The following is a 57671-nucleotide window of genomic DNA, read 5'->3' on the forward strand; positions in this document are numbered from 1 at the left end:
GGACGCCACACGTGAACATAAAGCGTCTTCCCCCCTGGAGAGGGAAGACAGACCGCGCAGCGGTCAGATGAGGGGGACGACCGGCGTCGGAAAGACATCGGATCCGACGGCTCCCTCGAACGCGGGGCCGGTCGTCCCCCTCATCCGGCCCTGCGGGCCACCTTCCCCCGCGAGGGGGGAAGGCCGTTGTGGCTCAGACAATGAGAGTCGGAGGCTGACGGCTTCGTCCCCTCTCCCCCCGGGAGAGGGCAGCCGCGCAGCGGCGGGTGAGGGTCGTGGGATTTCGGAGGGCGTGACGGTTGTGCAAGTCGTCGAGCCGGGCTGCGCCTACAGGTCCGACGACCCTCACCCGGCCCTTCGGGCCACCCTCTCCCGGCGGGAGAGGGGACGAGTCAAATCTGCGTCGCAAAACGCGACGAACGAAGCCAACGTCGCATCGATCGAAACGGTGATTGAACAGGCAGTTACGCCAATCACCATCGTCCCGTCGCCGCGCAAACGAACCCGCCCAAGGGCGACGGCCGGTTGAGGCGGACGACGCTGGGGCGGGGTGGGTCTTTGACAATTCGGCCGAATGTGTGCGGGAGGGCTCGTCAGGGAGCGGCCGGCTTGGCTGCTGCCTTCTTGGCCTTCACGGCGTCGGTGTAGGCCTTGTACAGGGCCTTCCAGTTGCGGCCGTTGGCGTTGAGGAGTTGTTCGGACCGGGTCTTGTAGATCTCGAAGATCGCCGAGATCTCGTTCATGGATTTGTAGTCCACGGCCTCCTCGCGGGCCTTCTTGAGGAAGGCGAGGATTCCAGCCTCTTCCTCAGCCGTGAGGTCGGGGACGATCGCGTGGTAGCCCTTCATGGTGAAGGCGACCTTCCCCACGGTGTACCGGTCGAGGATCGTCTCCACCTGTTCGGGAGTCAGGTCTTTCTGAAGGCCCGTCATCAGCGCCTCGTGGACGTCGGCCGGGATTGCGGAGTCGGCGATCACCTGGCGGTCGAGGTTCGAGAGGCGGCTTCCCGTGGCCGGATTGATCCCGGCGGGGACGGTGGTGAAGGGGTGCGAGTTATGCCAGTCGCGGACGGCCTTGAGGTGGGCCGTGATCACGTCCTTCACGCGGGCTTCCTTCCCCGGGTCGTCGAGCTTGAGCGCCGCGGCCCACTCCGCGGCCTTCTTCGCCTGCTCCATGTCCGACCGGGCCGCCGCCTCCGCCGAGGGCTGGTCGACCGGGGGAGTCTGGCCGAAGGCGTTATGCGAGACGAGAAAGGCGGCCAGCAAGAGGGAGGGGACGGCTTTCATGAGGACCCTCGAAGTCGGTGGTTCGGTCGGGCCAGGACGTTTCATCATAACGTCCAGGTGAGCACGAGCGTGAGATCCGAGGCCGACGTCATCTCGATGGGACTGATGAGAACAGGCCGGCGAGCCCTTCGGCCATCGTCGGGTGGGTCAGGACGGCGTCTCGAAGGGCCGTGTAGGGGAGGCCGGCGAGCATCGCCACCTGGACCACGGCCAGGACCTCGCCGGCGTCGGGACCGAAGGCGGTGAAGCCAAGGATCCGGTCGCCGTTCTTTTCGACGAGCGCCTTGAAGAAGCCCCGCGTTTCGGAGAGCGTTCGGGCTCGCAGCACGGCGTTCATGGGGATCTTGGCCAGCCGATACTGGACGCCGCGTTCGCGAGCCTCGCGTTCGCTGAGGCCGACTCGGGCCAGCTCGGGATCGGTGAAGAGGCAGTAGGGGACCTGCCGACCGGTCGTCACGCGATCGCCGCCGGTGAGATTCGCCAGCAAGACGCGGAAGTCGTCCTCGCCGATGTGGGTGAAGTGCGGGCTGCCGGCGCAGTCGCCCGCCGCCCAGACGCCCTCGGCCGTGGTCCGCAGGTGGTCGTCGACCTTGACGTGCCCGTGCTCGTTCGTCTCGACGCCCGCCTTCTCCAGGCCGATTCCGTCGGTGTTCGGCGTGCGGCCGCCGGCGACGAGGAGATGCGTCCCCTCGATCGAACCTCGGCTGGTTTCCAGGCGGACGGACCGGCCCGAAGTCCCCTCGACGCGATGGAGGGCGGTCCCGGTCAGAACCTCGACCCCCTCGTCTCGGAGAAGGCGTTCGATCTCCTCGGTGACGTCGGGGTCTTCACGGTGAATCAGGGCCTTGTTCCGCTCGACGACCGTCACCCGGCTGCCGAAGCGCCGAAAGGCCTGGGCCAGCTCCAGGCCCACGTAGCCGCCCCCCAGGACGATCAGGTGTCCGGGGATCTCGTCCAGATCAAGGGCCTCGACGTGAGTCAGCGGCTTCGACTCGGCCAGCCCGAGGGTGTCGTCGAGCCGAGCGCGCGAGCCGGTGTCGATGACGACGACCTCGCCGCGGAGCGTTCGGGAGCCGCCCTCGTTCAGCTCGACCTCGATCGTCTTCGGGGCGACGAAGCGGCCCTCGCCCATGACCAGCTCAGCGCCGCTGGCCCGGTATTTCTCCAGGTGCAACTCGACCAGGCCGTCCACCATCTTCCGCTTACGGTCGCGGACGGCGGTCATGTCGACCTTCCAGCCCCGGTCGGCGATCCCGAACGCCCCGCCGTGGCGAAACGTGTCGGCCGCCTTCGCGGAGTGGATCACGTTCTTGCTCGGGAGGCAGGCGATGTTGGGGCAGGAACCGCCGATGTACCGCCGCTCGACGACCGCCGCACGCTTCCCACTCGAAGCGAGAGCCCAAGCCAGCAGCTTGCCCGGAGCGCCGCTTCCCAAAACCACCAGGTCGTATCCCTCGGGATGAGTCATGCCTTACTCCTTCGAATGTGAAGAGGGGTTAACCAATGATGGAGTCCTCGTCAAGCATCCGGAGGTTGCCGATCGGCAGGGCCCGTCGCGTGATGGAAGCGAATGAGGTCGGGGGGTAAGATGATGGTCGTGCACAATCGACGGGCAAGGCGGAGGCAGACGCTAAGGATCGACGCTCTCGGACGTGGTAGAGGTGGACCCCATCTCAGGAGGACGCCATGACGACCCGATGGGCTGAATCAGATTTCGGAGACTGTCCCAAGAAAGGCCCGATGCGGTGGTGGACTCGCCGCATTCTGGGAATGCGGCCCGCGTTCGTGGGCGTCGCGACGCCTCTGCTGGCCGCGGTCCTTGCGGTCATGGGCTCGCTCGAACAGGCGACGTCTCCAGCGAACGTCCCCAGGCGGCCCTTGCCGCCGTACTCGCCGCCCGTCGTTCCGATGCCGTCGAGGCTGACCCGGACCGTCGTCGTCCCGCGAGAAGCGTGGACGATCGACCCCCAGATGATCCACCAGGCGCGGTCGGGGGTCGACGAGGCGATGATCCACCAGGCGCGACCGGACGTGGACCCGAGGATGGTCGTCCCGACCGTGCCGGAGGCCGTGACCGCTCCGGTTCCGGTTCCCGGTTACACCCCGATCCCGACCGCCCCGCGGTTCATACCGCCGCCGCCGGTTCCTGGCTTCCCGGTCGTCCCGCACGGCCCGAGGTTCAGGGGGCCGGGCGGAACCATTCCTCGCCGATGATCCGGCCGAGGAGGAAGAACTTGCGGTCGGGGTACCAGAGGACGGCCTGGCCGTGGCGGACGGTCGAGCTGGCGTACATCGCCAGGTCGAGCCGGCCGGGCGTGCCGGGCTTGCCCAGCGGGACGCCGTCGTGGTCCATGAAGAACCGGGGCTCGTCGAACCAGACGGGCTGATCGGCGCCGGGCTGGAAGCGGCCGGCGGCCAGGTAGATCGGCCGGCGGTGGAAGCCGGTCTGGGTCGGGCCGTAGTTCTTGTAGTGGCCGTCGTGGTTGTGGAGGAACAGGGCGTACCGGCCGCTGCCGGCGGCCTCGCCGCCGACGTCGTAGATCGGACAGGGGGAGAGGGGGTGGAGCAGGGGCTCGCCGCCGTCCTTCCGCAGGAGGACGCGCGGGGCGTCCCAGGTCTCGCCGCCGTCCCGGCTCTGCGACCAGTACGGGCTGCCGGCGGCCGTCCGCATGACCACGAACAGGCGGCCGTCTGGGAGCTTGACCGTCGCGGGCTCCTGGCAGGCGCTTAGTTCGGGATGATCGGGGAACGGCACGGTCAGCGCCTTGTCGTTGGCGGCGAACCAGGAGATCTTGAGGTCCTTCGGCTCGGGCGAGTCGTCCACGTTCTCGAACCGCATGAACTCGACCCGGGCGTCGGCCGCGCGCCAGTCCTTGAGCTTGTGCGGGACCACGGCGTGGCTGGTCCAGCGGGTGAAGCCGGCGCAGTACTTGCCGTCGGCCCCCAGCCGGAGCGGCTTCTGCCAGCAGAGCATGTTGGGGGGCATCGTGGGGTCGGGGTTGTCCTGCGTGCTCCTCGCGACGGGGACTTCCTGCGGGGCCGACCAGGTCTTGCCGGCGTCGTCGGAGTAGATGCCGTGCAGCCAGCCGGTGTGGTGGAAGAACGTGTCGAACTTGCCGATGTGCTGGCTGTACAGCACGAAGAGCCGGCCCTTCTTCGAGACCAGCGGGTAGGCCCAACTGGCCATTGGGCCGTCGCCCGGCTTCTTGGGGCCGGCGATGATCCGGGGATCGGTCCAGGTCTTCCCCTCGTCGTCGCTGCGGGCGAAGGCGATGTGTTGGTCGGGGGGCAGAGCGGCCGAGGAGTTCTCGACCGAGCTTTGAGTCCAGACGGCCATCAGCGAGCCGTCCGGGCCGTCGAAGGCCAGGAAGTGCTCGTTGCCGGTGTCGACGATCCGGTCCCCCTGGACCCTGGGCACGAACACGACGAAGTCGGGCTTCGTCATCTTCAACTCGCGGTCGATCCGGCTCCGCAGGTCGTCGGCGTCCTTGATGAATCCCGGCGGTTTCGGCTTCTCCTGCGCGAAGGCCGACGAGCCCCAGGCTCCGACCAACAGGGCGGCGACCGCAAGTTTCCTCGATCCGCGCATGGCGAGACCTCCCCGACCGACTCGACGTTCCGTTCGCACGAGCCCGCCATGATACGGCGCGCCCGAGCCGGGATCGAGGCCCCGGAGGGATGTGAATCCCAGGGGGGCGGCGACCAGGAGGAAAAGGTGAGAGGGCGTCGCGACGAGCGGCCTAAGCCGGATTCTGTCGAGGTCGGGGGGACGATTGCCGTCCCAAACGGCCTCGGATGATCATTTCTCTGGGACGCCGGTCTCCCGACGCCTCAAGCGACCTACCCGGGAGTCGATGACGGATCGGGCCGACCCGTGCGGGACGAAGGCTGATGAGGCCCGGTTGCCCGGCCCTCCGTCGCCCACGCTTTTTCCCGCTGCTCCCCTATTTGGTCTTGCTCCCGGTGGGGTTTGCCGAGCCAGACCGGTCGCCCGGCCTGCTGGTGAGCTCTTACCTCACCGTTTCACCCTTACCCCGACGTGGAGGCCGAAGCCCCGCCGCCGTGGCGGTTTGCTTTCTGTGGCACTTTCCCTATCCGATGCGCGAACGCAACGGACGGTGGGCGTTACCCACCACCGCGCCCTTCGGAGTCCGGACTTTCCTCCGCGGCACGTCCCCCAGACCGGTCCGCGCTCGCCGGAGAAATCCCCGACGCGCCCGAGCCGCCCTGGGGCGCCACGGCGATCATCGCACCCGCCGCGAGCCCTCTTCACCTATGATAGGAGGTTTCCCTCCCTTCCCCAAGACGAATCCGACGCGGAAAGGTTCGAATGGGAACGTGGAAATGCCTGCGAGGGCGCCAACTTCATCCACGTCTCTCTATTTGCCCATGTGGGCCACGAGTTTGCCGTCGACGCGGAAGCCCGCATTGATGAGGCGGGTCGACTTCGATCGCCTCCAATCTTCGCCGGCCTTGGCGTTCGAAATGAAACTCAGATCGATCGACAATCTCGTCCCGTTTGCCAGCACTGGGCCGGCCCCCATACCCGGCGGCGTCGTAGGTTGTTGAAGGCCGATCTGATAGCTCGCGAACAGAAAGGGACCGTTCCCAATACCTATCCAGTTCGAGGCGCTCAACCCACCTCGAAGCCAGGACTTCTCAAGGCCCAGGATCTCCTCGACCTGTTCATATGTCATATCCGGACGGAGGCGGGCGAAGCGGTCCGGGATGCTCCGGACGATGAAGCGGGGAGGTACGCCGTCCTGAAACTCCTCGTAGGCGAAGAGCGACAAGGCTGCCAGTGCGACGAGGGCCATCGAGCGACGAAGCGTGATTCTGACTCGCATGGTAGCCCGCCAGGGATGTGGACCTTCGGTTTCAACCAGATGGTATTTCCGGAAGAAGGAGAACCTCAGAAGAGGCATCCCAAGGGAGACGTCCGCCCCAACCGTACTTCACTGCCGCATCTGGGCGACCATCTTGCCTTCGCTCTCCAAGTGCGCTTCGCATAGGCGGGTCGACCGGGAACTTTTCCAATCGTCGTTGGGACCGACGTCTGTGGTGAATAGCAAGTGGATCTCCGAGAGGGGCCAGGTGACTGCTGGCGACGCGGCAGCTCCATTCTGAGCCGTCACCCCACGCGGTATCGACCCGACTGGATAAATCGCGTTCACAAAGGGGCCATCCCAGGCCTCGCCGACCCCCGAGACATTCACGCCGCCCAGGAGCCAGGACTTCTCCAACCCCAGGATCGCTTCGGCTTCCTCGTAGGTCATGCCTGGTCGAAGGCGAGCGATGCGGTTTGGGATGCTCCGAACGACAAAGCGGGGAGGTACGCCGTCCTGGAACTCTTCCCAGGCGAAGCAGGATAGGGCAGCCAAGGCGACCAGGACCATCGAACGGCGAAGAGTCATCCTGACGCGCATAGGTCCGCCCCACGGCTTGGAAACTTCTGAAAGCAGTGTTTGCGGCGATTGTATTGGCTGTGGCGATCGGATGGATCCCGAAAAGTCTGCGATCTGCCGCCGACCAGGCCGGCGCGCCTTATACTTGGGTCGAGTCACCTCTCTCGGAGTCGACACCATGTATCTCACCGAGTATCTCCGAAGCCGTCGCGTTTGGTTCAAGCCTCTGCTGCATGCTCCGGCCTTCTCGGCCGAGCGGCTGGCGGCGCGGTTGCACGTTTCGGGACGAGGAGTGGCGAAGGCCGTTCTGATGAACGTCGGCGGCGAGGAGTGGCTGGCGGTCCTGCCGGCTTCCTCGCGGATCGACCTCGCCCGGCTGGCTGGGGCGCTGGGACGTGACTCGGCCGACGTCCGGCTCGCGACCGCCGACGAAGTCGCCCGTCGGTTCTCCGACTGCGAGCCCGGCGCGGTGCCGCCGTTCGGCCGGCCCTACGGCGTCGGCACGATTCTCGACGCCTCGCTGACGGACTCCGAGATCGCCTTCGCCTCCCACACGCGGCACGAGGCCCTCCGCATGCGGCTGGCCGACTACGACATCGTCGAAGCCCCGATCCACGCCGAGTTCGCGACGCCCCTCGCGCCGGCCCCGTCGCCAAGGCCCTCGCGACGCCCCCGACGCCGCCGCGCCGGTTGACCGTCACCCGGCGCCGCGTCGCCCTCTGCCGATCAGGGTTAGGCGTAATGCGTCAGCTCCCAGAAGCCGGGGGATGAACCAGCGGCTCGGGGGATGAGCTGAAATAGTCGGTCGAATTCAGTCGGGTCGATCCGCACCGGGGACGCGTACCCCAGGGCGAGCAGAATCGCAGGGATCGTCACATCGTGGCCGACGATCAGGACGATCTCGTCCGGGCTCTTCTCCTGGAGCGTCTGGACGGCCGATCGGCCGTAGGATGCGAGCAGGCTGGCGTCTTCAGGATGCTCGAGAAGGGTCGTCGGCAGATCCAGCGACAGGATTTGCACGTGTGAGCCCGCCGCCTCCAGCGCGGCTTTAACAGGGGCGGCGGTCTGTCGCGTCCGCTCGAACTGGCTCGTGTAGATGCTCGTGACGCCGGAGTTTTTCAGGAGATCGGCGAGCTTGTCGGCCTGTTTGCGGCCCGTCGCGCTGAGGGCGTCGCCGTCCTTCTCGGCGTGGCGAACGAGATAAACGGCCCGTAAGGCGACAGCAGAGGCAGGCGAATTTGCAGCGAGCATGGTGAGGCCCTGGATACGAGGGAATCCCGAAGCGTGCAGACGTTCGTTTCATCAACCCAGGATCTGAACCTCGATCGGGGCCAGATCGACCTCGATCGTGTTCGCGGGGCCCGTTCCTAAGCCCCCCTCGACCTCCTGGATGGTGAGCCCATCGCGGGTGCGTACAGGGCCGGGGGGAACGCCTGACCCCGGTGCGAAGGGGGCGTTGAGGATGCGTAGGACGTCGCCCTCGGCGTGGAGGGAGAGGTCCAGCAGGACATGGCCAGTGAAGCGGGCGGTCGTGCTCGTGTTGGCGACGATCAGGATCTCGCGGTTGTGGAGGATTCGCGAGAAGGCCAGCACGCCCGGGGCGAACGTCGAGGCCCCGAAGTGGACGCCGTCGCCGGAGATCGGCCGGAAATAGAGCCGGCCGTAGCGCAGGGCCGGCTCGGCGTCGCGAACTTCAGAAAGGGACTGGATCGCCCGGTACAGGGGAAGGCTTGAGTCGAGGCCGCCTCGTCCGTGTTCGCCGATCTTGGCGCCGTGGCCGAGGCAGGGGATTCCCTGAAGTCCAAACAGGAGGGCGACGGCCAGAACCGCCTGCGGATCTTCGGCGTCGGTCGTCCCGTCCTGGACCCGATGCTGGTCGTCGAGGTAGGCGACGAAGCAGCGCCCGGCCTCGCCGTGGCTGCTGAGCAGGTGACGTTCGACGGCCTTGCGACGGCGGTAGACGTCGATGACGCTGGTCGGCGGGGCGACCCCCCTGGCGACTCGCGGCAGGAGGGATGCGAGCGGAACGTCGAGCGCCGCGTCGACGCCTGGCATGTCTCGATCATCGCTGGTGTTGCGGCCGATGAACCGGGCGAGCCGATCCTCGCCTTCGTCGACCTCGCCGAAGGTGAAGAAGTTCTTCTTGCCAATACTCAGCGCGTATTCGCGGATGGCGTTGCCGAAGGTCCGGGTGAAGCCGCGACCGACGGATTCGAGGGGGGCGACGTGAAGGCCGTCGACGTCGTATCGGGCGATGACGTACTGGTGAGCGTGGATCAAGGCGTTCGGGGCGAGGTGGACCATCCCTTCGCGCGCGGGGATGGCGAAACCGTTCAACCCGGAGCCGGAGTACCCGAAGACGCCGCCGGGGGGATTGAGAACGGCATCGAAGATCACGTAGAGGCCCTGGGCATGGGCCTCGTCGACCAGGTTCCGCAGCTCGTCGTCGGCCGTTTCCGGGGCTGGGGCGGACCGAGGTTCGGGCTGGAGGAAGTTCCGGCCCCTTGAGTCGTCGAAGCTCGACGGGTTGGATTGACGGTTCCCGATCGCAAGAGAGAGCCAGATCGCTGCTGCACCAAGCTCCTTGATCGACTTCAAGCGTGCGCGATTCCCATGAAACACGCCACCCTGGAACGAATCTCCGGCGAGGAGGCTTACGGGGGATCGACTTTCGCCGCCGTCGAGACGGTCGAGCGTCAGGCGGTGGATCCAGACGTCGCGCCAGTCCTGGGGGGAAGGGTAGGGGGTCAGGATCGGCCGCGGTTCGCCGGCGACGTCCACGACCTTGACGGTCCGCTCGGCCGCGGCCTCGAAGGCGGCCTGGACCCGCGGGTCGTTCAGCGAGAGCATGACGCAGGACTCCTCGACGCCGTCGGCAGCAACCTGACGAAACCGTCTTTAAGATCAAAACGCGTGCCAGGCAGGAATCTGTACATGATGCCCCGGGCTTGGGGCCTCGAGACGTTGGTGCAGAGTCGGATCCCCTGCGTGCGGCCTGGGTACGCCGGTTCGGAAGCGATACAATGCGTGGGGTCGTCAGCCGCCGCTCCACGATCGGGGCGGAGCGGTCGACGGGCGGCGAGGGGCGGCGATGGATGGGCGATGGGATCGGAACAAGACCGCGGGAGTCGCGGCGTTGGGGCTGCTCGTCGTCGTCAACGCGGCGATCTCGTACCGCAACGCCCGGGCGATCCGATCCGATTCTGAAGAGGTCGTCCATACGGAACAGGTTCTGGCCGATGTGGCGGCCCTTCGGGCCGACCTTCGAGGGATGGAGGCCGCTCAGCGTCGCTTTCTTCTCCTGGGAGACGATTCCTCGCAGGCGGAATTCCTCAGGACCGCCGGCCGGGTCGACGCCGGGGTCGACGAACTGGCTCGACTGACTCTGGACAACACCGAGCAGAAGCCGCGGATCACCGCTTTGCACGATGCGGTCCGCCGGACTTACACAAAGCTCTCCGAGGCCGTCAGAATCCGCCGTGAACTCGGGCCGGAGGCCGCGCGGGCGAATGTGGCGGGTGGAGGCGCCCATGCGGCGCTGGACGACTCCGAACGCCGGCTCGACGACGTCGGCGCGGCGGAGCGGACGCTGTTGACGAAGCGGCGGACTGAGACGGACAAGGCGTATGACGATGCGGTGCTGTTCGGCGCCGCTTCGACGGTCTTCGGTCTGGCGGCGGTGGCCGGCTTCGCATGGCTGCTGGCCCGCGACGCCGCCATCCGCCGTCGCGCCGAGGAGGTCCGGGCGCGGCTGGCCGCGATCGTGGAATCCTCGGCCGACGCAATCGTGGGCATGACGCCGGAAGGGATCGTCCAGACGTGGAACGCCGGCGCCGAGGCCCTCTTCGATCGATCGGCGGAGGAGGCTGTCGGACGGCCGATCGACGAGTTGATCGTCCCTCCCGAGCTTCGCGAGGAGTCGCGCGGCGTGCTGAGGCGGGTCGCTCGCGACGAGCCGGTCGAGCCGTTCGAGACGGTCCGGATGAGTCGGGGAGGCCGGAAAATCGAGGTCTCGGCGACTGTCTCGCCCATCCGCGACCCCGCCGGCCGGGTCGTCGGCGCGTCGAAGGTTTTGCGCGACGTGGGCGCCCGCAAGCGGGCCGAACGACAGGCCCGGGAGGGAGAGGCCCGGTTTCGAACACTCTTTGAGCAGGGGGTGCAGTTCGCCGGAGTCCTCTCGGCTGACGGCGAGATTCTGGAGGCCAATCGGTCGTGCTTCGACTCGTGGGGACTTCAGCGCGAGGACGTCCTCGGCCGGCCGTTCTGGGAATGTCCATGGTGGGCGTCGTCGCCGACTCTCGCCAGGACGATTCGAGACGCCTGCGAACGGGCCGCGTCCGGCGAGACCCTGCGCTTCGAGGAGCCTTACCTCGTCGTCGACGGAACTGAGCGGGTCATGGACCTGGCGATCACTCCCGTGGTTGATGAGGTCGGGCGGATCCTCTTCCTCTCCTCGACGGCGACGGACGTGACCGACCGCAAGCGCGGCGAGGAGTCGCTGCGGCGCTCGGAGGAACGCTACCGGACCCTGTTCAACTCGATCGACCAGGGCTTCTGCGTGGCTCAGGTCGTCTTCGACGGGGATCGGCCGGTCGACTATCGATTCATGGAGGCCAACCCTGTCTTCGAAACGCAGACCGGGCTCGTCGACGTGGTCGGCCGGTCGGCCAGGGAACTGGTGCCCGATCTGGAAGACCACTGGTTCGCCATCTACGGCGAAGTGGCTCGGACCGGCGTGCCGACTCGGTTCCTTGAGCGGGCGGAGGCGATGGGCCGCTGGTTCGACGTCTACGCCTTTCGGGTCGGCGCTCCGGATGAGGCGATGGTGGCCATTCTGTTCACCGACGTCACGGAGCGGAAGCGCGCTGAGGAAGAACGCGAGCGGCTGCTCCGCCACGCCTCCGAGGAGCGCGAGCGGCTGGCCGAGGCGTTCGAGCGGTCGCCGGCCTTCGTGGCCGTCCTCCGCGGCCCCGAGCACGTCTACGAGCGGGTCAACGCCCGCTACGAGGAGTTGATCGGCCGTCGCGATCTGGTCGGTCGGACGGTCCGCGAGGTCGTTCCCGAGGTCGGCGAGCAGGGGTATTTTGAAGTCCTCGACCGGGTCTTCCGCGAGAGCGAGGCGTACATCGCCACCGGCCGTCGCGTCCAGTTGGCGCGCGGACCCGCCGGCGAGATCGAGGACCGCTGGCTGGACTTCGTCTTCCAGCCCCTGATCGGCCCCGACGGAGGGGTGTCGGGCGTTCTCATCCACGGCATCGACCTTAGCGATCGCTTCCGCGCCGAGGCCGAGGCCCGCGAGAAGGACCAGCGGCTTCAGCTCTTGCTCGGCAACGCGACCGACTATGCGGTTCTGATCACCGACCCCGAGGGGATCGTCGTGGATTGGGCCGGGGGCGCTGAGGCGATCACCGGGTATGCGCCGGCCGACGTGCTGGGCCGACCGGCCGACGTGATCTTCACGCCCGACGACCGCGCCGCCGGGGTTCCGGCTCGGGAGATGGCGACGGCGGCCCGCGAGGGGCGGGCCGAGGACAAGCGCTGGCACCTCCGCAAGGACGGCTCGACGTTCTTCGCCGAGGGGGTCATGGTGCCGCTCCGCGAAGAGGGCCTGTTGCGCGGGTTCGGTAAGCTCTTTCGCGACGCCACGGCGCGGCGACGGTCGGAGGAAGGGGTTCGATTCCTGGCGGACGCCGGGGCCTCGATCGCCGAGTTGGTCGACTATGAAAGCACGCTCCAGCGGATCGCCCGTCTGGCCGTCGGCGGTTTCGCCGACTGGTGCGCCGTCGATCTGGTCGAGGAAGACGGGCGGCTCCGTCGGCTGGCCCTCAACCGCTCGACGGCCGTCGAGGAGTCCGCCGAATCGGGCGTTGAGAAGGAACTCGACGGCCTCGTCTCGCACGTCATGGCAACCGGGGAGCCGGAGGTGGTCTACGACCTGGCGGGGATCGATCCGGGCTCCACGGTCGTTGGGGACGACCGACTGGCCGCCGTCGGGATTCGCTCATGCCTCGGCGTGCCGATCCTCTCCCGGGGCCGGGTCGCCGGCTGCCTGACGTTCCTCAGCGCCTCGGGAAGGCGGCGGTTCGGGCCGGAGCAACTCCGCGTGGCCCAGGATCTGGCCGAGCGCGTGGCGGTGGCCGTTGAGAACGGCCGCCTCTATCGCGCCCTCCAGGAAGCCGACCGCCGCAAGGCCGAGTTCCTGGCGACGCTCGCCCACGAGCTGCGCAACCCGCTGGCGCCGGTCCGCAACGGCGTTCAGGTCCTCCGGCTGGGGGGAGACGACCCCGCGGCCCGAGCGCGGGCCGTCGAGATGATGGACCGCCAGATCGTTCACCTCGTCCGCCTGGTCGACGACTTGATGGACGTCTCACGCGTGAACAGTGGCAAGGTCGCCCTTCGTCTCGCGCCGGTCGACCTTCGAGAGATCGTCGAAGCGGCGGTGGAGATCAGCCGTCAGATGATCGACTCCGGCGGACATGAGTTGGGCGTCCGCGTGGCCGACGAGCCGCTGCCGCTGGAGGCCGATCGGACGCGGCTGGTGCAGGTGCTGGCCAACCTCCTGAACAACGCGGCCAAGTACACGCCGCACGGCGGCCGGATCGAGCTGTCCGCCGGTCGCGAGGGGATGGACGCCGTCGTTTGCGTGACCGATTCCGGCGTGGGGATCTCGGCTGAGATGCTCCCGCGGATCTTCGACATGTTCACGCAGATTGGTACGACGATCGACCGATCCCAGGGCGGCCTGGGGATCGGCCTGACGCTGGTCCGCCGGCTGGTGGAGATGCACGGCGGCACGGTTTCCGCCCGTAGCGAGGGCGCCGGCCAGGGCTCAACCCTCATCGTCCGCCTGCCGCTGGCTCGTCCCGCGACCGTCGATGAGGGCTCGGTCGCGGCTGCGCCGGCGGTTCCTGCGTCGTCGCGACTGAACGTCCTGGTCGTCGACGACAACCGCGATTCGGCCGAGAGCCTGGCGATCCTCCTGGGCCTGAAGGGGCACGAGGTCCGCACGGCCCACGACGGGCCCGAGGCCCTGCGAACGCTTGAATCCTTCCGCCCGCACCTGGTGCTGCTGGATCTGGGCCTTCCCGGAATGAGCGGCTTCGAGGTCGCCCGCCGCATCCGCTCCAGCGCGGGGCTTCGCGGCGTGCAACTGGCCGCGTTGACAGGCTGGGGCCAGGAGGAGGATCGCCGTCGGACTCGCGAGGCCGGCTTCGACCACCATCTGGTCAAGCCGGCCGATCCCGAGGCGGTCGAGGCCGTCCTGGCGACGCTGCTGCACGCCGCCGGCTGACGAGATCAGTGCCAGTCGTGAGCCGAGGTGGCGACGGTGGAGAAGGCGCGTCGTTTCTCGTCGTCGGTCATGAGCCGCATGGGGGCGAGCGAGACCGACTCACCCTCGGCGAGCCCTTCGACGACCTCGATCAGCCGGCCGTTGCCGCCGCCGAGGCGGATGCCGCGACGCAGCGGGCCCTGGTCGGAATCCACATAGACGAAGGCCTCGTTGCCGATTTCGAGGACGGCCTCGGACGGGACGGCGACGACGGGTTCGGATTCGCGGACGAAGATCTCGACCTGGGCGGTCATCCCCGGCCGGAGCGAGGGATTCTGGCCGTCGAGGCCGATCAGCGCGGTGTAGAGCCGGATCTCGGGGGTCTCGCGGGTGATCGGGTCGGCCATCTGCTGGACGGCGGTGACCTTTCCATCCAGGCCTGAGCCCGGAAGGGCGTCGATCCGGATCCGCGCCTTGGACCCGGCCGGAATCCGGCTGACGATCGACTCGTCGAGCTTGGCGTTGACCCGCATCGAGCCGGGGTCGGGGATCTTGATGAGGACCTGGTTCTCGCGAGCCATCGCCCCTTCCTGGAGCAACTCCTGCTGGCTCCCCGGCCGCATCGACGCCTCATTGTTGTGGACGACCAGGCCGTCCACCGGGGCGAACATCTTGCAGCGTTCGATGAGCGTCTCGTACTTCTTCTTCTTGGTCTCTTCCAGGGCGAGCTTGGCCGCCTTGGAGAGTTCGTCGCTGCGGGCCTTGGCGACCGCCGCGGTCAGCTCGATGATCTTCTTCCGCTTGGTGTAGTTCTCCAGGACGGCGATCTTCCCCTGGGAGCGGTCGAGGGTGATCTCGCAGTTGGCCTTGGAATCGCGGTCGGCGACCGACTGCGACCGGGCGACGAGCCCCTTCTGGTACATGCTCGTCGACCAATCGTAACGCTGGGCAGCCTGGACGAGGTTGGTCTTGGCGAGCTTCAGGGCGATGTCGGCGTCCAGCTTGGTGGAGGGGTACGTCCCCCCTTCGTACTCATTGAGCGAGAACTCGGCGACCTCGCGGGTTTTGACCGCGCTTTGAAGCTCGGCGGCGGCCGTCTGAACGGTGATCCGCTCGGTCGTCAGCTTGTCGCGGAGCGAGGACGAATCCAGCTCGATGAGAAGATCGCCTTTTTTGACGGTCGAGCCGTCGTTGGCCAGGAAGATGATCCGATTCTGACCCTCGACGCGGTTGACGACCTCGCGATTCCTGCCGCTCTCCAGGCTGCCGCGAGCGTTGAAGGTCACGGGGATCTGGAGGCGCGAGACCCGCTGCATCGGCGTCTTGACGAGGGTCCGTCGGATCGGCAAGTAGCCCGTCTTGGCCGCAACGGCCGCCCCCGCCGCCGCAATCAGGGTGAGCCAAACGAGGCGACGCAAGCCAGACCGACGACGCGGAGCCGGCGGCGGTGGATCGTCCATGTTGGACGGTGCGATCACCGAGGGATCGAACGTGGGCCGTGGTTCTTCCGTCGTCTGAGTCGCCGTCGCCATTTCGGGGCCGCCTCCGTGTGCGGGAGACGTCCGAAGGGGGCGCGTCATTCCCCTCCGCATCGTCTCCGCCTCTATAGGTATAGAGGCGACGTTGGGAGCGAGGCTGGACGGGAAATCATCCCAAGCCGACGAAGTTCATCGATCGGCCATTTCTGCCTTAAGAAGGCGGCGAGATGACGTCGGCTTTCCCTGTGACGGGATTGACGGCGATGAGAGACTTAAGATCGACTCGCTCATCGGGGTCGATTTCGACTCGAAGCATGGATGTTCTTCTGCCAGGAGAACGGGACCTGGTCCTGACGGCGGTCGCCTTGCGTTACACTACCGTTCCCCGTAATTGCTCCTGAACTGCCATGCTGGACGAACCATCCGACGCGCTTCGCGAGGTATGGTTCTTTGTGCTTGTGGTATCATAACCTGTGCGTGTCGAGACGAGGAGTAGCGACAATGGAACAGAAGACCGTCGAAGGGACGTGGGAACAGGTCGCGACGCACGCCCGGGAATTCGCCGGACGCCGAGTCCGCGTTACCGTGCTTGACGAACTTGCGGCACCCGCCGACCAGGCTCTTCAGGAGAAGCTGGCCGAGGAGGCGTTCAAGCAGCATCTGCTTACCTCCGGGCTCGTTACGCGGTTCCCTTCGGCGCTCGACGCGGGAGAGGACGAGGACGACGCGCCGATCGCCGTTTCCGGTGAGCCTGTATCGGAGTCCCTTCTTCGTGAGCGTCGCTGAGCGTGGCCGTCTACTTCCTAGACACCAGCACGCTGGTCAAGCGAAACGTGCAAGAGGCCGGGACTGCGTGGGTCCGCAACCTGACCCGCTCCGGTACGCCTCACGACCTTTACATCGCTCGCATCTCCGTCGTCGAGTTCGTGGCCGCCATCACCCGTCGCGAACGAGGGGGACACCTGACTCCGGCTCAGGGGGCCGCCGTCATCGGGCACTTTCGCAGACGGGTGTCCCAACGCTACATCGTCGTCCAACTCTCTTCGGCCCTGTTCGACGACGCTTCGCAACTCGCCCGGAGGTACGGGCTACGCGGGTACGACGCTGTTCAACTCGCCGCCGCCCTGGCGCTCCATCGGCCGAGGATGACCCGTGGCTTATCGCCCGTAACGCTCGTCTCCGCAGATGCGGAACTCAATCGGACCGCCGTCGCAGAGGGCGTGCTCGTCGAAAACCCGAATCAATACCTCTGATGCGGGTCCCTCCTCAAATGAGGGGCTGACTTGACGACAGCCCCCGCCGCGCGGACTCGCCGACCTTTCTGGATGCACCAAGTTGCGGAAAGTAGAGTTCCCAGGCGAGAAAGACGGTAGTTGGGCCCTCTCCCTCACTCCTCGCTCGTCGACAGATCCTCCGGCGCGAAGCCGCGCCTCATCGTGTTCTCGGTGATGGAGCGGGTGAGGAGGAATTCCAGGAGATACTCGGAGCCCCCGGCCTTGGCGCCGACTCCTGAGAGCTTGAAGCCGCCGAACGGCTGGCGGGCGACCAGGGCGCCGGTGATCGTGCGGTTGATGTAGAGGTCGCCGACGCGGTACTCTCGGCGGACGCGTTCGATGGTGACCGGGCTGCGCGAGTAGAGGCCGCCGGTCAGGGCGTAGTCGGTTCCCTCGGCGATCGTCAGGGCGTCGTTCAGGTCCTTCGCCTTGATGACGGCCAGGATCGGGCCGAAGACTTCCTCCTGGGCGATTCGGGCGTTCGGCTTCACGTCGGCGACGATCAGCGGGCCGACGAACGTGCCGCGATCGGCGATCTCCGAGACGTCCACGTCGAGCACGACGCGACCTTCCTGCCTGGCGATCTCGCGGTATTCGAGGATTCGCTTGCGGGCGTCGGCGTCGATGACCGGGCCGACGAAGGTATCCGGATCGTCGGCCGGTCCGACGCGAAGCGACTTGCCGGCCTCGGCCAACCGAGCGAGGAAGGCGTCGTAAACCCCCTCCAGAACCACGGCCCGCGAGCAGGCCGAGCACTTCTGGCCGGCGTAGCCGAAGGCGCTCTGGAGGACGCCCACCACGGCCTCGTCAAGGTCGGCGTCGTCGTCGACGATGATCGCGTTCTTCCCCCCCATCTCGGCGATCACCTTCTTGACGTGGTTCTGCCCCTTGGGCGTTTCGGCCGCCTGCCGGTTCAACAGGAGCCCGACCGCCCGGGAGCCCGTGAACGAGACCACCGCCACGCGCGGGTCGTTCACCAAAGCCTGGCCGACCACTTCGCCTTCGCCCGGGAGGAAGTGCAGCACGCCCGGCGGCACGCCGGCTTCCAGGAGGATCTCCACGAGCTTCGAGGCGATGATCGGCGACTGCTCGGCCGGCTTGAGGATCACCGGGCAGCCGGCGACCAGCGGGCCGACGGTCATGCCGCAGGGGATGGCCAGGGGGAAGTTCCAGGGGGGGATGACCACGGCGACCCCACGCGGGAGGCGGTCGCAGACGTTCGTTTCGCCGGGGACGTCGCGGCGGCGAGGCTCGGACAGGCGGATCATCTCGCGGGCGTAGAACTCGCAGAAGTCGATCGCCTCGGCGACGTCGGCGTCGGCCTCGCGCCAGGGCTTGCCGCACTCGTAGACCTCCCAGGCGGCCAGCTCGTACTTCCGCTCGCGCATCAGAGCCGCCGCCTTCACCAGGACCGCGGCGCGTTGGGCAGGGGGCGTCGCCGACCACGAGTGCAGGGCAGCCTTCGACGCAGCGATCGCCCGGTCGGCATGCCCGGCGTCGGCCCGGGAGACGTAACCGACGACCCGCGAGAGATGGCTGGGGTCGACCGAGGAGTCGTACTGCGGCGGGGGCGATGTGACGCCCGAGATGACTTCGGCATGGACCGGGGCGTCGATCCGCTCGCCGTCGACGATCAACGGGTAATGCCGGCCCAACTCGTGCTGCACCTTTTCAATCGCCTGCTGCATTGCTCGGCGGTTCTCGGCGCGGGCGAAATCGGCGACGGGCTCGTTGCGGAAGGGGGGGAGATTGGAGACGTCAGGGAGGGCGGGCGTCGGCGACGGCTCGGAGGGGAGGGCTCCACGCTTCCGGGTTTTGGTCCACATGGCTCCGGTCTCCTCGGGGTCGCGCAAGAGGTCGTCGACGGCGGCACCCGACGCGCCGCTGGCCTTGAGGAAGGATTCGTTCGAAGTGTTTTCCAGCAGCCGGCGGACGAGATACGCCATCCCCGGCAACATGGCCCCATAAGGCGTGTAGACCCGCACCCGACAGCCGCGCTCGACGAGGGCGTCGTTGATGGCGTCGCCCATGCCGTGGAGGGTCTGCAACTCGTAGGCGTCGATCGGGAGGCCGAGAACTTCGGCCGTGGCGATGGCGTGGGCCAGGCTTCGCAGGTTGTGGCTGGCGCAGGCCGGGCGGAGGTTGGCTCGATGCTCCATCAGGAACCGCGTGCAACGCTCGTAGTTGGCGTCGCTCTGCCACTTGTGAAGGAAGACGGGCTCAGGCCAGCCGTGGCGGCGGGAGGTGAGGACCTCGTAATCCCAGTACGCTCCCTTGACCAGGCGGATGGTGATCGGAGCGCCCCGGCGCTCGACGAACTCGTTGAGCCGACGCAGCTCGGCCTCGGCGTCGGGCTGGTACGCCTGGACGACGATGCCGACGTCGGGCCAGTCTCGGAAGTCAGGTTCGGACAGAACGGCCTCGAAGAGGTCGTAGCTGAGCGTCCGGTAGTCGTACTGCTCCATATCGACGTGGACGTACGCCCCTAACTCCCGGGCCGTGTGGAGGATGGGGCGGAGTCGCTCGGCCGTGCGGGCGATGGTCCCGGCGGGGGAGATCGGGTCGAACCAGGTCGTCAGGCTGGAGAGCTTGAGCGAGAGGTTGACGCGAGGGATCGGCCCGTCGACGTCGCGGTCGATCTGGGGGATTTCCGGACGGGCGGCGAGTGGGCCGGCCAGGCCCTTGAGCAAGTGCAGGCACGTCTGCTGGTAGGCGTCGGCCTCAGCCTCGCTGATGACGGCCTCGCCCAGCAGGTCGGCCGTAAAGGCGACCTTCTTCGCCCGAAGCTTGAGGACCGTCTGGAACGCCTCCTCGGGCGTCGAGCCGGCGATGAACTTGCGGGCCATCAGCCCGGCGGCCGTCCGCGCCGAGGCCGCCAGCATCTCCTCTCGCTCTGAGCCCGGCGGCGCGAGGGCCACGGCGGTCCGCAGCCACCAGGGGACGCGGTCGCCGGCCTCGTCGAGATACTCCGCCAGGTGCCGACGGACGGCCGGGGCCGTCTTCAACGCCGGCAGCACGTCGATGAACCGGAAAAGCTGGACGCGGACTTCCGGGTCGTCGAGGGTCGTCGCCATGAAGCGATCTTCCCACCACGCCCTTCGCCAGGGTCGTGACGCTCTCCCGACCCGCGCGAACAGCTCCCGACCAATCGCCCTCGTGCGATCCTCGATCCGCTCCCGGTCCCCGGGTTTGAACGATCGCGTCCCGGATCCTCGAAACCCCGCCGCAGTCGTCGCCATGGGGGCCTGCCTGTGTTCGTTGGATTCCTGGAGAGGTTCATCTCAATCTTAGGGCCGTCCCCCCGCTTAGGCTACCGCCGCAGTTCGAAGCGTCTCGTTCGATCTGAAATTTGGATCGTGACCACGAAAACCCTCTCCGGATTCGATACTTCACGCCGGCAACGGTGTTTCAGTGTTGTCGGAAACAACAGTTGATTTCGACGAATTTCGCTTGAGGAGTCCTGCAGTGCGCGTTAGGTTCCAGTTGGCGAACCGGACGAGGCCCGCCAACAGCCGGTGAAGGTCCGTCGCATCCTGCCTTTGCATCCAAGGTTCCTCCCGCCTCGGTTCAAGGAACGCCGACGACCCCGCGTTCTCAGGCACCCGCCTTATCGGACGACGCCCGCGACGAGTGGACCCGACGAGGGTCTGTGCGGAGGCGTTGCGCCCTTTTCTCTTCGAGTGTGGAGGCTTCGCCATGCGGCTAACCCGTCGCGAATCGGTCACCCGATGGACCGGACGATCCGCGGATGTGGGAGGTCCTCCGTCGCCTCCATCGCCGATCCGGCGCGTGCATCGCGATCGGGTCAGGGGTTCGTTGATCGATGTGGAAGCGGTGCAGCATGCTTTTCTCGTGGCGACGCCGCGTCCCGGCGATTCGGCCGCGGCGGAGGCGGCGGACGCCGTTGGCATGCTCGGGGCTGCGCTCGATGAGATTGGGGCGAGACGCTCGGTCGTCCGGCAGACCGTCTTTCTCGCCGACGAGGACGATGTCGAGCCTTGTCGCGAGGTTCTGCGCGCCTTCTACAGCGGGGACTGGCCGGCGACCTCGTTCGTCCCTCAGCCGCCGGCCGACGGGAGCCGCATGGCGATGGAGGTCTGGTCCGTCGGCCGCGGCGAATCCGACGTCGCGATCCGGCGGATGGAGGAGCGGTTGGTCTGCGCGGCGGCGAACGGGGTCGCGTGGCTGCACGCCGACGGCTTCGAGCCCGGCCCGGACGCAGCAGGCGTTGCGGCGGTGCATTCTCAGACGCTCGCGACGCTCCGCTCGCTGATCGTCGCCCTGGGTCGCGCCGGCTCAGGGCTCGACGCCGTGGTCCGCACCTGGCTGCATCTGGGCGACATCGTCGGTCCCGAGGGGGATACCCAACGCTACAAGGAGTTGAATCGGGCGCGGGCGGACGTCTATCGCTCGGTTGCCTTTCTGTCGCGGCTCTATCCTTTCAACGGCAACCGCCGCCGGCCACAGTTTCCCGCCAGCACCGGCATCGGAACGACCGGACGAGGGATCCGCATGGGAGCCCTGGCGATGGAATCCGCCCGTAGCGACGTTCGGGCCGTACCGCTGGAGAACCCCCGTCAGACCCCGGCCTTCGACTACTCGGCCGTTTACAGTCCTTCGAGCCCCAAGTTCTCGCGAGGGATGGCGCTGGCGGTCGGTCGCGAGGCCTTGATCCTCGTCTCCGGCACGGCGAGCATCACTGCCTCGGAGACCCGCCACGTCGGCGACGCCGCCGCCCAGACGCACGAGACGCTGGAGAACATCGCCGCGCTGATCGGCGAGGCGAACCTGGCCCGCCATGACCTCCCCGGCCGGGGTGCGACGCTCGACGACCTGACCTGCGCCCGGGTCTACATCAAGCGTGAGAGCGATCGGGACGCCGTCCTCGCGGCATGTCGGGAGCGGATCGACGGCGTCCCCGTCGTGTTCACGCTGGCCGACGTCTGCCGCCCCGATCTGCTCGTTGAGATCGAGGCCGTGGCGGCCTCTCGCGCCCCCGTCGACGACTCCTGCGAGGTGGAACGATGAGCGGAATCTCGGGGCTCGCCCGGCTTGCCGCGACGGCTCTCGCCGCCCTGGCCGGCGTGTCGGTCGGCCTGGCGCAGACGCCGGTCGAGGACCGCCTGGACCGGACCGTCCCGGCCGAGACGAGCGTCGTTTTCGCGAAGCAGGTGGCCCCGCTCCTGAGCCGGGGCGGCTGCAACGCCGTGGACTGTCACGGCTCGTCGAAGGGGAAGGGGGGGCTCTCGCTGTCGCTCTTTGGCGGCGACGCGACGCTTGACCACGAAGCTTTCACGGCCGACGCCCACGGCCGGCGCATCGACCGCGTCGAGCCCGCGCGAAGCCTGATGATCCTCAAGGCGACCGGCCAGGTCGAGCACGGCGGCAAACGTCGGTTCGAGCCTTCTTCTCCGGAGGCCGCGCTGTTGACGGCCTGGATCGCCCAGGGAGCCCGACTCGACGACCCCCGCCTTCCCGGCGTCGTGGCTTTGGAAGTCACGCCGCGTCAGGCCGTGTTCGCGCCGGGGAGTCACGCCCAGGTCAAGGTGACGGCCGTCCTGACCGACGGCGCACGCCGCGACGTCACCCGAGAGGCCGTCGTCCGGTCGTCGGATCCCAAGGTGGCGACCGTCGACGCCGACGGTTCGGCGAAGGCCGTCGCGCCGGGGCAGGCGGCTGTCTCGGCGTCGTACCAGCACCGGTTCGGTTCGATGATGCTGGTCGTCCCTCGCGACCTTCCCGGCGGCTTCCCTGACGTTCGACCGGCGAACGTCGTGGACGACGCCGTCCTGGCGAGGCTGCGTCTGCTGGGGATTCCTCCATCAGAGACCTGCGACGATGCGACGTTCCTCCGGCGCGTCAGCCTGGACGTGACCGGTCGCCTCCCTTCGCCCGAGGAGGTCGTCGCGTTCCTCGATGATTCGACCGCCGACAAGCGGGCCCGTCTGATCGACCGTCTCCTCGCCAGCGAGGACTTCGTCGACTTTCAGACCATGAAGTGGGGCGACCTGCTGCGGATCAAGAGCGAATATCCCAGTCGACTTTGGCCCAAGGCGGTCGCCTCGTATACGCGGTACATCCGCGAGAGCATCGCCGCCGACAAACCCTACGACCAGTTCGTCCGCGAATTGCTGACCGCCTACGGATCGAACTTCCGCGACGGTCCGGCCAACTACTGCCGCGCCGCGGCCGGCAAGAATCCCCAGACCTTCGCCGACGCGACGGCCCTGGTTTTCCTCGGCAAGCGGACCGCCTGCGCCCGCTGCCACGCCCACCCGGACGATTCGTGGACCCAGGACGATGAACTCGCGTTCGCCGCCTTCTTCGCCCGGGTCGGCTTCAAGCCGTCCAACGAGTGGAAGGAGGAGGTCGTCTACTACAACCCTAAAGGCGTCGTCCGCGACCCGCGCACCAACCAGGTCGTCGCCCCTCGACTGCCGGGCGGTCAGCCCCTGACGTTCGGCCCGGACGAGGACCCCCGGCGCACGCTGGCTGAATGGATGACCTCGCCGGCCGACGAGGACTTCGCTCGCGCGATCGCCAACCGGGTCTGGTTCTGGCTGCTGGGCCGGGGGATCGTCCACGAGCCCGACGACTTCCGCCCGTCCAACCCGCCGTCGCAGCCCGAACTGCTCGACCGCCTGGCCTACGAGGTGGTCGCCAGCCGCTACGACCTGAAACACCTGTTCCGCCTGATCCTCAACTCGAAGACCTACCAGGCGTCGTCGAAGACCAGGCCCGAGAACGCCGACGACTTCGCCTGCTTCTCACACCACGTACCGCGGCGGCTCTCGGCCGAGCAACTGCTGGACGCCTTCGTGCAGATCACCGGGACGCCCGAGAAGTTCACCAGCCGCATCCCCGAGCCCTTCACGATCCTGCCGCCCGACACCCGCGCCGTGCAGTTGACGGACGGCAACATTGAGGAGTCGCCTTTCCCGTTCCTGGAACTCTTCGGCCGACCGGCTCGCGACACGCCCTATGAGCGCGAGCGGGACGACGAGCCGACTCTGCGCCAGGCCCTCTATCTGGCGAACTCGGATCACCTGGAATCCAAGATCGCCGCCAGCGCCGTGCTCAAGCAGATGCTGGATTCGCACGAGCCGGACGCCGCGACCGTCGAGCGGCTCTATCTGGCGACCCTCAGCCGCAGGCCCAGCGAGGCCGAGCGCAAGGCCGCCGTCGACCTTCTGACGCGCGACCCCAAGGTCCGTCCGCAGGCGCTCCGCGACCTGCTCTGGGCGCTCTTCAACACCAAGGAATTCCTGTTCAATCGTTGAACCCTAGGGAACCGCACCGAGTCGCCGAGGCCGATGGAAAGGGCCTCGGCCGGTCGGGAGGGCTTCGTCATGCTCGACATCCGCTACGGCGCCTTGACCCGCACCTGCGACGGCGTCGGCCGTCGCGATTTCCTTCGAGTCGGGACGTTCGGTCTGCTGGGTCTCTCCGCGGCCGACTGGCTCGCGCTGCGGGCTCGGGGCGAGGTCGCCCCCGCGCCTCGGGCGCGGTCGGTGATCCAACTCTGGATGGGGGGCGGCCCGTCGCAGATCGACACCTTCGACCCCAAGCCCGACGCCCCCGAGGCGATCACCGGGCCGCTTCGCAAGCCCGTCCAGACGAAGGTGCCGGGGACGTTCATCAGCCAGCTCCTGCCGAAGCTCGCCGAACAGGCCGACAAGTTCACGATCCTCCGCGGCATGACTCACGGCAACAACAGCCATGAGACGGCGACCTACATGATGATGACCTGCACGAGCCCGACCGACGACGTCGTCTATCCGACGGTCGGCTCGGTCGTCGCGCAGCTTCGCGCTCCCGGCGGCTCGACGGCCAACGGCCTGCCTCCTTACGTCACCTTGACCCAGCCTCTGGGAAGGATCTCCGAGGCGGGCTTCCTCGGCTCGTCTGCCAGGAGCTTCGCCACCGGCGGAGACCCCAACTCGAAGGACTTCCGCGTTCAGGGGTTGGTTCCGCCTCGCGGTGCGACCAACGAGCGGATCCAGCAGCGTCGCGGCCTCGTCGCGACACTCGACGCGATGGCCCGCGAGGTCGAGGACGATCCCGCCTCGCGCGAGCTGGACGCACACCGCGGCAAGGCCTACGACCTGATCCTCGGCGACGCTCGCAAGGCCTTCGACCTCTCCGGCGAGAAGGACGAACTCCGCGATCGCTACGGCCGCAACCCGTTCGGCCAGAGCTGCCTGCTGGCTCGTCGGCTTGTGGAGCACGGCGTCCCCTTCGTCACCATCAACATGGGCGGTTGGGACACCCACACCGACAACTTCGGGGCTCTGGAGAAGCGGCAGGCGCCGACGCTCGACGGCGGTTTCGCCACGCTGCTCGCCGACCTGGCCGACCGTGGGCTGCTCGATTCGACCATCGTCCTCTGGTACGGCGAGTTCGGCCGCACGCCTCAGGTCCAGGCCGCGCCGCCGTGGTTCGGCGGTCGGCACCACTTCGGCGCGGTCTTCTCGGCGGTGGTCGCCGGCGGCGGATTCCAGGGGGGGCATGTCCTCGGCTCCAGCGACGCCCGAGGCGAGCGCCTCAAGGATCGGCCGATCTACCCGTGGGACCTCTCGGCCAGCATGTACCAGTTGCTGGGGATTGACCCGATGGGTCGCCTGCCGCATCCGCTCGGCTGCGTGGCTCACGTCACCCCCTTGAGCGCCGGCGACGTCCCGACCGGGGGCGTGCTCAAGGAGATCATGTGATGAGGACGGTCATGAACCGCGCCGCCTTGCGCCTCGTCGCTCTGGCGTTCGTGCTGCCGGCCGGGGGACTCGTGGCGGCCGCTCCCCCGTCGTCGGGCGGCTCTGCTGCGCCGTCGAGCGTGCTGGAGATCGCGACGTCGGCCGGCGCGCCGTTGAAGATCCGCCGGGGGGCGTTTGCGCCGGCCTCGGCGCTGGCGTTCTCGCCCGACGGTCGGAGGCTGGCCTCGGGCGGTTACGGCGAGGTCCTGCTCTGGGACGTCGCCGCCGGCCGGATCGGCTCGCGGGCGGGAGCCGGGAAGATCGCGGGCCAGGTGCGGGCGGTCGTGTTCGTGGACGCGGGAACGCTCGCTGTTGCGGCCGGCGGCGAGGGGCCCGTCCTGCTCGATGCGGCCACGGGCGCAGTGAAGCCCGCGTTGAAGGAGACGCTGGGCGACGTCGTCTCGCTGGCTCGGGGCGAGGGCGGCCTGATCGCGGCGGGGTCGGCGGGCGGCAAGGTTCGCGTCTGGAAGGGGGGCGGCGACCCCGTCGCGAGGATCGACGTCCCCGGCTCGGCGGTCGACCTGGCGTTCAGTCCGGACGGCGGGTTGCTGGCCGTCGCGACGGGCGATCGCCAGTTGAAGCTCTACCGGACGGGCGATTGGGGGCAGGAGCGATGGTTCCCGCTCGACGGGCCGCCGACCGCCGTGGCCTTCAGCCCGGGCGACGGCTCTTCCCTGATCACCTGCGTCGGCGGACCCACGGGACGAGGCGTTCGGATTCGGGTGAAGTCGACCGAGGAACCGACGACGAAGGCCGCGCGCAAGGCGGCCGCTGCGACGCCCGCCGAACCCTACGCCTCGCCCCCGCGCAAGGTCGATCTGGGCGGCGGCCTGCCCATCGCCGCGGCGTTCCATCCCGCGAACGGCCGACTGTACGTCGCCCTGGCGGATCATACGGTCCGCGTCGTGACCTCGGGAGGATCGGTCGCGAACACCCTGCGCGGGCATGCGGAGAGCGTGTCCGCGGTCGCCGTCGACCCGGAAGGGCTGCTCGTCGCCACGGCAGGGGCTGAAGGGGCGGTCAAGTTGTGGGACGCCCGCAAGGACGCCCTGCTGGCGACGCTCGTGCCGCTGGCTCAGGGGACCGGCGGCTGGCTCGTCGCCACGCCGAAGGGGGAGTTCGACGCCTCCGACGCCGCCGTGGTCGTCGCCGATGACGCCGCGAAACGCACCCCCGCGCCAGAGGCCGTTCATCGCGCTTTGGAGTCTGTACGCCCCGCCAAACCGGCGCCCGCGGCCAGGCCGGCCGAGGTCAAGAAGGCCGAGCGGCCCGGCCGGAAGAAGCTGCATTGAAAAGGGGAAACGACCATGAGGCCCGCCGCTCGCATCGCTTGCATCGCCGCCGGTTTGACGCTCTGTCTCGCCTTCGCACTCACGTCGACGCCGACGACGAGCGCCGGGGCGGCCGACCAACCGAAGACCAAGGCCGCGCAAACGAAGAAGGCCAGGAGCGGACGCTCGGCCGCGCCGTCGATCGCCTACGTCTTCCCGGCGGGCGGAGCCCGGACGGCCCGGGTGCAGGCGACCGTGACGGGGACGAATCTGAAGACGTCGACCGATGTGCGGGTCTCGGGCGGAGGCGTCTCGGGCAAGATCGTTGGAGAGCCCTCGGCGACGTCAGCGAAGATCGAGCTTGAAGTAGCGGCCGACGCCGAGTTGGGTGAGCGAGACCTGCGGCTCCTGGGGCCGGGGGGCGTCTCCAACCGCTATCGCTTCTTCGTCGGCGACCACCGCGAGATCCTGGAGGCCGAGCCCAATGCGCTGGCGACGCCGCAGTCGCTCGGCGACCTTCCGGTGGTCGTCAATGGCCAGATCACGGAGACCGACCGCGACGTTTTCCGGTTCCAGGCGAAGGCCGGCCAGACGCTTGTCTTCGACGTCTCGGCCCGTCGCGTGAAGCCGTTCATCGCCGATGCGGTTCCGGCCTGGCTGGAGTCGTCGCTCGTGCTGTACGGGCCTGGGAATCGAAAGATCGTCGAGGCCGCCGACTTCCGCTTCCGGCCCGACCCCCTGCTGATCCACCGCGTTGAGGCCGACGGTGAATACGCGATCGAGATTCGCGACGAGTTGACCCGCGGCCGGGGGGATTTCGTTTACCGCCTGGACGTGGGGGAGCTTCCTCGGATCACCCACGCGTTTCCGCTGGGCGTGCGTCGGGGAGAGTCGACGACCCTTGAACTCTTCGGCGCGAACCTGCCGGAATCGACCTTCACTCTGAACGTCCCGCCCGACGCCCCATCTCGGATCGAGATCGTCCGCGAAAACCGAGGGCTGCACTCGAACGCCCTGCCGATCGCCGTCTGCGACTGGCCGGCGACGGCCGAACGGGAGTCGTCCAACGCGCCGCCGCAGGAGGTCGCAATTCCGACGGCCGTCGACGGTCGCATCGATCGGCCCGGCGACGTCGATCGGTTCCTCGTCGCGGTCCCTCCCGATCGTCGTCGCCTCCTGTTCGAGATCCAGGCGCGAAGGTTTGAGTCGCCGCTCGATGCCCTGCTGACGATCTTCGACGAGAAGGGGAACGTCGTGGCGGAGAACGACGACGAGATCGACGCTCGGCTGCCGCTCCTCACGCATCAGGCCGACCCTCGGCTGATCCGGGACCTCTCTCCCGGCAAGTACGTCGTCCAGGTCCGCGACGCCCAACTCGCGGGGGGCGATTCGTATGGCTATCGCCTGCTGATCGGGCCGCCTCAGCCGGATTATTCGCTGCGGGTCACGCCCGACAACCTGCGCATGGGGCCAGGCGAGACCGTCGTGGTCAACGTCGACGCCCTCCGTCTGGACGGCCACGCGGCCGAGATCGCGATCGACGTTCAAGGCTTGCCGCCGGGTTTCTCGGCGAGCGACGCGACGCTCGCGCCGGGGCAGAACCAGGCGGCGTTGACCATCACCGCGCCTGCAGGCGCAACGCCGGGCGTCTGCACGCCGAGGATCGTCGGCACGGCGAACGAAGGCGGCAAGTCCGTCGTCCGCACGGCTGACGCCGCCGAGACGGTGATGCAGGCTTTCACCTGGAGCCACACGATCCCGTGTCGAGAATACTCGCTGGCGATTGTCGAGGCTCCCGAACCCCTGTTCGCCCTGACGGCGGATCGGCCCGCCGAGGGATCGATCCAACTGCCCGCCGGCGGCGAGGTCGAGGTCAAGGTGAAGGTCGTCCGCGGTCCCGAGGTTCCCGGCCCCGTCGCGCTCACGGCCCTCGGCCTGCCGCCGGGCGTGACGGCCAAGCCCGGCCTGATCGACGCCGACAAATCGGAGGGCGTTTTGACCCTGACCGCCGCTCTTCGCGTCAAAGCGGGCCTGCGCCAGAACGTCGTGATTCGTGGATCGATCCGGACGACCGGCCGCAACAGCGTGACGCAAGTGGTGCCGGCCATTCCGTTCGTCGTCGCCCCAGCGAAGACGCCGTGAGACGACGGCTCAGGCCCGAGCCGCCGCCAGGGCCTCGCGGGCGGCGGCGATGGTGTGGTCGACGTCGGCCTCGGTGTGGGCGGCGGAGACGAAGGCGGCCTCGAACTGGCTGCACGGGAGGTAGACGCCCCGGGCGAGCATCTCCCAGAAGAAGCGGGCGAATAGGGCCGTGTCGGACCGCTTGGCGTCCTCGTAGTCGTGGATCGGGCCGTCGTGGAAGAAGAGGGTGAGCATGCTCCCCACGCGCTGAACGACGTGCGGCACGCCTGCGTCGCGTGCGGCCTTCTCCAGTCCGTCGGCGAGCTTCGCGGAGAGGGCTTCCAGGCGGTCGTAGACTCCCGGCTCGCGGAGCAGATTCAGCGTGGCCAGGCCGGCGGCCATGGCCAGCGGGTTGCCGGACAGCGTGCCGGCCTGGTAGATGGGGCCGGTCGGCGAGACCTTCGTCATGATCTCGCGTGAGGCTCCGTACGCCGCCGCCGGCAGTCCGCCGCCGATGATCTTCCCCAGCGCGGTGACGTCGGGCGTGACGCCGAAGCGTTCCTGCGCCCCGCCGTAGGCGACGCGGAAGCCCGTCATCACCTCATCGAAGATCAGCAGCGTCCCGTGCTGGGTGGTCAGCTCGCGGAGGGCCTCCAGGTAGCCGGGCCTGGGCGGCACGAGGCCCATGTTGCCGGCGATCGGCTCCAGCAGGACGGCGGCGACCTGGCCGGGGTTGGCTTCGAGAAGCTTGCGGACGGCGTCGGCGTCGTTGAACGGGCAGAGGAGGGTGTCGGCCGCCGCGCCCGGGGTGACGCCTGGGCTGTTGGGGACGCCCAGCGTGGTCGCGGCCGAGCCCGCCTGGATCAGCAGGCAATCGGCGTGGCCGTGGTAGCAGCCGGCCATCTTCACGATCTTGTCCCGGCCGGTGAAGCCCCGCGCCACGCGGATCGCGGACATCGTCGCCTCGGTCCCGGACGAGACGAATCGGCACATCTCGATCGACGGGACGGCCGCCGCGACGGCCTCGGCGATCTCGGCCTCGCGCTCCGTGGGGGCCCCGAAGCTGGAGCCGAGCGCCAGGGCCTCGGAAACCGCCGCGGTCACCTTCGGGTGGGTGTGGCCGACGATCATCGGGCCCCACGAGCCGATGTAGTCGATGTAGCGATGGCCGTCGACGTCGAACAGGTACGCGCCATGGGCTTCCGCCATGAACGGCGGCTCACCGCCGACGGCGCCGAAGGCCCGCGCGGGGCTGTTGACGCCGCCGGGGATCACCTTCGACGCGCGGGCGAACGCGGCGGAGCTTTTGGGCAAGTCGTAACCGGGGACGGAGCGGGCGGGGGTGGTCATGGCGGGTTGATTCAACCTTGCTGGAGCCATCGGGCGACGTCGGGGGCGTGGTACGTCAGGATCATGTCGATCCCCGCGCGTTTGAAGCCGGTGAGCGTCTCCAGGACGATCCGCCGCTCGTCGATCCAGCCCCGCTCGGCGGCGGCCTTGATGATGGCGTATTCGCCCGAGACGTTGTACGCCGCCAGCGGGACGCGGAACTCGTCCTTCAAGCGGCGGGCGACGTCGAGGTAGGCCAGCGCCGGCTTGACCATGATGACGTCGGCGCCTTCGGCCAGGTCGAGCGCCGCCTCACGGACGGCCTCGTCGCCGTTGGCCGGATCCATCTGGTAGCTGCGGCGATCGCCGAAGCTGGGGGCGCTCTCGGCCGCCTCGCGGAAGGGGCCGTAATACGCGCTCGCGAACTTGGACGAGTAGGCCATGATCGGGATGTGCGTGAATCCCGATCCGTCCAGCCCGGCACGGATGGCTCGGACCATGCCGTCCATCATCCCTGAGGGGGCGATGACGTCGGCCCCGGCCTTGCAGTGGCTGACGGCCTGCTCGGCCAGCTTCGGCAGCGTGGCGTCGTTGTCGACGTCCATCCGGCCGGCGACCTCGTGGAGCGGCCCGCAGTGGCCGTGGTCGGTGTATTCGCAGAAGCAGAGGTCGGTAATCGTGAGGAGTTCGGGCGAGCGCTTCTTGATGAGCCGCACGGCCTCCTGAACGATCCCGTCGTCCCGGAGCGCAGCCGAGCCGTGGGCGTCCTTGTGCTCGGGGATGCCGAACAGCATGACGCCGGGGATCTTCAGCTCGACGACCTGGTCGATCAGCTCGGGGAGCCGGTCAAGCGACCACTGGCGCTGGCCGGGCATCGAGGGGATCTCACGCGAGATATTCTTCCCGTGATAGACGAACAGAGGATAGATCAGGTCGTCCCGCGTCAGGACGTTCTCGCGCGCCAGGTCGCGGAGTCGAGGGTGGCTCCGGAGGCGTCGCGGGCGGTGGGTGGGGTATCCGGCGGTGGGGTCGAACATGGGGAGTGTTCCAGGGCGGAGCGAAGGAAGGAGGCTTCCCCCCTCGACGATCGGCTCGGCCTGAGTCCCCTCTCCCGCCGGGAGAGGGTGGCCCGAAGAGCCGGGTGAGGGTCGTCGGACTGGCGAGCATAGTACTGGAGGCGAGGACGTCTTCACCCTGGAGGGGGAAGACGGACCGCGAAGCGGTCAGATGAGGGGGACGACCGCCGAGGAGTTCTCAGTTGGCAGTTCTCAGCTCTCAGATGTTTGGACTCATGTCCCTCTCTGGCAACTGACAACTGACAACTCCTGAGCGGATACCTTCCTCCTGCAGGGGGGAAGGCCGTTATGGTCCCGGATTTCATCCGACGTGCCCTCCGAAATCCCACGACCCTCACCCGCCGCTGCGCGGCTGCCCTCTCCCGGGGGGAGAGGGGACTACAGAGCATCGCTTGAGACGGGTATGGAACGGGTTGGAGGAGCACGCCGGCCGCCCCTCCGGGTTGCGGAGGGGCGACCAGAATCGACCGCGGCTTAGTGGCCGCGGCGGTGGTGATGGTGGCCGGCGGAGGGGCTCGGCATGACCCGGACCTCGCCGTTGTTGGCGTCGAAGCACTCGATCTGGAGGTGCTCCGCGGCGACGCCTTCCTTGAAGTTGATCATCACGGACATGCCGGTTTCGGCCTCGATCCGGGCGATCGCCTTCCGCTTACGGTTGTTGAGGTAGGTCGCGACGGCGGAGCCGACGGTGACCTGGATCTTCCGCACGTCCTCGCGGTGCGAGGCCAGGGCGATGATCCGCATGACGTCGATTGCCATGCTCTCGGCCGACTTGACGACGCCGGCGCCGTTGCAGTTCGGGCAGTCCTCGTACACCGACCGCTTCAGGCTGGGCCGGATCCGCTGGCGGGTCATCTCGATCAGGCCGAAGGCGCTCATGCGGAGCACCTTGGTGCGGGCCCGATCGCGCTTGATGGCCTCGCGGAGAGCCCGTTCGACGCCCCGACGGTGGCGCTCTTCACGCATGTCGATGAAGTCGTTGACGATGACTCCGCCGAGGTCACGCAGCCGGAGCTGCCGGGCGATCTCCTTGGCGGCCCGCAGGTTCATCTCGTAGGCCGTGCGCTCGGCGTCGTCCTCGACCCGGAAGTTGCCCGAGTTGACGTCGATGGCGACGAGGGCCTCGGTCTGGTCGATGACGATCGAGCCGCCTTCCGGCAGCGGGACGTGCCGGCGCTGGATCTTGGCGATCTCGTCCTCGATCCCGTACTTGTGGAAGAGGGGGATCTTCTCGTCGTAGAGCTTGACCCGGTTGGCGAACCGAGGCATCACCACGCGGAGGAACTCCTGAGCCCGCTCGAAGGCGGCCGGCTCGTCGATCCAGATGGTGTCGATCTCGGACGTGAAGACGTCCCGGATGGTCCGGGTGATCATGTCCGATTCCTGGTAGATCGGGGCCGGGCCCTTGGTCTTCTTGATGCGGCGGAGGATGACCTTCCAGAGCCGCAGCAGGTAGGCCAGGTCGCGGGCCAGCTCGCGCTTGGACCGCTCCAGGCCGGCGGTCCGGACGATGAAGCCGAGCCCCTTGGGCGGGTTCAGCTCGTGCATGATCTCGCGGAGCTTGCGGCGCTGGCCCTCGTCGACGATCTTGCGCGAGACGCCGACGCGGTTGAGCCCCGGCATCAGGACGAGGTAACGCCCGGGGATGCTGATGTAGGTGGAGAGGGTCGGCCCCTTGGTGCCGATGCTCTCCTTGATGCACTGGACGAGGACCTCGTCGCCGCGGCGGAAGACCTCCTGGATGGGAGGCTTGGACGCGCCTCGGCCGCCTCGGCCCTCGCCGCGATGGGGGCGGGCTTCGACGGGGCCGCGCAGGCCCATCTCGCGCTCCAGAACCTCGATCTCCTCGATCTCCTTGCGGATCTCCTGCTCCAGCTCGGGGTCGATCTCCTCCTCGACGGCCGGCGGGGCGTCGTCGTGGTCGTGATCGTGGAGGTCGTCGGCGTCGCCGATCAGGTCGTCGAAGACGTCGACGTCTTCGCGTTCCAGGCGGCTGCTGGGGCGACGGCGGGCGGGCTCGCGGAACGAGACCTCTTCTTCTTCGTCGGCGACGTCGGCCGACTCGTCGGCCGTGGACGGCGTTTCGAGGCTCTCCGGACGCTCGCGATCGCGGCGACGGCCGCGGCGGCGGCGACGGCGGGTGCGGCCCTCGGAACGGCCCGTCCCAGACTCGGTTTCGCCTTCGCCCTCGGCCTCGGCCTCGGCCTCAACCTCTTCCTCGACTCCCGCGCCGAAGCCGCGGACGTCGTCTTCGGGGGGCTCGTAGCCGCGGGGGGCGGGCTGGTCGCCGAAGTCGTAGTCGGACGTCTTCAGGCGTTCGCGGCGGGGGACGTAGCCGGGCTCGCCGGCGCGGTCGTGGGCTCGCTGCCGGCTCGGCCGCTCGGGCCGTTCGCGGTCGCGCTCGCGTTCGACCTCGGGTTCGGCGGGCGAGCGGTAAGGGGATTCGATCTCGGCGGCTGGCCGGGTCCGCCGCGAGGGGGGAGCCGGAGGCTCAGCGGCCGGCGGCGGGGTGGTCGGGACGACCTCGCGGGGACGCAGGTCGGGACGGTCGCCGCCCCGGGAACGGATCGCCGCCCGGCCGCCTCGGCGTCGCGGCGGGGCCTCGGAGCCGAAGTCGGAAGGTTCTTCGTCCGAGACGGGCGAGGGGGCCTCGAACTCGACGGGTTCGAGCGTCTCCTCTTCGGGGACCGGCGGACGCGAGGCCCGGCCGCGGCCGTTGCCTCGGCGAGGCCGTTCGCGACGGGAGGGCGACGGAGCCGGCTCGAACGAGTCCTCGCGCTCCGGCTCGCGCTCGGGCAGGGGCTCGCGCTCGACCTCGCGCGCCGGGCCGCGGCCGCGGGCGACGGCCGGTTCGTGGTCGCCGAACAGGGAGCGGGGACGGCCGCGGTCGTCGCGCTCGAAGCCGAGTCCCAGGTCGGGCTCGGGCTCGGCCGGCGGCGTCGGCGACTGCCGACGGGCGGTGCGGTTCGGGGGAAGGTCGGCCTCGGCCGGCTCGGGCTCGTCGCGGCGAGAGGTTCGTCCCCACCGCGATTCGAGCGGATCGCTCTCAACGTCGCGGTCGTATTCGGTCGACTTGGACCAGGAGGTCGGGCCCGCCTCGCGGCCTCGTCCGCGGTCCTCGTCCTCGAAGGCGGGCTCGCGATGGGCTTCGGGGGGCGGCGGCGGGGTGAAGTCGTCGTCGTGGCCCTCGACGAGTCCCTCGCCGAAGTTGCGCGGCGACTCCGAACGGTCGCGGCGTCCCTTCACGGACAGATCGGGCCGTTCGCGATCACGATCGCGGTCCCGATCACGGCGGCGGGGCTCGCGGTCGCGATCACGCGAGGGTTCGCGGGAGCGGGGCGGGGCGGGGGGCTCGAAGTCGTCCCCTTCGTCGTCGGCGGAGGCGCCGTGGCGGTCGTAGTACTGGGCCTCGACGTCGGAGACGTGGAGAAAGCCGTTGCGGCCGACCGAGAAGTCGACGAACGCGGCCTGGATGGCCGGCTCCAGGTTGACGATCTTGCCTTTGTAGATATTGCCGGTATAGCTCTCGTGGCTGGTGCGCTCAACGTAGAGCTCTTCCAGCACGCCGTTCTCGATGATGGCGATCCGGCACTCCTCCGGCTGGAGCACGTTGATCAGCATTTCTTTCTTCATGCGCTGTCTTCCGGTGTGGCTGCGGTTAGCGGTGATCGTTACGGCGGTCGGTCCTTGGGGACGCAACCCGGCGGTCGGCTTTGGTTCGGGGACGGGACGGGGTCAGTCGGCCAGCTCCACGCGGGTGCGCGTCAGGAAGGCGCCTTCTTCGAGAAGGTCGCGGACTTCCAGGCATTCGAGCACCTCTTCGGGGCGGACCGAGCCGTCGGAGGACGTCTTCAGTCGGATGCGGAGAGTCCCGTCTTCGGTCAGTTCGGCGGCGAGCAGGAGCGGTCGCATGTCAAGGACGACGTCGCGCTTCCGATCCGGTCGCTGCCGGGTGATGATGCGGCTTTCAGACCGCAAAAGGGCGTCGAGGGCGGCGGCCAGGGAGGCCCGGCGCGGCCCGGGGATGGGGATCTCATACTCGGCCCACGCGGGACGAGGAGCGGACGCGGAGGATTCCAGCGCCCCGGCCTCCAGCCATTCGATCCCCGGAGGGGAGGCGGCGGCCAGGCGGCCCTTCAGCGCGTCGGGGTCGGTCGGCTCGGTCAGTTCCAGATCGACGATCTCGCTTAGACCCTCGATTCCCAGGGCCATCGCCAGAGCGAAGGTGATCTTGGGGCGGGGCGAAAAGCCCTGTGACGACGCGATCGGCACGGCCGCGCGGCGGATCGTCCGCTCAAGGCAGCGCAGAAGGTCGTGGTGGCTGGTCAGGCGGAGGTCGCCGCGTTTGGCGAACCGGAGACGGACCTTGACGGCTGGAGTCATGGTTGCGAAGGCTTCGGCCGATCGGCCGGCGGATCAGTGCTGTCCCGGTCGGATCGTCGCTCAAGGGAGCGCGGCCACGGCGCCCGGCGTCGCTGTGAGCGAGGGCGTCTTCGTGGAGCGTTCGTCTCGGCTGGGATCGGGGGGGAGCCCGGTCGGCTGGTCTCGTTCGGGTCAGGGTGCGTGTTCGGCGTCAGTGTTCCCGGGGGCGTCGCTCTCCGTCGCCGCTGGGGGCTGGACGGAGGGGCCGGGCGGGAACCCGGGGGACGGTCGGTCGCGCGTTGCGGCGCGTCGGGTCGGGTGCGGCGTGGGTCAGCCGGCTGGGGCCGCGGCGGCCGTTTCGGCCGGCCGCAGGGCCGATTCCAGCAGGGCGACGACCTCGGCGGCGGTGTCGAGCCGCAGCGCCTCGGCGGCCACGGCCCGCGCCTGCTCAAGTCGCACGCCGCGGATCAGGCGGCGAACTTCCGGCAACTGGTGCGGCGGCATACTCAACTCGCGGACGCCCAGCCCCAGAAGCAAAATCGTGAACAGCAGCTCTCCGCCCATTGAGCCGCAGACGCCGCAGGGGATCCCCTGCGCCGATGCGGCCTCGACGACCCCGGCGATCAGGCGGAGGACGGCGGGATCGGCGGCGCTGTAGAGGTCGGCGACGGTCTCGTTGGTGCGGTCGACGGCCAGCGCGTACTGAATCAGGTCGTTGGTCCCGATGGAGAAGAAATCCACCTCCTTTGCGAATCGGTCGGCCATGATCGCGGCGGCCGGCACTTCCACCATGAGCCCCAGCGGCAGGGCCTCGCGAAGCGGGCGGCCCTCGGCGCGAAGCTCGGCGGCCACCTCGTCGAGGATGGCGCGAGCCTGGCGCAGCTCATTCAGGGTGGTGACGAGCGGCAGCAGCACGCGGACGTCCCCCAGGGCCGAGGCCCGCAGGATGGCGCGGAGCTGGGTTCGGAACAGCTCCGGGCGACGGAGCGAGAACCGCAGGCTGCGCAGACCCAAGGCGGGATTGGCCTCGACCCCTGCGTCAACGCCCAGGTGGGGGGCCAGCTTGTCGGCCCCCAGGTCGAGCGTCCGGATGACGACCGGGCGGCCTTCCTGGGTTTGGACCGCCTCGGCGTAGGCGGCGAACTGCTCGTCCTCGCTGGGGGGGGCGGGAGAGCGAAGGTACAGGAACTCCGTGCGGAAGAGGCCGACGCCGGCGGCCCCCCACTTGCGACTGGCGGCGGCCTCGTCGATGAACTCGATGTTGGCGTACAGGCCGATTTCAACGTCGTCGACCGTCGTCGCCGGCAGGCCCGTCTCGGCGGAGAGGGTCCGGTAGCGGGCCGTCCGCTCCTCGGCCGCGGCTCGGTGGCGGGCCAGGGTCTCGGGCGACGGGTCGAGGATGACGACGCCCTGTTCGCCGTCGACGATCGCCAGCCGGGTCGAGCGGGCGTGGTCGAGGGCCGGACCCAGGCCGACCACGGCCGGGATCTCGAGCGCCGCGGCGACGATCGCCGTGTGGCTCGCCCGGCCGCCGGCCTCGGTGGCGAAGCCCAGGACCCGCGTCGGGTCGAGTTGGGCCGCATCGCTGGGGGTCAGATCGTGGGTCAGCACCAGCGAGGGAGTTTCCAGCTCGTCCTGAAACGAGGCCGGCCGGCCTCCGGCGAGCTGGGCGACGATCCGCGCCTCGATGTCGCGGACGTCGGCGGCGCGGGCGGCCAGGTGGGAGTCGCTGAGGTTCTCCAGGCGTGAGGCGTGGGCCTCGAGCACCTCGATGACCGCGTGCTCCGCCGAGATCTGCAGTCGTTCGATCCGAGCGTGGGCGTCGGCCTTGAGCTGCGGATCCTGGATCATCGCCGCGTGCGCCGCGAGGATGTCGGCGTACTGACGGCCCAGCCGGCTGCGGGCCTCGGCCTCGGCCTCGGCACCCTCGGCGGCGGCGGCCGCGAGCGCCGCTTCGAGGCGGGCGATCTCGCCGGGGACGGCTTCCGGCGCAACCCTTCGGGGGGGGAGACGCAGGCCGCGACGGTCCAGCACCATGACCGGGCCGATGGCGATGCCCGGGCTCACGCCGATGCCCCGCAGCACCTGTTCGGCCGGCTCGGAAGCGGCCGAATCGCCGGGAGTCGGCGACTCGTGCGGTCGGACGCCCCGGTTCAGCGATGAGCCTTCGACCCCCAGGGTCATCGGGGAGGCTCCGCTTCGGGGACGGGGGCCGCGGGCGGATCGGCGATCGGTTCGCCGTCGTCGTCCTCGTAGAACCGCGCTTCGGCCAGGGCGGCCAGGGCGGCCACGGCTTCCTCGGCGTCGGGCCCTCGGGCCTCGACCTCCAGCTTTGAGCCGCACTCCGCGGCCAGCGAGGTCAGGTCGAGGATGCTCTTGCCGTTGAAGTCGCCGCCGTTGTAGTGGACCCGCACGTCCGACCGATACCGCAACGCGAGCTTCACGAACTTGTCGGCGGGCCGCAGGTGGAGGCCCAGACTGTTCGCGATCTCGATCCAGCGGCGGGCGACGGTCGTTTCGTGGATCATGCGGGGGGCTCGATCGGCATGCATGCCAGGCCGGGCCGGGCCGGCGGGTGCGGCGTTCGTCGGGTCTCGTCGACGCAGATCAGACGGCGGCCCCGTCGGCCTCTTCAAGCACCTCGACGACCTGCTGGGGCGACTTCGACTGCCGGAGGAAGCTGACGAAGCGCTCGTCCTTCAGGTGCCGCGAGATGTTTTCCAGCGCCCGAAGGTGGTCGCCCGGTTGGTTGTGGGGGGAGACCAGAAGGAAGAAGATGTCGACCGGTTCGCCGTCCAGGGCCGCGAAATCGACCCCCTGGGGGGACAGCGCCACGGTGCCGATCAGCCGTTGAAGCGTGGGATGGCGGGTGTGGGGGACCGCTACGCCCATGCCGATCCCCGTGGAGCCCAGCTCCTCGCGGTTCAGGATGGCTCGGATCACGCTTTCCACGTCGCCGTCGGCGAGCTGGCCGGCGGAGTTGAGGCCGGCGACCATCTCGCGGATCGCCGCTTCCTTCGTCGTGGCCTTGAGGTCCACAATAATGCTGTCTCGGACCACGAAATCCAATAACTTCATCCGCCCCTCCATCGACGGGCCGCCAGGCCGATCGTTTCATCATCGTCTCGCCGGCGTCGCCCGCCCCGCCGGGAAGGTCGGGACTCGCGCCAGGCGGGGGCGCCCGTGCGGCGCCCGAATCTCAAGGCTGGGGACGTCCTTCGGGGTCGATCCGACGGCGTCCGGGACCGGTCGATCAGTCCCCCTCGCCGGGGTGCTCCGGGCCGGTCGCCCGCGCGGAGCCGCCGCTCTGGGGGACGTCGCCTTTGTGGTTCTGAATCTTTTCTTTATAGCGGCGGAGCTGAGTCTCGATCTTATGCAGACACTGGTCCGTCGCAGCTTCCAGCGTCGGTCCCGTCTCGGTCGCCACGAAGTCGTTCTTGTGCTCGGCGGACACCTGGAACTCCACGTTCCAGACGCCCTTTTCCTGCAAGGTCGCGATCTCGATCGACATCAGCCGACCGAATTTGGTCAGCTTGCCCGCCTTCTCTTCCAGACGCTCGCGCTGGGCAGGGGCCAGCTCGCCGTGTCGCGTCGAGATCTTGATCTGCACCCGTCGGCTCCTTCTCTATCGCCGGCCCGCGGGCCGGGAGAGGGCTCGCATCCAGACGGCGGAACTTCTGATCCACCTTAACCTCCGGTTCACGCGAAGGTCAAGTCACCTTCCCCCACCCTCCCGCGTCCCGCGGCGATCTCGCCCACCACTTTCGCCTCTTGAAGAAACGATATATCGCGATACTATAACGATGGCACGGCGAGACGTACCCGAGTGGGTCGGCCGGTCGTGCGGACCACGAGAAACCACAGGGTTAAGAATCAATGTGCGGACGGCATCGACACGGACACGGACACGGGCACGGACACGGACGGCATCGCCACGGACATGAGCACGGCGGCTTCGGCCGGGGACCGGGCTGGGGATTCGGAGAGGGCCCGCGGGCGCGCCGGGGGGACGTCAAGTTCTTCATTCTTGAGGTGCTGGCCGACGGCCCGAGGCACGGCTATGACGTGATCGCGGCGATGGAGGCCAAGAGCGGCGGCCGTTATCGCCCGAGCCCCGGCTCGGTTTACCCGACGCTCCAGCTCCTGGAGGAAGGCGGCTTCGCAACTTCGGAGACGGTCGACGGCAAGCGCGTTTACACGATCACGGACGCCGGCCGCGCCTTGCTTCAGGAGAAGAAGGCTCCCGCAGCCGAGCCCGAGCGTCCCGAGGCCGAAGACCTTCGTGGGGCGTTCATGCAACTCGCCCAGGCGGTCCGTCAGGCCGCCAGCGTCACGCCGTCGGAGCAGCATGCCCAGATTCGCGAGATCCTCGTCAACGCTCGTCGCGAGGTCTATAAGCTCCTGGCCGCGGCCGACTGACTGACCGACCGTTCAGGAGCACGCAGGCGGCCGAGCCGGCGTTGGAAGACCGGCTCGGCGGCGGCGATTCAGGGGCGACCCCCGGACTCGATCACGCGAGGGGCGTCGTCCTGCCGCGGCCTCGCCGATGGGCCGAGGCCCCCGCGAGGCCGGCCAGCCCCACCCCGAGCATCACCAGGGAGCCAGGCTCAGGGACCAGGTCCCTGTTGCCGCCGTTGACATTCAGGGTTGCCGAGGCCGAGATCGAATTTCCGGGACCGCCGGTCTGCGTGAACGAGACCGTCAGCGAGGCCGGCTGAACCGCACCGCCTCCGACCAGGGAACCGGGCGTGAAGGTTCCGGTGATGAAGTACGTCACCCCCGTCACCACCCCGTTCACGATCGAGGTCGACGTTAAGATCGGCGCGAGCGTCTCCGTGAAGACGCCGATGTTGCCTCCGCCGATCACCAGGGCGGGCGTTCCACTCAGAGTGAAAGAACCGCTCCCGAACGAGGTTTGCGTCGGCACGGGTGCGAAGTCCCCGGTGGTGTTGCCGTTGGTGAGCAAACCGCCGAGGGTGAAGGTGGTCGCGGTGGCCAGGGCGTTTGTGTTGATCTTGGTTTCGAAGTCGGCGAGACCCAAAGAGCCTGAGATGAACGCAGCCCTGGCTGGCGCTGCCCCCCCAAGAACAAGGGCGGTGAGAACGAACAGGGAACGAAAGCGGACGGTTTTCACCATTGCTTGGTCGCCTCTCTCCACGAGGGACGTGACGGAGTCAATCATTCACGCTGAACGATCGTCGTAAGTGGTGTTGCGACAAATCGATCTGAAAAGATCGTCGAGAGTTGGGGAGGCCGAAACAAAACCGGCGTCCGTGCTGCAGGGTTCAGTTTTGGGTCTCGGCGATCTTGTGCGGCAGTGTCATAGGTTGACAGAGAAGAATAAAAATGTCAATCAAAAAGTTCAGAGTTCTTGGGTTGACGGATTCGACGAGCAGCATATGCGAAAATAATACTACGATGATCGCATTGGGGTGATTTTGGTTTACATGCGGGCCGGCGGCAAGATCGCCGATCGCCCATCTGATGGGTGGGTGAATTCCCCTTGGAGCGTTCCACCGGGTGATGGGTCCCAAGGCGCTCTCTCCCTCGCTTGAGGGCGAAGCCTGGTCCGGCGGTCGACTTCCTTGAGCGTCATGATGTTTTCAAGGCCGCCGGGGGCCGCGGCCGAAATCAGGGGAGGCGACGACGTGTTCGTCCACGATTCTCCCTTACGTCGTGACGATGCGGCGGTCGGACTCAACTCTGGAGGTCGAGATGGGTCGCCCCGCGATTCGCGCCGGGATCCTGACGGCCTGGCTCATCGTCGGAGTGGGTGGGATCCCCCAGGCTGCCGGGCAGGATCTCCCCGAGGGGAGCGCCTATCAGCCTTCCACGCCGGCTCGCGCGGTTTCGACGTATGATCGAGACCAGGAGACGCCCAAAGCGCCAGCCACCCCCGCGCCGGCCGTGGATCCGTACCCACAGGGCCCGTCGACGGAGCGGTTCTTGCTCGGGGACTTCTTCGGGGCCCGGCCCACATGGGAGGACCGCGGCCTTTCGTTCTTCACGTCGTTCACGCAGTTCGAGCAGGGGGTGGCCTCGGGAGGGCTCGAGCAGGCGTTCCGCTGGGGAGGCAAGTTCGACATGCTCGCCCATGTCGACAGCGGCAAGGCGGGCCTGTGGGAAGGCGGGACGTTCGACCTGTTCGCCGAGTCGAGGCTGGGGCAGTCGATCGACGGCTTCGCCGGGGTGTATTCGCCGACGAACCTGGCGATGTTCTTCCCCGTCCCCGACGCTCAGATCACGGCCATCACCGGGTTGAAGTTCACCCAGGCGATCACCGAGCGGTCGGGGATCTTCTTCGGGAAGCTGAACGCGCTCAACGGCGATCGCGAGAAGTTCCTGAAGTACCCCCTGACCTCGCGGTTCTGGAACGGGGCGTTCAACTTCAACATGGCGCTCGACCGCTATCCGTACTCGACGCTCGGCGCGGGGGGGTACTCCACCCCGATCGACGGGACGGACCTGGCGTTTCTGGTCCTCGATTCCCACAACGCGCCGACCACCAGCGGTTTCGAGAACCTGGGTCGCAACGGCGTCTTCATGTACGCGGAGGCGAAGCAGAAGATCGAACTCTTCGGCCTGCCCGGCAAGCACGTCTTCGCCGGGCTCTTCGGGACGGGGTCGTTCACCGACCTGGCGCCGGCGTCGTTCATTACGCTCCCGTACACGCTCACGCCCTCGCCGAAGAAGGCGGGGACGTGGACGGTCCTCTGGAACTTCGAGCAGCGGCTGATCGCCGATCCCGACGACCCCGACCGCGGCCTGGGCTTGTACGTCCAGTTGGGGCTGGGCGACGGCAACCCGAACCCGGTCCGGGGATTCGCGAGCGCCGCGCTCTGCGGCAATAGCCCGATCCCGGGCCGTGACGGCGACTTATTGGGCGTCGGCTGGTACGGTCTGGGGCTCAGCTCATACGCCAAGGATCAATGGCCTGGGGCCCGCAACGAGAACGGCGTCGAGTTGTTCTACAACATGCGGATCCGCCCTGGCTGTCACCTCACGCCCGACCTCCAGTTCATCCGACCCGGCCTCGCCCCGGTGGACGAGGCCGTGGTCTTCGGCCTGCGGATGAAGCTGGACTTCTGACGACGGCCGGTCAGATGTGGTTGCGACGAAGCGCCGCGAGGTGCAGCCTCGGCGCGGCATGGCGAGGGGTTGGGCTGGGGCGGGTGGGTCGGATCGGCCGGAGCCGCCCGCGCGTCGACACGGCGATGGTGGAGTACAACTCGCCGGTGATGGTGACCGGGATCGGCCTGCTGGTCGTCCGGTTCGCCGTCTGGCTGAGGACGATCTGAGGGATGGTCCCCGAGACCGGTCCCTTGAAGATGAGCGTCGTGCCCGGTTTGAAGTAGCCGGGGCTCGCCGTGATCGTCGCCCCGACCTGGCCGGTGCCGGGGTTGTTGATCTGGTTGTAGATCGTGAGCGCGTCGTTCTGGTTGATGGAGTTCCGGCCCACGATCGTGATCATCGGCTTGCCGGAGTTGGGGTTGTTCGGGATGTCCGGCACGGTGCCGATGGTCGCCCAGGCCTGAAGGGCGCCCCAGGGCACGGTCGGGTACCACTGGTTCGGGTTCCCGAGACCTTGCGTGCCGCCGAAGTCGATCTGGAGGTTGTTCGGGTAGTGGTTGGCGGAGCCGTCCGCGGCCAGGAGCGGGCCGGTCGCCGTGGGGTTGGAGACGTCGTCGTCGACGGAGAACCCGTAGGCCGACATCCCCTGGACGTCGTGGACGAACCAGACGTAGGGATCCAGGTTGAAGACGTTGAAGTTCTGGCCGCTGGTCAACCCGGTCGGGACCGTGCCCGGGTTGGGATACCACTTCGATTGATCGGGGACCGCGTTGTAGTCGTAGACCCCGCGAAGGACGGATTTCACGACGTCGCGGACGTCGGCGACGAGGGCCGGGCCGTTGGTCCGCCCATAGCCGGGGAGCTTCGCGTAGAACTGGATGACCTGGGATACCAGGTTCATCGAGTACGGGAGATAGGAGAACGGGAGCGGGTCGACGCCGGCCTCGGCGGACATCGCCTCATAGACGGACGCCGCGAAAAGCTTGGCCCCGGGGGCGTGGTCGGCGTCGAACGACAGCGTGTACGGGGTCGTGTACACGGGGTCGTACTTGATGGGGGTCGGCTTGCTGAACGTGTAGATCTGGTTCGTCGCCGTCCCGTCGGCGGGTATCTGGCTGAGGTGGATCTTGTCGCCGTCGACCTTCACGATCGTCGTCCCCGCGGGGAGACCCGGGGCGGAGACCTGCATGCCGGGAAGGAGTTGCTGCGTGGGCGTGGAGGCCAGCGTGATGACGTTCGTCGCATTCTTGCCCGTGTAGGAGAGGGTGGCCGAGATCGGCTCGTCGACGAAGTTCGCGCTCTGCTGGACGTAGTACTGGGCCCAGGAATACCAGAGGTTCGTGATGGCGGTGACGGCGTAATCCGACACCGGTCGCGAGAAGGCGTAGATGGCGCCGTACGGGGTGTTGGGGGCGAGGGTCGTGCTCACGTCGACGTAAGGCTGACCGCCTCCCGGCGGGTTGGCCACGAACTTGGAGACCGTCGCGAGGACGTCGCTCGAACCGGGGAGGGTGATGTTCACGGCCCCGGCCTTCAGCATCGCCTGAAGGTCGGAGACGAACTGGGCCGTCGGGTTGTTGAGATAGATGCGCTTGGTCGAGTCGCTGTGGACGTACCCTTGCTGCCCGTATCCGCCGCCGCCCGCTGTGATCGGGGCGTCGCCGTTGCTGGTCAGCAGCCAGCGGTTCGAGTCGTATGACGAGAGGTGGATGTTGTAGGTGAGGCCGGGGTTCAGCGGGCTGTTGGCGAAGACGTTGGCGCCGGACGGGATGTTGAGGTCGCCGGCGGTGGGGTTGTAATACTGCGGCCATCCCTTGCCGTTGAAATACTGGCCGACGCTCGCCGCTCCCGTGTTGTTGATGAAGGCGGCCATCGCTCCTTCGAACGTCGCCGTGTTGCGATTGGTCGCCAGCCAGCCGTAGTCCTGGAAGCCGTAGTAGGTGGGTGGATCGGGGAGCGGGTTCGTCTGGTAGGTGATCGGGACGTCGCTGGCCTCCATCGAGACGGGGGCCACCATGTTGTTCACGTAGGAGACGTCGTAGTTGATGAGCGGGAAGGTCTGGTTCACGTCCGTGATGAAGTGGGTCAGGTACTGGTCTCGGAACGTGATCTCCGTGAGCTGCGCCGGGGCGTCGTTGGGCAAGGTCAGGGGCGAGTTGTTCGAGTAGTAGAACATGACCAGAGGCGTCCGACCGCCCGAGTATCCGGTGCTGGTCTGAACCCAGGTGGTGCCGCTGACCTGCTGCCCGGCTCCGGCGATCGTGACCCAAGCGGTCGAGTCGTAGCCGAAGATGTTGCTGGACGTCAGGTCCTTGCCGTCGGTGGCGATGAACAGGTTGTCGCCGTCCCAGAGGGCCAGCGGCACCTGGATCGTGATCGAAGCCCCGCTCGGGAGCCCGAAGAAGGTCTTGCCGCTGGGGAGGCTGTAGCCGATGTACTCGCGGAACTCGTGGCCGTGGATGTCCTGGGGGTCGTAATACTGGTTATTCGAGTGGGGGTCGGTCCCGTTGTTCTGGCCCCGGAGGAACGGGTAGATCGTGCTGCTGCTGGAGTTCGTGATCGTGATGGTCTTGGCCGCGCCCGAGGCCGCCGGCGAGGGGATGTTCGAAAGACCTCCCTTGGGGGCCAGCGGCTGGGGCTCGCCGTTCCAGAAGATCTTCGACAACTCCACCTGCTTGTTGGAGCTGGGGATCGGGATCGCCAGGCCGGCCAGCGGAACCGAGCCGGATCGGGCCAGCAGCATGCGCTCTTCCAGAGGAAGAGGCTGAGGTCTGAGCGGGACTCCCCGGCGAGGCCGCCGCCGCTCACCGCCGACTTTGCCGAAAAGCCGCGACGCCAGCTTCTTGTCGACCACGATTCGCTTCTCCCCTTCGAGGGTCAGAGCGGACGACGGATGTTGATGGGTGTGGCGTCGCTCGCCCGAGAGTCGGCCCAGAGCCTCTACGCCTTCCGGCCGCGCCGGAGGAAGGGCCTCCGGCGCAGGCAGGAAACGCATGGATGCTGGGCCATTATCGGGCGGGACGGTTCCCGGCTCAAGGGTCGACTGAAGAAGGCTTCATGCGATCCATGGATTCGCGGGCCGTCAGCTTATCCGCATTCGGGGCGTCCAGGCGGCGCGGGCCGCTGAACTCGTCGGTTTGGACGTGAAGGTGACCGTGGTCTCGCCGGTGAAGTCCACCTTCGTGCTGAGGACGAACTGGTGCTGGTCGATGAGTGCGTAGTCCGTGATCCTCAGATCCTTCACCTTGAAGTCAGGGCTGGAGACGTAGGCGCCCGTGACGGAATTCGCGGGGTCGTCGGCGCGCACCTGGTTGTAGACGATCGGATCGGCGACGGTGAGGATCGTCTTGCCTGCCCATTTTCCGGTCCCCGGTGAGAGCGTGGCCTTGCTGGTCACGGCGCCCCACTGAGTGCTGGGGCCCCATTCGGACGTGTTCTTCAGGCCGCCCAGGCCGCCGACGGCGATCGAGAGGGTGCTTGTGCCGTTCGCCCCGACGTCGGCCGTATCGTCGTCGAACGAGAAGCCGTAACCGGACAGCCCCAGCTTGCGATGGATGAACCAGACGTACGGGTCGAGGTTGAAGACGTTGTAGGTCTGGTTCCCTTCTGGTTTGCTTGGGGCCGGGTACCACATCGACTCCGGATACTTGGCGGCGTCGGTGAAGTCGGGGACGCCTCGGAGGGCCGATTTGACGAGGTCGCGGACGTCGGCTGAGATGTTCACGTAGTCGATCGGTTCGGCGGTCGGCAGGAAGCCGACGTTGCCGCCGATCGAGTTGCCGACGATCTCCATGGAGTTCGGCAGCGCGGCGATCCGCTTCGGGGTCGTGCTGAAGACGCTGAGCACCTCGTAGACGGTCGCAGCGAAGGCCTGGGCGAATTTCTCCTTGGCGTCGGGGAACTTGAAGTAGATCCGCGTCGTCTCGCCGGCGAAGGCGATCGGCTGGGGGGCCGAGAAGGTCAACGACGCCTGGGTGGGGGCGGTCACGCCCGGCACCGGGGCGCTGAGGTAGACGTGCTGCAGACCGTTGGTGTCGGTCTTGATGGCGATGATCGTCGTCAGGCCGGTGATCCCGCCGCCGGTCACCTGCATGCCGATCGCCAGCTCGTCGCGGTTCTGGTCGAAGGTCAGGATCCGGTAGTCCTTGCCGCCGTTGTCGGTGTCGGACGAGATGTTGGCGGTGTACGTCTTGGAGGTGAATCCCTTGAACTGGTCCTGATAGTAGGCCGCCCACGAGTACCAGAGGTTCGTCAGCTTGGCGGCGTAAGGATCGCTCGCGGGATTCAGGAAGGTGAAGGTCTGAAGCGAGTCGTCGGGGGCCTTGTCGTTTTCGTCCAGGAACACCGTGTTGGTGGCCGGGACGACCCTGTCGACTCTCCCCAGCACTTTCCCGCCGTCGCCCGTGACGATCATGTCCTTGTCGAGCGCTCGGAGGATCTTGTCGACACCCGGGACTTCCGTGATCACCGCGCGGTTCGGGGCCTTGTACCTCCCCGAAAGGGCGTACTGGATGGGGCCGTCGCCGCCGCTGGAGAGCATCCAGTGGTTGTTCGGGCCGAAGGGCCGGCTGTACGACGATCGAATATTGGCCAGCGGACTGGCGAAGAGGATGTTCGCTCCGCCGGGGATCCGCAGGCCGACCTTCTCGTTGGCTGCGCTGTAGTTGGGGTTGAAGAACGTCGGCCAGCCGAGGTTCTTCCCCTTGGTCCGGAAGTAGCTCCCCAGACCGTTGGCCGGCGTGTCGCTGGTGAAAGCCCGGATCGCCGTCTGCAGGCTCCCCACTCCCAGGTAGGACTGCTTGGCTCCGATCCAGCCGTAGTCGCGCTTGACGTTGGTGTTCGGGACGGGGACGTCGGTGGCCTCCATGGCGATCGGCAGCAGCAGGTGGTCGACGTAGGAGACGTCGTAGTTGATCAGGGTGGTGATCTGCTTGGGGTCGATCGGGTTGACGAGGTCGTTGATCTTCTGCATGAACTCCTTGTCGCGGATCGTGAATTCCAGGAGCTGTTCGGGGGCGTCGGCGCCGGGATTCACCGGCGCGTCCTTGTCCTGGGCGTGGTAATACATCACGATCCCGTCGCCGCCGCTGCTGTCGGCCGCGTCGACGACGTAGCGCGCGGTGTCGCCGCCTTTCAGGTTCTTGTAGAAGAAGAAGAACGGATTGGTGATCGGGCTGCTCTTGCTGGTGTTCGGGTCGCTGGGCAGGAAGTCGGTCGGGTCCGTGGCGATGGCCGCGCGGCCGGAATCCCAGAAGACCAGCGGCACGTCGATGGTGATCGAGTGGTCGGGCTCAAGGCCCAGGTAGAATTTGTCGCCCACCTTGTACCCGATGTAGCCGCGATACTCCTCGTTGTTGGCGTCGAACGGGTCGTAATAGCCGGCGCCCTTGGATTTGCCCGTGTTGGGGTCGTAGAGGAACGGGTAAATCGTCTCCTTGGTGTTGTTGTAGAGCGTGATCTTCTTGATCGGCACGTTCCCGACGAGGTCGTTGCCGGTGAACAGCACGTCGCTCAGGCTGGCGACGGTGTTGTAGCGGCCCGGCGAGCCCTCGGGCGCCAGCGGCATCTCGAGCGGATCGGCCGACATCATCGACCGTTCTTCCAGCCTCCCGACCTCGGCCTTGAACCGCTTCTCGCGGCAGCGATTCTTCCGACCGTCGCTCGTGAAGAGCGATCGAAGGAGGAGTCGAGACGGACGGTCGGCGAGCGTGGGGCGGGTCATGTCGTCAATCTCCGATGGAGAAGGCCCGTCGTTGGGCCGTCGGCTCGTCAGAGCGCCGCAAGAAGGAGAAGGGACGTCGTCGACGGCTCCTTGAAGTCGCTTTCGAGGGTTGAAAGCGCTCCTGCGGAAGCTGAGGGCGTATCAATACGTTTGACAGAGTACGACGTTTCGAGAAGCCTGAGAACTTGACACGATGAAACTTGGGCGATCGAAGCTCACCGAAGCCGATGCGCCGCCCAGACCCTGGCCGGTCGCGGCCGGATGTTGCGGATTCGGACGGTGGTCTGCATCGCGGCGTCGAGCGTCGTGTGGGTCGGGCTCTGGAGTTGGAGGACGACCGTCTCGCCGGGGTCGAAGACGTGGTCGGCGACGGCGGTCAGGCGGATCGTCGTCCGCGAGGCGCCGGCGGCGAACGTCACCAGGCCGTTGTTGGGAAGGGGCAGGTAGTCGTCGGCCGTCGCCGTGCCGGCCGCTCCGACGACGACCTGGACGCTCGCGGCGGAGGCTCGGCCGTCGGTTCGGATCAGCGTGATCGCAATCGAGCGGCCTTCGGCGACGGCGGCGGTGGGCCTCGCGAACCGGATCGACGAATGGACGCCCAAAAGGCTGAGGACCTGCTTGGGGTTGGCCGAGCCGTTGGCGTTGTTCAGCCCGTTCAGGCCCATGTGGGGCTCATAGGCGTTGGGCGTGGTCTTCCAGGGTTGGTCGAAGGCTTCCCCCCAGACGAAGGCGAACTGGCCGGCCTGCGCGGCGTCGTAGGCGATCTTGTACCAGTCGTACTGGTTCTGTTGCGAGGCCAGCGGCCCGCCGTCCGAAGGGTAGAACGCCTCCTTCGCGACCACGGGCCCACTCGTTTTATTGGCCCCGATCGCGAACTGGTAGAAGTACGAGACGTTGTTCCACATCGTCTGGGGCGTGGTCGGCTGGCCTCCCCAGATGAAGTAGTCGGTGTTCGGGAAGAGCCAATCGCCCAGGCCGAGAAGCTGCGTGCTGTAGGTCGAGCCCGTGTAATACTGGCCGCCGGGCTCCGAGGTCGTCGTCGGCTTGTGGGTCGCCTGCTGGACCTGGGCGACGGCCGCGCTCAACTGGTCGTAGGTGTATCGACCGTCCTGGATCCCCTCGTTGCCGACGACGAAACCGTCCGCGTACGGCAAGACGCCCGGCGATGAGGCCGCGGCGATCTCCGCCTGGTCGGTGACGTTGTAGACCCCCGCGAGGACGTACTGAAAGCCGACCGACTTGGCGATCCGGGGGATGTTCGCATACGTCCCCTGGAGCGTGTAGGTCACCAGCCCCCGAAAGCCTTGCTGGAACAACGACGTGAGGTCGGCGGTGATCTTGGCGTCGCTGGGGTTGGCGTTGTAGGGATCGGTGAGGCTGTCGTACGAGGGCGCGTAGTCGACCCAGTGGAAGCCGGCGTTCTTGAGCGCGGCGAACAGAGCGGGGTCGCCCGTGAGAACCAGCCGCGCTTCGAGCGCCTCCAATCCCGGTCGGGAACGGCGAGGGCTCCTGGGAAGCCGATTCATGGATGTCGATCCTGGAGAGGTTTGGTTGCGGGCGACGTCGCTCCGCGTCCGCCAGTCAGAATATAGTGGCCGTCTCACCTCGGATGGAACCGTATGGTCGTCGCCTCGTCATGTTTTTGGAGTGCGTACTCCTTCTCCGGAACGCTGAGCGGACGAGTTTCCACGCTGCGTCCGGATTTCGCGAACAGAAATGGCGATCTGGAGCCATGGTCAATTCGAGGGATCGACTTCACGCGTTGAACGCGATCTCTCGTCCGAGGAGCGGAGGGACGGTCGCGAGTGTGAGGAAAATGGACGATCAAAGCCAATTCGAGTGAGCATTTTTGCGACGCAAGTTTCATGTGGCGAATGGGTTGCATTGTCGACTGGGCGGGCGACGGACTGGCGAGCAAAGCCAATCGGAGCCAATCGCCGGTTCGGGGACGGGTGAGGCGTCGCGGCAGGGGGAGGTTCGATCCGGCGGGCCTCTATCGACGTGGGGGCGGCTCGTTTATCGTGGGGGCCACTTCCATTCAACACGAGGGTTCTAAAGCCGATGTGGACCCAGAATTACGACCCCGTCGGCTGGTGGCCGGCCTCGACGTTTTTCGCGGCCTTGCCGATTTTGACGCTGATGGGGCTGTTGCTCTCGAACCGGATCGCGGCGTGGAAGGCCGCGGCGGCGGCGCTGGCGGCGGCCATGTTGACGGCGACCATGCGGTTCGGGATGCCCTGGCACATGGCGCTCTCGGCGGCCGGGATGGGGGTGGTCTTCGCCCTGATCCGGGTCGTCTACCTCATCGTCGCGGCGATGTTCCTTTACGACATCGCGGTCAAGACCGGTCGGTTCGAGGTGATGAAGGCGTCGATCGCCCGGCTCTCGCCCGATCGCCGGGTGCAGGCGGTGCTGGTGGCCTTCTCATTCGGCGGGTTCCTGGAGGGCTGCGCCGGGTTCGGCGCGCCGGTGGCGATCTGCTCCGCGTTCCTGGTCGGCCTGGGGTTCCACCCGCTTCAGGCGGCGATTCTTGGTCTGGTCGCCGACACGGTCTGTGTGTGCTGGGGGAGCGTCGGCATTCCTCTGGTGACCCTGGGGGCGATCTCAGGGATGGACGTGCAAGCGCTCAACGTCACAACGGCCGCGATCCTGGTCCCCGCCGCTTTGACGATCCCGTTCTGGCTGGCGGCGATCGTCGCCGGGCCTCGCGGAGCGCTCGGGGTCTGGCCGACCTTGTTGACGGTCGGCGGCACGTATGCGGCGGTGCAGTTCTTCTGGGCGCGCTTCGTCAACGTGGAGTTGGTTTCGATCGCCGCGGCGATCGCCAGCCTGGCGGCGGGCGCCGTGGCCCTTCGGCTCTGGAAGCCCGCGAATCACTGGCGATTCGACGGGGAGGACGCCGCCGACGCCGCCGTTTCGGAGACGTATTCCGCCCGCGAGATCGTCCGAGCGTGGCTGCCGTTCGCGGTCTTGACGGCGATCGTCATGATCTGGGTCGCGCCGGCGGTGAAGCCTCGGCTGGAGACGCTGGGTACGTTCAAGTTCGAGGTCGCGCCCCTGCATTTGAAGGTCGCGCGCGGGGCGGCGGTGACGGGGCACGAGACGCCGACTCCGACCGACCTGGAGAAGGCGGTGGCCGAAGTGCCGCTGCTGTCGACGGTCGGGACGGCGGTGCTGCTGTCGGCGATCCTCGGCGGCTTGCTGGCCGGCGTGGGGCCGGTCGAGCAGGGGCGTGTTTTCGCCGGGACCGTGAAGCGGATGGCGAAACCGGCGGCGGCGATCCTCTGCATGCTGGCCCTGGGATACGTGACCCGATATTCGGGGATGGACGCCGTGCTCGGCCTGGCGTTCACCCGGACGGGCACGGCGCTTTACCCAGCGTTCGGCACCTGGCTGGGTTGGCTGGGGACGGCGCTGACGGGGTCGATCACGTCGAGCAACGTCCTGTTCGGCAACCTCCAGAAGATCACGGCCACGCACCTGGGGATCTCGCCGATTCTGATGGGGGCGGCGAACACCGCGGGCGGGGCGATGGGGAAGATGATCGCCGCCGCGTCGATCGTCGTGGCCGCCGCGGCGACTGGCGAGACGGGCCATGAGGGGAAGGTGCTGCGAGGCTCGCTGCCGCACAGCCTGGCGATGGGCCTGTTCACGGCGATCCTCGTCTGGGCCGTCGCCTGGTTCGCGCCTCTGGCCGCGATCGAGCCCGAGAAGAAGGGGGGCTCAGGATCGGAAAACGTCGTCCCCCGCTGGCGCTGGCGATCGGTCGACGCGGAAGTACCCCAGGTCGATCCGGGGCGGCCGACCCAGGACCACGTCGGCGACGAGTTCCGCGGTGGCCGGCGAGAGCTGCAGCCCCGCCCGGCGATGACCCGTGGCGACCACCAGGTTTCGGAACCCCGGCGCGAGGCCGATGTACGGTCGGGAGTCCAGGCTGCCGGGCCGGAGCCCCGCCCAGGTGGCCTCGATCCGGGCGTCGGCCAGCGCCGGGCAGAGCGAGGCGGCCACGTCCAGAAGGCTTTGGAACGCATCGGCCGTGGGGAGCACGTCGAAACCGGCCTCTTCCTCGGTCGCCCCGATCAGGACTCGGCCCTCGTCGCGCGGGACGAGGTAACGCTTGCCGTGCTCGACGATCCGTCGCAGCACGGGTCGGCCGCAGTCGACCAGCACGATCTGGCCTTTCACCGGGGGCGTCGGCGCGGAGACGCCCACGCCTTCCAGCAGGTCGCCCGACCACGCGCCGGCGGCGACCACGACCGTCTCGGCGTGAACTTCGCCATCGGCGGTGCGGACGCCCGTCACGCGGTCGCCCTGGGTGGCGAAGCCCTCGACCCCACGGTGCGACAGGACGATCCCGCCGCGAAGGCGAAAGGCTTCCGCCAGCGCCCGCAGGTGCCACGGGTTGCGGATCTGGGCGCGGTCGGGGAGGAAGTACGCAGCGCGGAGGTCGGTCGTCAGGGCCGGCTCGACGCGGGCGATGTCGGCCGGGGCGAGCCGTTCGTAGGCGATCCCCTCGACGCGCCAGCGGCCGGCGGTGGTCCGCAGGTCGCGCTCGTCGGTCTCGGTCATGGCGACGTCGACGCCGCCGGAACGGCGATAGCCGTTGTCGATCCCAGTCTCCTCGCGGAGGACGGCCGACCACTCGGGATAAAGTCGGGCGCTCCAGGCCCTGAGGGCGAGCGTGGGATGCGAGGGCGTCCGGTCCGGGTCGCTCTGGGCGGGGAGCATCCCCGCGCCGGCCCACGAGGCCTCGCGACCGGGCTGGCGGCGGTCCAGCACGGCGACGGAGAGTCCTTCGCGCGTCAGGGCGAAGGCGATGGAGAGCCCAACGATCCCGCCCCCCGCGACGACCACGTCGAAACGATCGGCCATATCCCCGGACGCCTTTCTCCTCAGCGGTCTTTCTTCGAGATTCGTCTTCCCCCCTGGAGGGGGAAGACAGACCGCGGAGCGGTCAGATGAGGGGGACGACCGCCGTCGCATGCGCGTTCGAGCCTTGCCGTGAACGCGGAGCCGATCGCCCCCTCATCCGGCCCTTCGGGCCACCTTCCCCCTCCAGGGGGGAAGGCCGTTATGGTCGGCCCTCCGAATCCGTGACGATCGGCCTTCTTCAACGATCGCGGCGGGTGCGATTTCCAGGCCGAGGCCGAGAGGCGGTCGAGGCCGCCGTGCTCGCTGGCGAGGATCAGGTCGTCGCCGTCCCAGGCGATCCCCTCGACCTGGCGGTCTCCCTTCAGCCGCACCTCGGCCGACATCCGCAGGCCGTCCCACGATGGCGGCGCGGGGCGGTCGTACACGCGGACGACGTCGACCCCGCAAACGGCCAGCCGACGGCCGTCGGGCGAGAGGTCCGCGCCGGTGGCCGGGTCGATGAAACCGGGGAGCACGCCGATCTTCCGGGCGGTCGTCGGCCGCAGGAGCGGGGCGGGGGGCTCCAGCGGAACCTCGCGCAGCTCGGCCTCCTTGCCGTCGAATCGCTTGGTCACCAGCACGGCGCGATCGCCCTCGACGACGAGGCTCTCGGCGTCGAAGCAGTCGTTGGTCGGCCGGGCGTAGAACGTGGCGGCGGTGGGTTTCAGCGGGCCGACCGCCGGTCGATCGGGGTCGGGTTCATCGAACCGATAGATGGCGCGGAGTCGAAGGAGGCCCTTGTTGTCGCCGATGTCGCCGATGTACAGCCGCCCGCGGTCGTCGATTGCCGCATCCTCCCAGTCGAGGTTCGGCGCGGCGAGGTCGAACGAGCGGATCGTGCGGGCGTCGCGGCCGACGGCGATGAGGGCCGGCGGATTGCCCGAGTCGTTATGGACCCAGAAGACGTCCGGTCGACGACGGCCTCGAACGATCCCCGAGGCCTCCGGCGCGACGCGGGCGTCGAACTCGCCGAGCGGCTCGGGACGGACGCGGGGCTCGTCTGCAACCAGCAGGATCAGGAAGGCGAGCAGCGGGACCATCATGAGGCGGCGACCTTTCGGCAGGACGGCTTCCCATCGTACCAGGACGCCGCCCTACCGGCCACCGCTTGCGAGAGGCGGGTGAGCCCGTCAAACTGGTCCCGGGCTACGTCCGCCCCTTCCGCGATGAGCATTCCTCGGTGATCAATGATGGAAACCCCGATGATCCGCCCTGGGGCGGTGCAGAGCCCGGAATCGCCGCTCCGCCTGGCCGTCCGATTCGACGACGCCGCCGCGGGGAACCTGGCGATCCAGCTTTTGACCACCCTGGGCGTCTCCAACGACCGGCTCGGCGTCGTCGACCCTGACCGCATGGAAGGGGGCCGAGGCATGATCCTCTCCGCCACCTTCGCCGATGAACCCACCCGCATTCGCGCCGAGGACGTCTGCCGCAAACTCGGCGGCCGCGTCCACCGCTGGCGAGGATAAGTGATCCCGCTCGCTCCGGCACCTTCCTGCTCGACCCGCCCTACCATCCCAAGAAAGGCGTCCCACGACATGCCCACGATTCGACCCGCCCTGGCCCTGTCCGCGCTTGTGGTCTCTTTCGGTCTGGCCGCATCGGCGAAGGCTGAAGAGCCCGCGCCACTGCTCAAGTTCAACGGCAAGAATCTGGACGGGTTTTACACGTACCTGCACAACAACAAGTATGCGGATCCGGACGGCGTCTTCACGGTCGTCGACGGCGAGCTGCGGATCTCGGGCAAGGAGCTGGGGGGCGTCTGCACGAAGGGGGAGTTTGAGAACTACCGCCTGATCACCGAGTGGCGCTGGACGGGCGAGACCCACCCGCCCCGGACCAAGGCGGCGCGGGACTCGGGGATCCTCCTTCATTGCACGGGGCCGGACGACGCCCACGGCGGGCACTGGATGCGATCGATGGAGTGCCAGCTCATCGAGGGGGGCTCGGGCGATTTCATCGTGGTGACGGGCAGCAAGTCGCCCGAGCCCATGAGCCTGAGCGCCCACGTCCGCCAGGAGACCGACAAGCAGTGGTACTACACGCCCGACGGCTCCGGCGAACTTCGCGCCTTCAACGGCGGCCGGATCAACTGGTGGGGCCGGAAGGTCGGCTGGAAGGACGAGGTCGGCATCCGCGGCGAGAAGGACGTCGAGAAGCCCGTCGGCGAGTGGAACACGATGGAAGTCGTCTGCGACGGCGACAAGATCACCAACATCCTCAACGGCCACGTCGTCAACGTCGGTGAGAAGTCGACCGTGACCAAGGGCAAGGTGACGTTCCAGTCCGAATTCGCGGGCGTCGCCTTCCGCCGGATCGAGATCCTGCCCCTGAAGAAGTGACCTCAGTTGGCCCCACTTAGTAGGGGCGCCTCTTGTGGGCGCCCCTACGAGTCGACGCATCAGTCCTCGACGTGGACGAAGCGGTCGATGGCCTCGCGAGTCGGCAGCGCCGACTGCGCGCCGAACTGGGTGACGGCCAGCCCGGCCGCAGACGTGGCCCAGGCGAGGGCCTCGCCCAGCGGCCGGCCCTCGGCGATCACGGCGGCGAAGGCCCCGTTGAACGCGTCTCCCGCGCCGACGGCGTCGACGGCCGGCACGCGGCGGCCGGGGACCTCGTAGACCTCGCCGCCAGTCGCCGCCAGGCAGCCGTCGCGGCCAAGGGTGACGACCACCGTCTTCGGCCCTCGCGCCCGGATACGGTCGGCGAGGTCGGCAGCCGAATCGCGGCGTCCGGCCTCTCCCGCCAGCGCCTGGGCCTCGACGCGGTTGGGGGTGACGATGTCGGCCGCGGCCAGCAGGTCGGCGATCGCCGGGTCGTCGGCCCGAGGCGCCGGCGCCGGGTTGAGGATGACCGTCATGCCCGCCTCACGCCCTCGCTTCATCGCCGCCAGCGCGACGGGGATCGGAACCTCCAGCCCAGTCAGGAGCACGTCGCCCGCGCGGAACAGATCGGCCGGCAGTGCGGCGATGTCCTCGGGCGTGAGGCTCAGGTTGGCCCCCGACGCGACGGCGATCACGTTCTCGCCGTCCTCCGCCACGAAGATCAGCGCGACCCCCGAAGCCACCCCCGGGACGACCTTCACGTGCGAGACGTCGATCCCCTCGCCGCGGTAACGCTCAACCGCCTGCCGCCCCAGGTCGTCGTCTCCGACCGCCGTCATGAACACGACCTCCGCCCCCGCCCGCCGAGCCGCCACCGCCTGATTCGCCCCCTTGCCCCCGGGCGTCGTGGCGAACTCCCCGCCCAGGATGGTCTCCCCCGGAGCAGGCAACCGCGGCACGCGCACAGTCATATCGGTGTTCGACGATCCGACCAGGACGATCCTTGCCATCGAGGGCCTTTCCGCAGCGGTTGGGAAGAGGAGGCCGAGACGCGATTCCTCTCGATCTTAGCGGGCGCGGTCGGCCGGTGCGACGCCCTTGGCCTCATGCTCGACAGGCCCCTTCGAGGAGATCCGGCAGTCGCGGGCGTCGAGGCCGACGACGACGGGCATGGTCGTCTCGTTGCGAAGCAGGACGTCGCGGGCGGGGCGCGGAGGGATCGGGGCCATGCCCTCCCCCATCATCGGCGTCCCGAATCCCAGCAGGATCGGGACGGGGCGCTTTCGAGGGGGGCCCGAGGCAGGTCGGATGGTCACCTCGTGTCGCGCCCCTTGAATGGCCGCCAGAGCGTGGACGTTCATGTCGGACTCGACGGCTGACAGTTCCAGATCGACCTTTGCGTCGTCGCCCTCGATGAGCAGCAGCGGGCCGTACTGGGCGTCGCCGCGGCAGCCCTTGACGACGGTTCGGCCGCCGACCCAGAAGGCGACCTCGCAGCCGACCGCCGTGCAATTCTCGACCCGCACGCCCCGCTCTGGTCGGAGCTCGAACCCGTGGCGCATGTTCCTGGCGGTGCAGTTCCGGATGGTGATTTCCCCGGCGGCTTGCTCGTACATGCGGAAGCCGTCCTCGGAGAGCGACTTGATGTAGCCAGGGGTGACCCGGGCCTCGCCGCGGCGGTTCTTGGCCAGGGTGCGAAACTCGGCCTTGAACGCCGGGCCGGAGGTCTCGGCCAGCATCTCCGCCGTCGGCCTCATCACGCCCTCGACGTAGCAGCCCTCGAACTGGTGGTCGGAGCCTCCCTGGACGTAGATCCCGTGGCCGAACGACCGCATGAAGACCTTGCAGTCGATCAGCCGCGTGCGATCGCCGACGACGTGGACGCCGCTCTTCTTGAGGGGGTTGATGATGTTCGGCCCTCCCTTGCCGAAGAGGTCGCCGTATCCGTAGGGGAATGATCCGCGGACGGTGATCGTCCAGCTCCGCAGTGTGTTGTCGGCCCCGTCGACCGAGACGGCTGC

At 68.0% G+C, this 57671-nt stretch carries 38 protein-coding genes, 1 other RNA gene and 1 pseudogene (1 of these 40 running past the window's edge); 15 read left to right on the top strand and 25 right to left on the bottom strand.

The window, feature by feature from the left end; translation table 11 throughout:
• Positions 1-593 precede the first annotated feature (593 nt).
• Together G5C50_RS14345 and G5C50_RS14350 are read right to left on the bottom strand one after the other, a co-directional pair.
• A complete protein-coding gene (locus G5C50_RS14345) occupies positions 594-1286 on the bottom strand; it encodes a DUF3826 domain-containing protein (protein WP_206107704.1) in 693 nt (230 codons plus the stop codon).
• 88 nt (positions 1287-1374) lie between these two features.
• Positions 1375-2754 (bottom strand): dihydrolipoyl dehydrogenase family protein, encoded by a 1380-nt coding sequence (locus tag G5C50_RS14350; RefSeq protein WP_165070541.1) that lies wholly within the window; start codon positions 2752-2754, stop codon positions 1375-1377.
• A 218-nt stretch (positions 2755-2972) separates the two neighbouring features.
• Between G5C50_RS14350 and G5C50_RS14355 the strand changes: the two genes are divergently transcribed.
• Positions 2973-3500 carry a hypothetical protein gene (locus G5C50_RS14355; protein WP_165070544.1) on the top strand — a complete coding sequence of 176 codons (528 nt, stop codon included), beginning with the start codon at positions 2973-2975 and terminating at the stop codon, positions 3498-3500.
• Here the strand turns inward: G5C50_RS14355 and G5C50_RS14360 are convergent.
• From G5C50_RS14360 to G5C50_RS14370, 3 genes are all read right to left on the bottom strand, one after another.
• Positions 3466-4875 (bottom strand): sialidase family protein, encoded by a 1410-nt coding sequence (locus G5C50_RS14360; RefSeq protein WP_165070547.1) that lies wholly within the window; start codon positions 4873-4875, stop codon positions 3466-3468. The two genes, G5C50_RS14355 and G5C50_RS14360, sit on opposite strands and share 35 nt — an antisense overlap.
• A gap of 139 nt (positions 4876-5014) precedes the next feature.
• Positions 5015-5506, bottom strand: an RNA gene (gene rnpB / locus G5C50_RS14365) — RNase P RNA component class A.
• 159 nt (positions 5507-5665) lie between these two features.
• The gene (locus G5C50_RS14370) at positions 5666-6133 is read right to left on the bottom strand and encodes a hypothetical protein (protein ID WP_165070550.1); all 468 of its coding nucleotides are present in this window, start codon (positions 6131-6133) and stop codon (positions 5666-5668) included.
• A 736-nt stretch (positions 6134-6869) separates the two neighbouring features.
• On the opposite strand from G5C50_RS14370, the gene G5C50_RS14375 reads away from it, so the two are divergent.
• Positions 6870-7385, top strand: coding sequence for an aminoacyl-tRNA deacylase (locus G5C50_RS14375; protein ID WP_165070553.1), 516 nt, complete (start codon positions 6870-6872; stop codon positions 7383-7385).
• Positions 7386-7423: 38 nt separating this feature from the next.
• Here the strand turns inward: G5C50_RS14375 and G5C50_RS14380 are convergent, their stop codons facing one another.
• Positions 7424-7942, bottom strand: a complete 519-nt coding sequence (locus G5C50_RS14380; protein ID WP_165070555.1) for a phosphoglycerate mutase family protein — start codon at positions 7940-7942, stop codon at positions 7424-7426.
• A gap of 51 nt (positions 7943-7993) precedes the next feature.
• A complete protein-coding gene (locus G5C50_RS14385) occupies positions 7994-9541 on the bottom strand; it encodes an alpha-amylase family glycosyl hydrolase (protein ID WP_165070556.1) in 1548 nt (515 codons plus the stop codon).
• A 241-nt stretch (positions 9542-9782) separates the two neighbouring features.
• On the opposite strand from G5C50_RS14385, the gene G5C50_RS32345 reads away from it, so the two are divergent.
• A complete protein-coding gene (locus G5C50_RS32345; protein ID WP_206107705.1) occupies positions 9783-13982 on the top strand; it encodes a PAS domain S-box protein in 4200 nt (1399 codons plus the stop codon).
• 5 nt (positions 13983-13987) lie between these two features.
• Here G5C50_RS32345 and G5C50_RS14415 read toward each other — a convergent pair whose 3' ends face one another.
• Positions 13988-15493, bottom strand: a complete 1506-nt coding sequence (locus G5C50_RS14415; RefSeq protein ID WP_165070558.1) for an efflux RND transporter periplasmic adaptor subunit — start codon at positions 15491-15493, stop codon at positions 13988-13990.
• A 447-nt stretch (positions 15494-15940) separates the two neighbouring features.
• Between G5C50_RS14415 and G5C50_RS14420 the strand changes: the two genes are divergently transcribed.
• The gene (locus tag G5C50_RS14420; RefSeq protein ID WP_165070560.1) at positions 15941-16225 is read left to right on the top strand and encodes a hypothetical protein; all 285 of its coding nucleotides are present in this window, start codon (positions 15941-15943) and stop codon (positions 16223-16225) included.
• A gap of 2 nt (positions 16226-16227) precedes the next feature.
• Positions 16228-16692, top strand: a complete 465-nt coding sequence (locus G5C50_RS14425) for a type II toxin-antitoxin system VapC family toxin (RefSeq protein ID WP_165070561.1) — start codon at positions 16228-16230, stop codon at positions 16690-16692.
• A 134-nt stretch (positions 16693-16826) separates the two neighbouring features.
• Here G5C50_RS14425 and pruA read toward each other — a convergent pair whose 3' ends face one another.
• Entirely contained in the window at positions 16827-19952 is a 3126-nt protein-coding gene (pruA, locus tag G5C50_RS14430; protein ID WP_165070563.1) for an L-glutamate gamma-semialdehyde dehydrogenase, read from the bottom strand.
• Positions 19953-20547: 595 nt separating this feature from the next.
• On the opposite strand from pruA, the gene G5C50_RS14435 reads away from it, so the two are divergent.
• From G5C50_RS14435 to G5C50_RS14455, 5 genes are all read left to right on the top strand, one after another.
• A complete protein-coding gene (locus G5C50_RS14435) occupies positions 20548-21741 on the top strand; it encodes a RidA family protein (RefSeq protein WP_165070565.1) in 1194 nt (397 codons plus the stop codon).
• Positions 21738-23993, top strand: a complete 2256-nt coding sequence (locus G5C50_RS14440; protein WP_165070566.1) for a DUF1553 domain-containing protein — start codon at positions 21738-21740, stop codon at positions 23991-23993. Before G5C50_RS14435 ends, G5C50_RS14440 begins: the two co-directional genes overlap by 4 nt.
• Before the next feature lie 69 nt (positions 23994-24062).
• On the top strand, positions 24063-25424 hold the full coding sequence (locus tag G5C50_RS14445) for a DUF1501 domain-containing protein (RefSeq protein ID WP_165070567.1): 1362 nt from the start codon (positions 24063-24065) through the stop codon (positions 25422-25424).
• Positions 25424-26755 (top strand): WD40 repeat domain-containing protein, encoded by a 1332-nt coding sequence (locus tag G5C50_RS14450; protein WP_165070568.1) that lies wholly within the window; start codon positions 25424-25426, stop codon positions 26753-26755. The genes G5C50_RS14445 and G5C50_RS14450 overlap by 1 nt, the downstream gene beginning before the upstream one ends.
• 15 nt (positions 26756-26770) lie before the next feature.
• On the top strand, positions 26771-28876 hold the full coding sequence (locus G5C50_RS14455; RefSeq protein WP_165070570.1) for a COG1470 family protein: 2106 nt from the start codon (positions 26771-26773) through the stop codon (positions 28874-28876).
• A 9-nt stretch (positions 28877-28885) separates the two neighbouring features.
• Here the strand turns inward: G5C50_RS14455 and hemL are convergent, their stop codons facing one another.
• The 8 genes from hemL to G5C50_RS14500 all read right to left on the bottom strand — a co-directional run bounded on the left by hemL (position 28886) and on the right by G5C50_RS14500 (position 39232).
• Positions 28886-30220, bottom strand: a complete 1335-nt coding sequence (gene hemL, locus G5C50_RS14460; RefSeq protein WP_165070862.1) for a glutamate-1-semialdehyde 2,1-aminomutase — start codon at positions 30218-30220, stop codon at positions 28886-28888.
• Positions 30217-31221 (bottom strand): porphobilinogen synthase, encoded by a 1005-nt coding sequence (gene hemB / locus G5C50_RS14465; RefSeq protein ID WP_165070571.1) that lies wholly within the window; start codon positions 31219-31221, stop codon positions 30217-30219. Before hemB ends, hemL begins: the two co-directional genes overlap by 4 nt.
• A 513-nt stretch (positions 31222-31734) precedes the next feature.
• Positions 31735-34893 carry an Rne/Rng family ribonuclease gene (locus G5C50_RS32350; protein WP_206107707.1) on the bottom strand — a complete coding sequence of 1053 codons (3159 nt, stop codon included), beginning with the start codon at positions 34891-34893 and terminating at the stop codon, positions 31735-31737.
• Between the two features lie 102 nt (positions 34894-34995).
• Positions 34996-35643 carry a TIGR03936 family radical SAM-associated protein gene (locus tag G5C50_RS14480; protein WP_165070572.1) on the bottom strand — a complete coding sequence of 216 codons (648 nt, stop codon included), beginning with the start codon at positions 35641-35643 and terminating at the stop codon, positions 34996-34998.
• Between the two features lie 309 nt (positions 35644-35952).
• Entirely contained in the window at positions 35953-37806 is a 1854-nt protein-coding gene (ptsP, locus tag G5C50_RS14485; protein WP_165070573.1) for a phosphoenolpyruvate--protein phosphotransferase, read from the bottom strand.
• The gene (locus G5C50_RS14490) at positions 37803-38150 is read right to left on the bottom strand and encodes an HPr family phosphocarrier protein (RefSeq protein ID WP_165070574.1); all 348 of its coding nucleotides are present in this window, start codon (positions 38148-38150) and stop codon (positions 37803-37805) included. The genes ptsP and G5C50_RS14490 overlap by 4 nt, the downstream gene beginning before the upstream one ends.
• Before the next feature lie 79 nt (positions 38151-38229).
• Complete coding sequence (locus tag G5C50_RS14495) at positions 38230-38700, bottom strand: PTS sugar transporter subunit IIA (protein WP_165070575.1); 471 nt, start codon at positions 38698-38700, stop codon at positions 38230-38232.
• Positions 38701-38875: 175 nt separating this feature from the next.
• Complete coding sequence (locus G5C50_RS14500; RefSeq protein ID WP_165070576.1) at positions 38876-39232, bottom strand: HPF/RaiA family ribosome-associated protein; 357 nt, start codon at positions 39230-39232, stop codon at positions 38876-38878.
• Positions 39233-39498: 266 nt separating this feature from the next.
• On the opposite strand from G5C50_RS14500, the gene G5C50_RS14505 reads away from it, so the two are divergent.
• A complete protein-coding gene (locus G5C50_RS14505) occupies positions 39499-40041 on the top strand; it encodes a PadR family transcriptional regulator (protein WP_165070577.1) in 543 nt (180 codons plus the stop codon).
• Positions 40042-40132: 91 nt separating this feature from the next.
• Here the strand turns inward: G5C50_RS14505 and G5C50_RS14510 are convergent, their stop codons facing one another.
• Positions 40133-40759 carry a PEP-CTERM sorting domain-containing protein gene (locus tag G5C50_RS14510; protein WP_165070578.1) on the bottom strand — a complete coding sequence of 209 codons (627 nt, stop codon included), beginning with the start codon at positions 40757-40759 and terminating at the stop codon, positions 40133-40135.
• Between the two features lie 578 nt (positions 40760-41337).
• On the opposite strand from G5C50_RS14510, the gene G5C50_RS14520 reads away from it, so the two are divergent.
• The gene (locus G5C50_RS14520) at positions 41338-42711 is read left to right on the top strand and encodes a carbohydrate porin (RefSeq protein WP_165070581.1); all 1374 of its coding nucleotides are present in this window, start codon (positions 41338-41340) and stop codon (positions 42709-42711) included.
• Positions 42712-42721: 10 nt separating this feature from the next.
• Here G5C50_RS14520 and G5C50_RS14525 read toward each other — a convergent pair whose 3' ends face one another.
• The 3 genes from G5C50_RS14525 to G5C50_RS14535 all read right to left on the bottom strand — a co-directional run bounded on the left by G5C50_RS14525 (position 42722) and on the right by G5C50_RS14535 (position 49941).
• Entirely contained in the window at positions 42722-45688 is a 2967-nt protein-coding gene (locus tag G5C50_RS14525) for a hypothetical protein (RefSeq protein ID WP_165070582.1), read from the bottom strand.
• 87 nt (positions 45689-45775) lie between these two features.
• Positions 45776-48415, bottom strand: a complete 2640-nt coding sequence (locus G5C50_RS14530) for a hypothetical protein (protein ID WP_165070584.1) — start codon at positions 48413-48415, stop codon at positions 45776-45778.
• 215 nt (positions 48416-48630) lie between these two features.
• Complete coding sequence (locus G5C50_RS14535) at positions 48631-49941, bottom strand: Calx-beta domain-containing protein (RefSeq protein ID WP_165070585.1); 1311 nt, start codon at positions 49939-49941, stop codon at positions 48631-48633.
• Positions 49942-50476: 535 nt separating this feature from the next.
• Here G5C50_RS14535 and G5C50_RS14540 point away from each other — a divergent pair.
• Positions 50477-52081, top strand: a pseudogene (locus G5C50_RS14540) (L-lactate permease); the annotation flags it as partial.
• 57 nt (positions 52082-52138) lie between these two features.
• Here the strand turns inward: G5C50_RS14540 and thiO are convergent.
• Together thiO and G5C50_RS14550 are read right to left on the bottom strand one after the other, a co-directional pair.
• Positions 52139-53398, bottom strand: coding sequence for a glycine oxidase ThiO (gene thiO, locus G5C50_RS14545; protein WP_315852321.1), 1260 nt, complete (start codon positions 53396-53398; stop codon positions 52139-52141).
• Entirely contained in the window at positions 53308-54369 is a 1062-nt protein-coding gene (locus tag G5C50_RS14550) for a WD40 repeat domain-containing protein (RefSeq protein ID WP_165070586.1), read from the bottom strand. Before G5C50_RS14550 ends, thiO begins: the two co-directional genes overlap by 91 nt.
• Before the next feature lie 159 nt (positions 54370-54528).
• Between G5C50_RS14550 and G5C50_RS14555 the strand changes: the two genes are divergently transcribed.
• Both G5C50_RS14555 and G5C50_RS14560 read left to right on the top strand, forming a co-directional pair.
• Positions 54529-54795, top strand: a complete 267-nt coding sequence (locus tag G5C50_RS14555; protein WP_165070587.1) for a hypothetical protein — start codon at positions 54529-54531, stop codon at positions 54793-54795.
• 69 nt (positions 54796-54864) lie between these two features.
• Positions 54865-55668, top strand: a complete 804-nt coding sequence (locus G5C50_RS14560; RefSeq protein ID WP_165070588.1) for a 3-keto-disaccharide hydrolase — start codon at positions 54865-54867, stop codon at positions 55666-55668.
• Positions 55669-55727: 59 nt separating this feature from the next.
• Here the strand turns inward: G5C50_RS14560 and rbsK are convergent, their stop codons facing one another.
• Positions 55728-56660, bottom strand: a complete 933-nt coding sequence (gene rbsK, locus G5C50_RS14565) for a ribokinase (RefSeq protein ID WP_165070589.1) — start codon at positions 56658-56660, stop codon at positions 55728-55730.
• Between the two features lie 57 nt (positions 56661-56717).
• A protein-coding gene (locus G5C50_RS14570) for a right-handed parallel beta-helix repeat-containing protein (protein WP_206107708.1) crosses the window boundary here: on the bottom strand, positions 56718-57671 show its 3' portion. 447 nt of this gene lie beyond the right edge of the window; the window shows 954 of its 1401 coding nt (coding positions 448-1401); the start codon falls outside the window, past its right edge — the gene reads right to left on this strand; its stop codon occupies positions 56718-56720.

Origin of the sequence: Paludisphaera rhizosphaerae (assembly GCF_011065895.1) — a bacterium.
GTDB lineage: Bacteria > Planctomycetota > Planctomycetia > Isosphaerales > Isosphaeraceae > Paludisphaera > Paludisphaera rhizosphaerae.

Excerpts from the sequence above, each read along its gene's own strand:
- G5C50_RS14525 (WP_165070582.1), bottom strand. The coding sequence starts at position 45,688 with ATGCGTTTCCTGCCTGCGCCGGAGGCCCTTCCTCCGGCGCGGCCGGAA.
- G5C50_RS14560 (WP_165070588.1), top strand. The coding sequence starts at position 54,865 with ATGCCCACGATTCGACCCGCCCTGGCCCTGTCCGCGCTTGTGGTCTCT.
- G5C50_RS14355 (WP_165070544.1), top strand. The coding sequence starts at position 2,973 with ATGACGACCCGATGGGCTGAATCAGATTTCGGAGACTGTCCCAAGAAA.
- G5C50_RS14450 (WP_165070568.1), top strand. The coding sequence starts at position 25,424 with ATGAGGACGGTCATGAACCGCGCCGCCTTGCGCCTCGTCGCTCTGGCG.
- G5C50_RS14530 (WP_165070584.1), bottom strand. The coding sequence starts at position 48,415 with ATGACCCGCCCCACGCTCGCCGACCGTCCGTCTCGACTCCTCCTTCGA.
- pruA (WP_165070563.1), bottom strand. The coding sequence starts at position 19,952 with ATGGCGACGACTGCGGCGGGGTTTCGAGGATCCGGGACGCGATCGTTC.
- G5C50_RS14370 (WP_165070550.1), bottom strand. The coding sequence starts at position 6,133 with ATGCGAGTCAGAATCACGCTTCGTCGCTCGATGGCCCTCGTCGCACTG.
- G5C50_RS14520 (WP_165070581.1), top strand. The coding sequence starts at position 41,338 with ATGGGTCGCCCCGCGATTCGCGCCGGGATCCTGACGGCCTGGCTCATC.
- G5C50_RS14420 (WP_165070560.1), top strand. The coding sequence starts at position 15,941 with ATGGAACAGAAGACCGTCGAAGGGACGTGGGAACAGGTCGCGACGCAC.
- G5C50_RS14455 (WP_165070570.1), top strand. The coding sequence starts at position 26,771 with ATGAGGCCCGCCGCTCGCATCGCTTGCATCGCCGCCGGTTTGACGCTC.
- G5C50_RS14445 (WP_165070567.1), top strand. The coding sequence starts at position 24,063 with ATGCTCGACATCCGCTACGGCGCCTTGACCCGCACCTGCGACGGCGTC.
- G5C50_RS14440 (WP_165070566.1), top strand. The coding sequence starts at position 21,738 with ATGAGCGGAATCTCGGGGCTCGCCCGGCTTGCCGCGACGGCTCTCGCC.
- G5C50_RS14350 (WP_165070541.1), bottom strand. The coding sequence starts at position 2,754 with ATGACTCATCCCGAGGGATACGACCTGGTGGTTTTGGGAAGCGGCGCT.
- G5C50_RS14360 (WP_165070547.1), bottom strand. The coding sequence starts at position 4,875 with ATGCGCGGATCGAGGAAACTTGCGGTCGCCGCCCTGTTGGTCGGAGCC.
- G5C50_RS14345 (WP_206107704.1), bottom strand. The coding sequence starts at position 1,286 with ATGAAAGCCGTCCCCTCCCTCTTGCTGGCCGCCTTTCTCGTCTCGCAT.
- G5C50_RS14490 (WP_165070574.1), bottom strand. The coding sequence starts at position 38,150 with ATGATCCACGAAACGACCGTCGCCCGCCGCTGGATCGAGATCGCGAAC.
- thiO (WP_315852321.1), bottom strand. The coding sequence starts at position 53,398 with ATGCGACGGCGGTCGTCCCCCTCATCTGACCGCTCCGCGGTCTGTCTT.
- rbsK (WP_165070589.1), bottom strand. The coding sequence starts at position 56,660 with ATGGCAAGGATCGTCCTGGTCGGATCGTCGAACACCGATATGACTGTG.
- G5C50_RS14535 (WP_165070585.1), bottom strand. The coding sequence starts at position 49,941 with ATGAATCGGCTTCCCAGGAGCCCTCGCCGTTCCCGACCGGGATTGGAG.
- G5C50_RS14380 (WP_165070555.1), bottom strand. The coding sequence starts at position 7,942 with ATGCTCGCTGCAAATTCGCCTGCCTCTGCTGTCGCCTTACGGGCCGTT.
- G5C50_RS14510 (WP_165070578.1), bottom strand. The coding sequence starts at position 40,759 with ATGGTGAAAACCGTCCGCTTTCGTTCCCTGTTCGTTCTCACCGCCCTT.
- G5C50_RS32350 (WP_206107707.1), bottom strand. The coding sequence starts at position 34,893 with ATGAAGAAAGAAATGCTGATCAACGTGCTCCAGCCGGAGGAGTGCCGG.
- hemB (WP_165070571.1), bottom strand. The coding sequence starts at position 31,221 with ATGTTCGACCCCACCGCCGGATACCCCACCCACCGCCCGCGACGCCTC.
- G5C50_RS14375 (WP_165070553.1), top strand. The coding sequence starts at position 6,870 with ATGTATCTCACCGAGTATCTCCGAAGCCGTCGCGTTTGGTTCAAGCCT.
- G5C50_RS14385 (WP_165070556.1), bottom strand. The coding sequence starts at position 9,541 with ATGCTCTCGCTGAACGACCCGCGGGTCCAGGCCGCCTTCGAGGCCGCG.
- G5C50_RS14505 (WP_165070577.1), top strand. The coding sequence starts at position 39,499 with ATGTGCGGACGGCATCGACACGGACACGGACACGGGCACGGACACGGA.
- ptsP (WP_165070573.1), bottom strand. The coding sequence starts at position 37,806 with ATGACCCTGGGGGTCGAAGGCTCATCGCTGAACCGGGGCGTCCGACCG.
- G5C50_RS14480 (WP_165070572.1), bottom strand. The coding sequence starts at position 35,643 with ATGACTCCAGCCGTCAAGGTCCGTCTCCGGTTCGCCAAACGCGGCGAC.
- G5C50_RS14495 (WP_165070575.1), bottom strand. The coding sequence starts at position 38,700 with ATGAAGTTATTGGATTTCGTGGTCCGAGACAGCATTATTGTGGACCTC.
- G5C50_RS14550 (WP_165070586.1), bottom strand. The coding sequence starts at position 54,369 with ATGATGGTCCCGCTGCTCGCCTTCCTGATCCTGCTGGTTGCAGACGAG.
- G5C50_RS32345 (WP_206107705.1), top strand. The coding sequence starts at position 9,783 with ATGGATGGGCGATGGGATCGGAACAAGACCGCGGGAGTCGCGGCGTTG.
- G5C50_RS14555 (WP_165070587.1), top strand. The coding sequence starts at position 54,529 with ATGATCCGCCCTGGGGCGGTGCAGAGCCCGGAATCGCCGCTCCGCCTG.
- G5C50_RS14415 (WP_165070558.1), bottom strand. The coding sequence starts at position 15,493 with ATGGCGACGGCGACTCAGACGACGGAAGAACCACGGCCCACGTTCGAT.